Below are 57,671 nucleotides of genomic sequence, written 5' to 3'. Positions count from 1 at the left end.
TCACTGGAATTCGCCGGGGCGATCTTCTCCCAGCGCTTGTCGAACCAGCGCACCGCGATTTCCGAATTCCGGCGCTCCGGCTTGATCAGCATCAGGTACAGGCGCAGCGTCTCGTACACGTCACCAGTGCCGCCTTCCATCTCGCTCTTCAGCTGTACGGTGACGTATTTGAACATCTCCGGCATGAAGCTCTTGAACAGGTGGCGGCGATAGGTCTCGTAAGCGACGTTGCGAATCCGCGAATGCTCGAAGAAGGTCGAGGGAATCATCGAGAAGTTGGCGCCCAGTTGATTGCCGGCGTAGCGCATCTGACTGGAGACGTCCATCAGCGCGATATCGGCACTCGGCGTATCGGCCAGTTGCTGGGCCAGGCGCTTGCCTTCGCCGAACTGCGCCCAGATCAGGTCGATGTAGCTGCGCTGATCGAAATAGGTCAGCACCAGCCAGACCGACAGCAGGCAAAGGGCGACGACGCTGATCCCCCAGCGCACCATCCGCTTGCTCCGGGAAACCAGCGACTTGTCACCGAAACGCAGGATGTTGCGCTCCTCGATCGCCTGGCCGATCGGCGCCAGGAAGGTCTTGGCGAAAGAGCGGAAAGCCGGCGATTCGTTGGGCTCATCGAGCTGGACCAGGTTGACGTTTTCATCGGTAGCCATCAGGTAGACCGAGGTACCGAACCACATGCCGCGCAATTGTCCGCCCCGCACCGACGAGGCATGCATGCTCACCGACTTGACGAACTCCAGCAGCGGCGAACGCAGCCGGCCGAGGCTTTCGGTGAAGTGCAGCAGTTGCTGGCCTTCGCTGGCGTCAGCCATCTGCGGAATGATGAACTGCACGACGCGCTGGACGCGATGCTCGAAGCTTTCGTACCAGGCATCGACATTGCCTTCCGCCAGGGCTTCGAAACCCATGCCGCCGGCCAGCGTCTCGTCTTCGAGCGCAGCCAGCATGGCGCCGCCGCCCGGCAGGGTGTCGACGTGGGTGAGGACGATATAGACCGGCAACTCGGCGTCGAACCAGTCGGCGAGTTCGAGAACCCGGCCACGCAAGGTGTCGGCCAGCCGTTTGCGCTGTTCCGAGCTGGCCTTCAGCATCCAGTCGAGGTCGACGCAAAGCACCAGACCATCCAGGCCGGCCCCACCGCGCATGCGGCGGACCCCGGCGAGCAGCTTCTTCCAGGCACTGAAGCCGGACTCGCCGAGCGCTTCCCGCTCGGCCCACTGGCCGCTGCTATCGATCCAGACCGCCTTGTCGTTGACCCAGAAACCGCAATCCTCCGTCTGCCCCAGCGATTCGCCAAGGCGCGGCAGGCCCGCCACCTCGCCGGGCAAGGCATTCTGCCCGGTGTGGTTGAGCAAGCTGGTTTTCCCCGCCCCCGACGAACCGAGCAGCATGAACCAGGGCTGTTCGCGCAGATGCCCCTTGCGCAGGCGATAGGTCAGGCGACGGAAAAAGCCTTTCTGGCGATCGACCCAGATCTTGCGCAGGGTCAGTTCGAGGTCGGCGAGACGGCTGCTGATGCGGTCGTTCTCCACCGTCGGCGCCTTCTGTTTGCGGCGACGGAACAACGAAAGGAATTTGCCGAGCAACCAGCGCAGCAAGGGGTAGAACCCCCAGAACAACAGGAGTACCACCAGCAACTGCCGCAACCACAACCAGCCGAAGGGATGGTAGCGACCGATGGCGACCATCGGTCCGACCCACCAGACCACGGCGGCAAGAATCAAGGAGATGACGATGCGTAACGAACTTCTCAACATTTCTGATGCTCCCAACCCAGGGTCTCGCCAACGAGCGTCCCCGCGCTGATCAACTTACATGAACCCCGCCCCGTTCCCGGAGCGGAAATTGCTGCCTGCCGTCACCCCGTTCAACGGATGATTTCAGTCACCACGCGCCGGGTTGCCGCCACCTTCCACAAGACCTCGACCCGGCGATTCTTGAGGTTGGCCGCCGGATTGATCTCGGAAACGACCGGCGCCTTCTCGCCCATCCCGGATGCCGTCACCTGCCGCTGCGCCTTGCCGCCGGCGACCTGCTGCTGAATCAGCTTGGCCACTTCGCGGGCGCGCGCTTCGGAAAGCGCCTGGTTGGAGGGGAACTTGCTGGCCAGGATCGGCGTCAGGTCGGTGTGACCGATGATCTCGAGATCGCCCGGCCAGGGCGCGAACGCGGCGCCGAGGCGGGTCAGGTTGGGCAGGAACTCGGGCCGGATTTCCGCCTTGCCGGGTTCGAATGCCCCATCGGCGCGGAAGATCAGCAGCCAGCCGTTTTCCCGCCGCTCCGCCGTCAGCCAGCCTTCGGCAATCAGCTCCGGCAATGGCGGCGGCAGGGTCTCGGAGATGTTGATCTCACGCACCGGCGGTTCGTAAGCCGCCAGGGCCTCGCGCAACGGACTGCCGCGCATCGCGACATCGAAAACACCGGCCAGGTAAGCGATCGACAGTAGCGCGACGCCGATCAGGAAGAGCCGGAACGGCGTCAGCCAGCGCGGCTTGAACACCTTGGGCAAGCCCGAACGCAGGGCCAGGCCGTCCGGCGCGCGATCCCAGATCATGCGGTGCAGCTTGCTGCGCAAGTCCTGCAACAGCACGTCGCCGCGGTCGATGACCTGGTAGCGGCCCTGGAAACCGAGGCCGAGGATGACTTCATAGAGTTCGAGCAGGGCGATCGGTGGCCGTTCCTGGCTCATCGCCGTTTCCAGCTTGATGAAGCAGTCCTCGCCGCCCCAGGCGTCGCCGTGGAATTCGACGAGCAGGGATTTCTCGGGCAAGGGCAGATCCTGCTTGCGGCACGCCTCGTTGAGCAGTTCATCGATATGCGTGCACAACAGGTAGGAAGCATCGTCGATCCAGCGCGACTCCTCGCCGCTGCTCGCCAGCTTCTCCCGGAACATCCGCACTTCCAGGCCGAGTTGCCCGCGCAGCGAGGTGTCGAAGGTGATGCCCTGGTCTTCCAGGCGATGCAGCAGCAACAGCGGCGGAATCGCCGCCGAGATGTAGGGGTTCTGCCATTTCGACGCGGCGACGCCGGGCCGCGCGATGGCGTTGCGCATGCCCAGCATGGCCACCGCACCCACCGAACGATCGACCGGTTTTTCCTTGCTTACCGGCAGATCGACCGGCGCTTGCGGCGCCTCCTTGTCGTCGGTGTGTTCGAGCAGGTTGCCGAACGGCTGGGGATTGTCGGCGCCGCGCGGCATCGAGCTCGAGATGCGCTGGGCGATGTCGCCCAGGGCGCCCATCGATGAAACCCCACCGGAAGTCGGGATGTTGCGCAGCGCGCTCATGATTTCATTGATGCCCCTCATGCCACTTTCCCTTCACGCAGCCCCCAGGCCTCGAACTTCAGTTGCGGGAAATCGCCGACCACGCGCAGCGCCATCGCTGCCCCGCGCGTCGTTTCCTTCCAGTAGGGATCGACCGATTCGACTTCGAAATAGACGCTCTGCGCATAGAAAGGCAGATTGCGCGGCACCGCCGATACCGGCACCAGACGCGCGCCCGGCAATTGCAGATCGACCAGCTTGTTGATGTGCTCGACCGGGCCGAACTTGACCTGGGTCGGCAGCATGCGCCGCAGGTTGTCGCCCGGCATTGCCGAAGTGAAGGCGAAGACCATTTTCTGCAGCTTCCACTGCGGATCGTTGATGCAGAGGTACACCTGATCGCCGCGGTCCTCGAAGCGCAACGGGATCACCGGCGACTCGATGATCAGCGACAGGGCCCGGCGCAGCGCATGGGCCAGGGCGCTGAAACACGCCTGCAGATCATCGTGCTGGTAACGCCACTTCTGCGCGGCCAGCATCGGTTCGACGCTGGGCAGCACGGAAAGCCGGCCGAGCAGGCCGGTCAGCTCCAGATAGAGATCGGCCGGATGCAGGGGATCGTAGGCTTCCAGGTGATCCAGGCGCATCCGGTATTCGGAAATCGCCTGCGTCGCCAGCATCTCGATCAGGTCGGCGAGACCGCCGCCGCTGGCAAGCAGGCGCTGGCCGGCGGAAGCGCTGAGGCGATGCTGGAGCAGTCCCTGGAACTCGTTGCAAACGGCCAGCAGGCGGGTATGCGCCCGGACATCGAGCATCGCCGGGATGAAATCGCTGTCGAGGACGATGCCGCGGTTGCCCTGGCGCGCCGACAGGCGGGCGATCGGCTGGAAAGTTTCGCTGGCGCCGACGTGGTCCTCGCGGCACAGGCGGGTGCGCAACTGGCCGACCTGCATCTGGATGCGTAGCGGCGAACCTTCCGGGTCGAGACCGACGTTGGCATCCTGAACTTCGGCCTCGACCACCTTGTAACGGGCGGCAGATTCGGCTTCGCCGAAACCGACCGTGCTGTTGACCACGTCGCTGCGCACAGTGGCCAGGCAGATCTTGGTGCCGATTGGCGCATCCGAAAGATCGAGCGCTTCCGGAATGGCGTCGCAGGTCGGAATCGAGAACGGTGTGCCGTCGTCGAAAATTCCCCGCGCCCGGATGATGGCGAGCAAGCCCTGCTGCAACAGATCCTGGTCGATTTCCAGTTCGCTGAATCCCCAACCGAGGTTGGTGATCTGCGACAGGCGGCTGTTCACCTGGTGTTCGATGTAGCGTTCCTGTTGTTGAAAATGCTGCGCCTCAACCAGCAAGCCATCGGTCCAAACCACCCTGTTGATATTGTGTGTTGCCATGAAGAAGAGAACCCCTATTTACATGTGGGCTGATCGCCCGCACTGTTTTTCTTGACTTCCTGAATCTGGTTGCGGTCGATATTCAGCCAGTGGCAGCTATTGAGATCGGCCGGCGAATAAACTTTGAGAATGCCCTTGCCATTACCCCCCTGGTCCGAAAAATCGCCGGTCACCGTGATCCAGTAGGCATCCCCGTAGGGCATCGATTCCGTGATGTAGGCGACGCGGTCGGCAAGCAAGGTGACCTTCTGCGCCTTGCTCACCCGGGAATCCTGTTCGGCACAGGGCGCGCTCAGATCCATCGGCGGATTCCAGTCTTCGTGCTTGTGCAGATAGATGCACAGGCGCAGCGGTCGCGCGACGTCGCCTTCGAACTTGGCGTTGAGCTTGGGGCCACCGTGGATGGTCAGCGAGATGTTCCGTTTCTCGGGGATCAGCCGATCCGGCATGCCCCGGAACAGCACCCGCGTCGCATCGCCGATCGTACAGCCCTGGATGCCCGCTGCGAGGCAGGCAGCAATCAGTACAGCTTTCCAGGACATGGGATCAGATGACCAGAATCTTCAACTGACTGGGCACCAGGCGAACGCCCAGCGTATTCAAGGTGTTCGGCAGGTTGATGCTGGTCATCCGGGTGATCGGCGCGCCGCCGACCAGGAAGTTCAGCTTGGCCGTGCAATGGATGGAAAGCCCCTTGACGGTACCGGAGATGATGCCGCCGCAGGCGCCGGGTTCATCGCAGAAGGTGACCGGGATGATGGTCGCCAGGTTATGCACCGGGCCGCCGCAATAGAGGATATTCGGCACATTGGGGATGGCCATCGAACCGAAAGCCAGATTGGGATAGGGAATCGGAATGCACAAGGGCGGAGTCTTGCAGACATCGGCCGGAGAAATATCGATACCACCTGCGGAGCTATTGGCAAACATACGAGCCTCTTCCTAAAACAATATTGAACATCCCAAGCAACAGTCCAACCCGCCGCTTCCCCAAAATCACCCGAAATGCATCTGTGTACCGTCGATCTTCAGCAACGCGCTGGCCTGGATGGCGCCGAGGCGGGTATGCATGGTCAGACTCTGCTTGCCATCGAAGGCGATCGAAGTGGCATTGAGCATGCTGACCCCGCTGACATTGACCACCTGCGTCAACGCGTTCTGTACCGACAGTTCGGCGTTGAGCCGGAAGTTTTCCGCCTGCAGATCGAGATTCCGCTCGACCTCGACGACGATGTTGGCGGCCTTGAGGTGCAATTCGCCGCCGCCGAGGTTGACGTCGATCCGCTTGCCCTGTTGCCAGTCCCGTTCGAGAACGGCGAGGACATACCAGACACCGTTGATGCCAGTGACCAGTACCTGGTCGCCATCGAGCGGTTCGACCAGGCAACTGACGGCGACCCGCACCGGGCTCGAGCAATCACTTTCGAGTTGCCAGCCCTGCTCGCCGCGCCGGATCTTCGTCATGTAGCTGGCGCCGGGTATCAGGCTCAGGTAGTTGCCGCCCGCCTGGCGCTGGGCGACAGGGGAAACGGGGGCTTGGGAAACGGGCTCCAGCAGTTTCATTGCATACTCCTCGTGATACCCGGGCGACAGGTCTTCCACCAGTCCAGATCCTGCTGATCCTCGGGAATTTCAAAACGGGCCAGGTCGAGATCGGCGCCACGCCAGTCTTCCGGCTTCTGCCCCGTGACGTTGGCATCGACAAAGCGGGCGCCGTTGACGGTGGTCGCCTGCATCGTGCAGCCGCGCGCATCGAGGTCGCTACCGGTCATGCCGTTCAGGTCACAGGATTCCAGGCGGGCATTGCGCAGGGAGAGGTGGGAAACATCCTGTTCCCTGAACACGCACTCGCTCAGTACCGACCGATCGAAGGCGACGACGTACATGGCGTTGCCCTTGAAGACCAGGCCGTGAAGCTTGCCGTTGTCGAAATGGGCAACCTTCAGCACATTCGACAGAAAATCGCCGCCCTGAATTTCGCAAGCGGACCAGGCGGCTTGCTCGAAGTGGCAGGATTGATACGTCAGATGCCTGGCCTTGATCGACATCCAGCGGTTATTGATGCCCTGGCAACCGAGCCACTGCCCGCCGACAAAACTTGAATTGGCCGAGATCACCCGCTCCATCACGCACTCCTGCCAGCGCTGCTCGTGGACCTTGCTCTCGACCAGCGACAGGTCCCGGAGCAGCGAACTCTCGCAATGCAAGCTGGTCAGCGCCAGCGAAGACAGGGTCGTGAAGGAAATATCGCAGACCTTGAATTCCCAGGCGCCACCACGCACCGCGTTGACCATCTGGCGCGCCAGCCGGCATTCCTGCCACAGGCAGGTCTCCCAGGCACCGCTCTCCCAGTGACATTCGGTCGTCTGGGTGCGGCGAAACGTGGCGCTGGCGGCCGTGCATTCGTAGTAGCGGACGGTTCTCAGAACACAGCCGATGAACTGCGCACCGCTGAAATTGCAGCGCGTGAATAACAGGCCATCAAGCGTGACGCCGTCCCAGTACGTTCCGGAGAAATCGCAATCGACAAAATGCGTCCCGGCGGGCGGCGAAAGGAAACGCTTTCCGGCAAAACTCTTTTCCTTGATCGGCATGCCGCTGATCGAGGAAGGATCAAACGCGGGCATGCCGGTGAGGTTGTCGAACATCAGTCCTGCCTCCTTGGTACGTCAACGACCCGCCCCATCAGATTGTCCTTCCATTTTTTTTGCCAGTTCCTTTCACGCATCACGTAGCCGAGATTGGCGCCGATCAGGTTGCAGGAATGCACCTCGCTGGCACGCAGGTCGGCTCCGTAGAGGTTGGCGTCGCGCAGCGCGCTGCCCTGGATCCGGGTACCGGAAAAATCGGCATGCATCAGGTTGCCCTGGCGCAGGTCGCAGGCAATCCACTGGCTGCCCGCGGCCTTGAACGCATTCATCGTCGCCTCGACCCAGGTGCAGCTTTCGCAGATTCCGCCGTCGAACCTGGCGGCGCCAAGAAAGACCTTCTCGAACAGGCACTGCGTCCAGCGCGAACCGGAAAGCTCGCAGGCATCGGCCAGAACGGCGGTGGAAAACTGACTGTTGTCGAAAATGCTGCCGGCCAGCTTGCAGGCCACCCAGCTGGTCTTGCGCCACACCGAGTGGCTGATCTTCAGCGAGGGCAGCAGGCAATCGAGAAAGACATGGCCGTCGAGCGCGCTTTCTGCGAAGGACAGCGCGGGGAAATCGCATTTCTGCATCTGCACGCTGTCGAACGCCACTTTGGCAAAGCTCAGGTTGCTGCCCCGCGATTCGCTGAAGAAGGTCGTTTTCCACTGACTTTCCAGAACCGCGCTGGCGCCGAAATCGCATTCGATGAACTGCACCGTCGCCAGTTGCGTCGCTTTCCAGCGCGACTTGGTGAGGCTGCATTCGCTGAGGTGGCAGCTATCCAGCACCGCGTTCTCGAAACTGGCGCCATCGAATTTGCAGCCGAGAAACAGCATGTTGCGCAGATCGACGTCGAGGAAGCGACAACCGCTGAGATCGACATTGATCAGTTGCGAGCCTTGCCAACTCTGCCCCGAGAAGTCCATCCCGGAGAGATCGGTATTGCGGACGATCAGGTCGTCGCGACGCTTTTCCCGTGGCCAGGCCTCGAGCTGCCGGCGCCAGTCCATCTTGTCGGCCTCGGTCTCGGGCAGTCCTTCGCCGCGGATCAGCGCCCGGGTCTGCGCCTTGACCTGGGCGACATCCTGTTCCTTGGCCTTTTCACTAGCCTGTGCCGCGGCAGCAATCATGCCGTGGTAGTACTTCATGCGCTCCCGGACCCGCGCATAGGAACGCGCCGGCTGCGCGACGCGCGGATGATCTTCCGGCAGCAGCAGGTATTCCCAGGCCCAGCCGCGCCCTGCCGGCGGCAGCAGGACTTCGTCGCGCATGCCTTCAATCTGGTTGCAGCTGATATCTTCGCGCCGCCGGGCGACGACCGACAGGTAATTCAGCGGGTACGGCGTGCCGAACTCCGAGAGCGCCACCAGCAAGTGGTCGATTTCGTCGGCCAGCATGTCTTCGATGTCGAGCAGTCCGGAAAACAACACCGCACCGACATCGCGATCCGGGAAGAACCACAGGGTCTGGCGCTTGAGCGGCAGGGTCGCAAACTCCTGGCTGCCGGCCCGACGGTAGATCGCCTGCGCTTCCAGAGGCGGAATCTGCCCGACGAAGCCGGCACCGCCCTCGCCCACCCCGTGCAGCGAATAGGCGCAACTCGCCGGCCAGCTTTCGCCACGCGCCCACTGGTCGCGGGGCGCCATCTGGAAAAAGCGGCGGTCCATCGTTTCCGGCCAGCCAAGGTGCGAACGGTGATCGCTGTCGAGCGTCAGGTCCTTTTTCTTGCGCGAGACGTAGGCCGCGCGTTGCGTCCAGCGGGTATCGAGCGGCCCGGTCGCGGCCAGGAATTCGTGATCCTGGCCGTAACGATCCGGCAGGCGCAACAAGGGTTTGTCGCGCCGAGCCGCCGAGTCATGCCCCATCCCGACGGGGTTGGGCGAGAACTCGGCGCCGCCATAGGCATTGACGAAATCGAGGGCGATTTCCGCATCCGCCGCGGCTGCCTGGTCAGCCGGCAGATGACAGAGAATCTCCTTGTGGCAGTCGCCGACGGCGACCTGGACGCGCCACTGCCCTTCCGCCTCACCTTTCACCGGGCGCCGGGCGTGCCCGGCCATCATCCACTCGGCGAAGGCCTTGGGCATTGCCTCGTCGAGCGCCTTGAACGACATCGGCGCGCTTTCCATGGCGCTCCAGATTTCCGTCTCATGCGCCAGGATGCGTGGATCACTCAAGCGAAAGCCGAAACCGACGGTCACCCCGAGATGGGATGACCGTCCGAACTTGACCGGCGCCGTGAGGACGAGGAGTTGCTGCGGTTTCGAGAATTTCATGAGGCTTTCCGGGTACCGCCGTCCTACATGTAGATGCTGAGACCACGGATGGCGAGCTTGAGCAGCCCGATGTCCATGTCGACCGCGGTGATCTTGGCCCACAGGTTGGTCACCCGCGCTTCGACACCGGTCGCCTTGATGGCCAGCGAAGTCGCCTCGATCGTCACCCCCTTCAGCTCCAGGTGCATGCCGAAGGCGATCACCGCCATGCCGGTCAGGGCCAGGGCGATGCCGGTGGCGTCGATCGACATGCCGGTGATGCGGCCCCAGAGACCGGTCAGGTCGATACAGGCACCGGTGATGCGCAGCCAGACCAGCGTGATGTCGAGACGAACACCGGTCATCTGCGCCGAGATGCCGGTGACGCCGATCGATTCGCCAGTCAGCTTGAGCGTGATGCCGGTCATGTGGGTCTGGATGCCGGTAGCGACGATCTCGTTGCCGATGAAGGCGGTCTCGCTGCCGATCATCTTGATGTCCTGACCGATGAACTGGGCGTTGAGGCCCATCGCCTCGATGTTGGCACCGATGAAGGAAGCGCAGATACCGGTGAAGTTGAGCTGAGCACCAGTGAATAGCGCCCGCACGCCGGTGATGTCGATCAGCGCCGCCTGCATGACGATCTGCGTGGTCGAAGTCTGGGTGATGGTGCGCGTCACCATCATGTAGCGGTCCTGGCCGATGCTGGTCGCCGAATTGCGCTCGACCGTCTGCTGGTAATCACGCTCGGCGTGGATCATCACGCGTTCGGCGCCGCGCAGGTCGTCGAAGGTGATCGAGCTGGCGTTCTCCGGGCCGCCGTAGCTGAGCGAGCGGGATACCAGGCCGGTGTAACGGATGTCCTTGGGCAGGTCGTAGGGCGGCGGCAGGTCGCCGTTGTAGACGATACCGGTCATCAGCGGGCGATCGAGGTCGCCATCGACGTAGGTGATGATGACTTCCTGGCCGACCCGCGGCATGGCGATGACGCCCCAGCCCTTGCCGGCCCAGGCCTGCGAGACGCGCAGCCAGCACGAGGAGTCTTCTTCCTTGGTGGTGTAGCGGTCCCAGTGGAAATGCACGCGAATCCGGCTGAGTTCGTCGGTATGCACTTCGACACCTTCCGGACCGACCACCGTTGCGCTCTGGATGCCGGGAACGGTCGGCTTCTTGTAGCGGCGCAGCGGGTGGAACTCGACATCGTCGGGCAGCGCGGTGAAGGTGCACACTGCGCTTTCGCCCTTGGTGGTGCTATCGATGTCGTTGGTGTATTCGTACTTGGTGCTGAGGATGAAATAGCGGCGGTTGCGCGCGTTGTCCGGGTGCAGTTGCAGCGAGAAGGCTTCGCCCACCGTCACCCCCTTGGCGTTCGCCTTGCCGCTGAGGATGCGCGCTTCCGCCTGCCAGGCAAGCAGGCGCATCTTGGCCAGGAACTCGCCGCGCTGCGATTCGCCGTAACCGGCGGCGTAGTCGTAATGCTCGAGCTGGACGCCGGCCAGCGTGGCCTGGTCTTCCTGGGCATTGGTCTGCAGGACGTCGGTCGGCACATGGTAGTTGAAGTCGCGCAGGACGATGTTGTTCGGCCGCACCTTGCGGCTGCGCTGCAGGCGCTGCACGCTTTCGCGGTCGAGGATGGGGCGACCTTCCTCGCCGTCCGGGTTGAAGTCGAGCTGACCGTAGATGCCGGACTGGTCGACGAAAACCTGCGAATCGCTGATGACGACGGTGTGCTCGTCCTGGCCGTGACGGATGAAGTAGTAGATGCCTTCGTCTTCAAGCAGACGGCTGGCGAAGGCGAGATCGCTTTCCTTGAACTGAACGCAGTATTCGCGCTTGTCGTAGGTGCGCTTGAGGTCCATTTCGAACTTGGCGAAACCATAGCCGCGGAACACTTCTTCGACGATTTCCGGCGCCGACAGGTCCTGGAAAATCCGGCAGTTCTGGTTCTGGCCGAGGAAGGAGAGCCAGCTGCCGAGCTTCAGCTTGTAGGTGTATTGGTCGTCGCGCTGACCGGTATCGACACCTTCCAGCACATAGGCGTGGAAGGTCCGGGTATCGTTGCCCTTGTCGAGCGAGATGTCGACGGCGACGGTGTCACCGAGCAAACCGTCGAGATCGAGATCCGGACGTTTGCTGATGATTTCCAGCTCGTAGCTGGGCGTCCACGACATTTCTTCCTTGGCGGTGAAGCTGAGTGCCAGTGAATCGGCATCCAGTAATACGGGGCTTCTGATTTCAATCAAGCGCATGACGTAACCTCCTGTTGGTCGGCATCATTGGGTTCTGAAAGGTTTTCCGGCTCGCTCTCGCGATCCAGCAGTTCGAGGGAGAGGCCGCCATCGGCGACCACCCTTACCCTGCCGAGCGGCAAGCCGTCCCGCTTGGCAGCAAGCAACTCCTGAGCGAGCGACGGCAGCACGGTCGCCCGGATCAGGTCTTCGATGGCACGCCCGCGGTGCGGATGACCGGCTGCGGTATTGGCCACCCACTCGACGGCAGAGGTGTCGATTTCCAACGGAACGCCCTGTTCTTCCAGGCGCCCGGCGAGGCGTTCGAACTGATGCGCAGCGATCGACTGCAGCGCCGCCAGTCCGAGGGGATAGAACGGCAGAACCTGCATCCGGGCCAGCAGCGCCGGTGCGAAATGGCGTTGCAGGCTGCCCTGCGCCAGTTGCACCAGTTGCCCGTAGGTAGCCGGTTGTTCGCCCAGCGCGGCGACCTCGATTTCCTCGGCGCCGATGTTGCTGGTCATCAGGATCAGGCAGTTGCGGAAGCTGACCCGGCGTCCTTCGCCGTCTTCCATCCAGCCCCGGTCGAAGACCTGGTAGAAGACTTCGTGGACGTCGCGGTGGGCCTTGTCGAATTCGTCGAGCAGCACGACGCTGTAGGGTTTGCGCCGCACCGCCTCGGTCAGCACACCGCCCTTGCCGTAGCCGACGTATCCCGGCGGGGCGCCCTTCAGGGTGGCGGCGGTGTGCGCTTCCTGGAACTCGTTCATGTTGAACTGGATCAGGTTGTGCGAACCGCCGAACAGCAGTTCCGAGAGGGCAATCGCCGTTTCGGTCTTGCCGGTGCCGGTCGGCCCGGTCAGCATGAAGACGCCGAGCGGCCGCTGCGGGTCGTGGATACCGGCGCGCGCCACCTGCAGAGCCTTGCTCAGTGCGGCGATGCCGCCGGTCTGGCCGAAGACGCGCTTTTCCAGCCGCTCGCGCAGTTGCAGCGTGGCCTCGATGTCGTCGGTCACCATGTCGATATCGGGAATTCCCGTCCATTCGGAGAGGACGGCGGCGACCGTGCGCTGATCGACCCAGGGCTGAACCAGCGGCTTGCCCTGCTGCAGTTCGTCCAGTTCGCCGGTCAATGCGGCCAGCGCGCCGTTGCCTTCGGCGCCGGAGGGCTGGGCGAGCAGTTCGCCGACCTGACCGACCAGTTGCCGGGCTTGCGCAATCTGCTGTTCCAGCAATTCGGCCTTCGCCTGATGCTCGGCGCGCTTCTGCTTCAGCGCTTCGCGGTCGATACCGCAGTCGATCGCCAGCTTTTCGTCCTGCTCGGCCCAGGCCAGTTGCAGGTCCATCGCCACCACCGCCTGGCGTTCGCGTTCCAGTGCCGCCGGCGGCGCAACGCGGCTCATCGCGACGCGGGCGCAGGCGGTGTCGAGCAGGCTGATCGCCTTGTCCGGCAGATGACGGCTCGGCAGGTGGCGCTTCGACAGCTTGACGGCGGCGACCAGCGCGTCGTTGGTGATGCGTACGCCGTGGTGCTTGGAGAAACGCTCGGCGATCATGCGCAGCATGGTGATCGCCTCGTTCTCGCCGGGTTCGTCGACGACCACCGGCTGCATGCGGCGGGTCAACGCGGCATCGGGTTCGATGAACTGCTTGTATTCGCTCCAGGTGGTCGCCGCGACCATGCGCAACTTGCCGCGGGCCAGCATCGGCTTGAGCATGTTGACCGCGTCGCCGGTGCCCGCCTGGCCGCCGGCGCCGACCAGCGTGTGGGCTTCGTCGCAGAAAAGAATGATCGGCGTCGGCGATTTCTCGATCGCATCGACCACCGACTTGAGGCGCGCTTCGAACTCGCCCTTCATGCTGGCACCGGCCTGCAGACGGGCCAGGTCGAGCACCCAGACCTGCGCTTCGGCGAGCAGCCCCGGCACCATGCCGTCGGAAATGCGCTGGGCCAGCGCCTCGACGATCGCCGTCTTGCCGACGCCGGCCTCGCCGACCAGGATCGGATTGTTCTGGCGACGGCGCAGCAGGATGTCGATCACCTGGCGCAACTCGTTGTCGCGACCGATCACCGGGTCGAGTCCGCCCTGTTTGGCCTGTTCCGTCAGGTTGGTCGCCCAGCGCGCCAGGGCGTCGCTGTCGGCGGCCTGTTCGCCTTCGATGTCGAGCGGCACCTCCGGCGAACTCATCGGCCGATCGCGGGCTTCGCGCCAGCCGCGGCCGACCTGTTCGAAGACCCGGCTGGCATCCGGCCACTGGATCCGTTCGAACTGGGAGCTGATCCGGTACAGCGTCTGCCGCGTCTGGCTGTTTTCCAGCAGGCCGAGCAGGACGTGCCCGGAGCGGATATGCGGCGCCGGCGCGATCAGCTGGCTGGTCGCCAGCGCGCTTTCCATCGCCTGATCGAGACGCGAGGAAATATCGATGGCGCAGCCCTGACGGCGGGGAAAGCGCGCCAACTGGCGCTGCAACTGGCTGAGCAGGATGCCGGGGTCGCCCTTGAAATGGGAGAGCAGCTCGGAAATATCGCTTTGTTCCCGGCGCAGCACCGAGATCAGCCAGTGTTCGAGTTCGATGAACTCGTGCTCGCTCTGCTTGCACAACGCGGTTGCCTCGACGACCGCTTCATAGGCCAGGGTGCCAAGACGACCAAATAACCGCTCTCGATTCATTCAAATGACTCCGTCAAAGTAATTCGTATGGGTTATGGGTACAAATCGTCTTCAGTTCGTCAGACGGCTTGATCCAGGTGTTCTGTCCGATGCGCGTCTTGCCCAGCGCGGCGCGCAGGCTTGGCGAAGTCCGGACATCGACGTCGATGCGCGCATTGACCTGACCGCCGGTGTAGTCCTCGATCAGGCGGACCATGGTCTTCATCCGTTCGGAGGCGCGCTGGAACTGCGGGAAATCCTTGGCATCGACGGGACCGAGCCGGACGTGAATGGCCGACTGGGTGTCGAAGATGCGCCGCCCGACCCGCCACTGGCCGAGGCGCTTCTCACCGCTTTCGCCGCCGATCTCGATCCAGCGCCCATGGCGCGGCGTGACCTTGACGTCGATCGCGAAATAGCGGGCCAGGATCGTTTCCAGTGCCGTCAGGCTGCGCTCCGGGCGGATGTAGGCCCAGCTCTCGCCCAACCGGCAACGCGCGATGTGTGCCGCATAGGCCCGCTCGTTGCCTGCCATCCAGCCCGAGGTCAGGTTTTCCAGACGCTGCGAAAAACCGGCCCGCCTGGGATGCCCGTACAGACTGATGACCGGATGGGTATTCGCATACGCCCGGTAATCGAGCACCGCGAGATGGCCGCTCAACAGATTGAGGAAGGCTTCGAAGCCGGCGTTGCGTTCGAAGCTGCGCTCGTACTTGGCGTGCTCGGTAACGTGGATGGGGAGCGGACCGTAGGGGGCGAACAGCCCGAAGTGGCGCATGCGGATGCGCAGCACATCGTGTTCGGCGTCGCGGCCGCCCTTTTCCTTGGCCGGCTCGAGACGGACATCCTGCAGTTCGCTGCCGGAGAAATAGAGCTCCGCCGCCTGTTCGAGACGCAGCCATCCCTGATCCCAGCCCGGCCGCAGCCCGTAGCCATCGTTGGCGACCAGCGACTCGAGGCGACGCAGCAATTCGTGCAAGGTTTTCCGGTTGGAAATTCCCCGCCAGGACTCATCCGCTTTCAACTGGCGCGGCTTGCCATCGGAATCCACGTAGGCCATGGCTTCATGCAGTCGGTCGAGTTCGTCGGTCGACACCTGCATCAACCCCGCCCCCCGCTGCGTGACAAATTCGTGAAGACGTCACCCGGCTCACCGTCAAAGTCAATGTCAACCTCCAGTCCATCGTTCAAATTGACGCAATCGAGGAGCGCGTGACAGACGATCCGGGAAAACAGCCATGCCCCGCCATCAGGGTGATGCTTGGTATCGATGTTGAAACGCAGCCGGTTGGAACGCACCCAGGACATCGGCCCGGGAACCGGCGAGCGGGAATAGCCCATCTTGTTGCGAGCCCGGTCCAGACTGCTGATGCGCCGTTGATCGGCGAGCACGGCGGGATCGCTGGCCAGCCCCAGCCACAGATGCAGGGCGTTGACCAGATTGGTGTCGTCCCGGCTGCGCATGCGCAGGGGGTTGCTGCCGAGTAGTTGCACCGCCTCCCAGTGCCGCTCGGGCAACGGCTCATCGCGTGCTTCGCTGGGCAGGCGCAGGCATTCGATCTTGCCGATCTGGCTCGAAGTGGTCAGCGCAAACCCGGCCTGGTCGAGATGCTCCCGGTACCAGCCGCGATCGCTGACATAGCCGTCGATCTGCAGCGACTTGACGTCCTCCGGAATGCCGGTGTCCGGATCGAGGCCGATATTGACGAAGTGACGGATCGGCAACTGGTTCTTCAACGAGCCCTTGTTGACCGAGCCATAGGTGACGTACTGCTTGCGCGAACTGAAATGCCCTTCGTGGCCGTTCTGCGCATAACCGTTGCGCGGCGGCACCTGGGCCAGGCCGAGGCAGCGCCCGTTTTCCAGGATGGCGCGGCACTCGGTGACGTGATGGATGTCGTAGGCCAGCGGGCGCAGGCGGTCGACCAGCAGCCACTGATCGGTGCGATCCGGGTTATAGACAATCGGGTCGAAGGTCTTCGGATAGAGATTGATCACCGGCGTCGCGAACAGGCGGAAACACTGCGCGTTGATCCGGTTGATGATGTTGGCCGGCTCGCTCTTCAACAGGAAGCCGATATGGAACTTGCGATGCTCGCCGATGCGTTTGAACAGCTTGGCCAGCCCGGAAATCCGGACGCCGAGGAAGCGGCTCGGCTGGGCAAAATACTCGCGCAGCAGGCGCAGCCCGGGCAGCATGCTGGCCGATGACGGCAGCAGGCTTTCTTCCGGCGTGACGCCGACGATGGCCAGCGATTCCTTGCCGATTTCGATGTATTCCAGTGCCCCGCTGTCCTCGGCCCAGGCGAAGACCTTGAAGGCGTCGTGCAGCAAGCGCTTCTGGATGGCGTGACAGAGGGGAATGTCGCCGGCCAGGGTCAGTTCCAGGTAATCGGTCTTCAATTCCCCGAGCTTGGCCCGGCTCTGGCAGGAAAACTCCAGCGCGATGACCCCGGCGGCTTCCTGCGCCTGCGCCGCGATGCGCGGTGGCAGGTGACTGATGGTGGCGGCGCAGCGTACCTTGGAAATTTCCAGCGGTAACAATTGGATCGTCTGCCCGGTGGTAAAGCGCAGGACGTTGTTGTTGCCCGGCAGCCGGGCCTGGATGACGCTCCCCTTGTCCAGGGTGACGCCGCCCTGGCACTCGGGCGAGGCGAAATCGGGGGTGAAAGCCAGGGTGGCGATCGAGGGGGTCGATTCATCCCACAAGGGGGCGACGCGGGCGAGCATCTGGCGCGCGAACTCGGCATGCTCGACATCGAGCCTGGCCTGGATGCGGGCGGTCAGGAAAGAAACCCCTTCGAGCAGACGCTCGACGAACGGATCGCTGATCGTGTCCTCGTGCATCCCCAGTTGACCGGCGACCTGGGGATAGGCATCGGCGAAATACTGCCCGGCTTCGCGCAGGAAACGCAGCTCTTCGTTGTAGAGGTCGATGAAATTCGGGTTCACAAATTCGGCCTGCGGACGAGACGGACTGCGCCGTGACTGAAATCGACGGCTACGCGAAACGATAGATAGGCTGCGGCAAGCCCCTTCCCTTCGGCACTGATGTCGAACAGAACCGACTCGCGGAAGTGCTGGTCATTGGAAAGGGAGGTAGTGATCTGCAGCGAATGCGGATCGATCCGCGGTTCGAAGACCGGAATCATCCGCTTGAGATGCCGGACGACGGCATCGACATCGGAAACACTTGTGCTGCCGAAGGAAGCCATCGGCAGACCATAATTGAGCACCGACGACCAGGTCTGCGCTTCGCCGTCGACCGACGGACGTCTACTGCGCGCCGCATGGCGCAGCAATTGCAGCACCTCTTCCTGGATGGAATCGGCAACCGAGGCATGATTACCCGCCCCCCGACTGATCCGCTGGAACAGGTTGGGCGTGTAGGAGTGCTTGATCTGGCTGTGTGGTTTCATGTGCTGTTTTGGTGCCGACGAACACAGTTCGCCAGCACCAAATGCCGACTGAGGTTTAGACCGTTGCGTTCAGCTTCAGGTCATAGCCCGCCTTGATGACGGCGCCCATCGTGCCGTCATTGCGTTGCTCCTTGTACTCGACTTCGATGCGGGCGAAGTTGATCTTGATTTCATCAACCGGCAGCACCGTTTCGGTCACGCCGAACTTGGTGGCCATGTCGCCCGGCAGGTTGCCGACGGTGGTGAAAGACGAAACCAGGCAGTTGCTGAAGGTCACCGTCATGAAGTCGAGCTGGGTGCCACCGGACTTGCGGCAGATCAGCTTGGCTTGCGGAATGTGATCGCCGGTCGCGCACATCAGGAAGAGCTTCGGCGAGGCCTTGTTGGTGACCATGCGGAACTCGAAATCCTTCATTTCGACCTTGCCCGCACCGCCACCGCTACCGAAACCCCAACGACCGGAGTTTTCTTCAGCCCACTGCCAGCTCTGCAGCTGGATCAGGCCAGGATACTGCTGGTCGGGAGACTCACCCTCGACGCCGTCGATCTGCAGGAAATAGTCAACAAGTGCTTGTGCCATGATTGCTCCTAAGAATAGATGAATGGAACCGTGGGGTAACCGGGCGGACTAAAGGCTTCCAGATGCGGAAATCGTCAGCTCGCCCGGTGTTTCCTCACTGACTCGTCTGCTTGGCAGACGGCAGCTTGGAAACCAGCCGGAGGGACACGGTCAACCCCTCAAGTTGGTAATGCGGACGCAGGAAGAACTGAGCGCGGTAGTAACCCGGGTTGTCCGGGAGTTCGTCCACGATCACTTCGGCAGCAGACAGCGGGCGGCGCGACTTGGTCGCTTCGCTCGAGATCGTCGGGTCGCCGTCGACGTAGTTCATGATCCAGTCGTTGAGCCAGCGCTGCGTTTCTTCACGCGACTTGAACGAACCGATCTTGTCGCGGACGATGCACTTCAGGTAATGGGCGAAGCGGCAGGTGGCGAAGATGTAGGGCAGACGGGCCGACAGGTTGGCGTTGGCGGTGGCGTCGTCGTCTTCGTAGATGGCCGGCTTGTGCATGGTGCGGGCACCGATGAAGGCCGCCATGTCCGAGTTCTTGCGGAAAACCAGCGGCATGAAGCCGGCGTTCGACAATTCATGCTCGCGACGATCGGAAATCGCGATTTCGGTCGGGCAATACAGAAGCTTTTCGCCGTCCGAATTGGAATAGACGAAGTTCGGCAGGATTTCGACAGCGCCGCCCGATTCGACGCCGCGAATCTTGGTGCACCAGCCGTATTCGGAAAAGGCGCGGGTGATGTTGGCGGCCATCGCATAGGCGGAGTTGGCCCAGCAGAAATCCTTGTCGCTATCGGGATTGGTGGTTTCCTCGAAAGCGAATTCCGGCACCTCGTGGGTGTGCGCACCGTAGGGCAGACGCGCCAGGAAGCGCGGCAGGGTCAGCGACAGGTAACGCGAGTCGTTCGATTCGCGCAGACGGCGCCAGGCGGCATATTCGACGGCCTGGAAGATCTTCGAGATATCGCGCGGGTTGGCCAGCTCCGACCAGGAATCCATCTGCATGGTCCCTGGTGCCGCCGCCGAAATGAAGGGGGCGTGCGCCGAGGCGGCGATCTTCGCCATTTCGGTGAGCAGGGCGACATCGTGCGGGCTGTGATTGAATTCGTAGTCGCCGACGATGCAACCGAAGGGCTGGCCGCCGAACTGGCCGAATTCCTGTTCGTAGATCTTCTTGAAGATCGGGCTCTGGTCCCAGGCACCGCCCTTGTAGTGGCGCAGGGTGCGACCCAGTTCCTTCTTGCTGATGTTCATCACCCGGATGCGCAGATTGGCGCTGACCTCGGTATTCGAGACCAGGTAATGCAAGCCGCGCCAGGCGCCTTCCATCTTCTGCATTTCGGGGTGATGCAGGATCTTGGTCAGTTGCTTGGAAATCTTGGCGTCAATCTCGGCGACCAGCTCATCGACCGTTTTCAGCACGTCCTTGTAGACAACGACCTTGTCGCGCCGGACGAACTGCAGCAACGTGTTGACCGCGGTCTGCACCGCTTCGGCGGCCTCGTTGGTCCGGGGACGGAAGGATTTCTTCAGCAGCTCCTTGAGTTCGCTGTCATTCTCCAGGGTGACGACCTGGGTTGCATCGGCTTGGCTTTCGAATACGGTACTCATCGCGTTTACTCTTTCGTTCACTCGGGTTGCTTGTCTTGGGCAGCAGGCAGATCCTCTTCCGGTGCCTTCGGCCAATCGGCGTCATCGCGGACTTCCAGTTCCTTGCCGGTGTACTTGGTGTTGGTCAGGATCTGCTCGATCAGATCCTGGGCGGCCATCTTGCCGTCCATGTAGGTGGTCAGTTCCTTCAACTCGTTGCGCGCCTTGAGCAGCGCAGCCAGTTCCGGAATCCGCCGGGCGATCTCGCCGGGCTCGAAATCCTGCATCGAGTTGAAGGTCAGATTGACGTCGATCAGCGCACCGGGATCGTCGTCGGTCAGCGTGTCCTCGCAGTAGAAGGCGACTTTCGGCGCGATCTGCGCCATCCGCTTGTCGAAGGTTTCGTCATCGATATCGATGAAGTCCCGTTCTTCGATCGGCGCCAGGGATTCACGGTTTTCACCGGACAGGTCCGCCATCACCCCCACGACAAAAGGCAGCTCGACTTTCTTCTGCGAGCCGTAGATTTCAACGTCGTACTCGATCTGCACCCGGGGGGCACGTTGCTTTCCGATGAATTTCTGACCGTCGTAATGTTTAGCCACACCTACTCTCCGTCGATAAAAAGGTGAAAAATCAATTCGAAGCCGGCTTCACCAGCCGATCCAGAAGCCGGTCCGATTCGGAAAACAACTCCCGCATCAGCAGCTCAAAACTCATGTTGACCATCCGCTGCAGGCGCTGGATGAAGATCGGCGCCGGGTGGCCGCTTTCGTGTTCGTGGTAGTAGCGCTCCAGCGCCGCCAGCACGACGCGCACTTCCTCGCGCGAATGGATGGCGAATCCTTCACCGGCCAGACGCACGGCGCCGACCGTAGAGACCTCACCGGCCAGGGGTTCGTCGGTTTCGGCGCCGGCTTCGCTTTCAAGCGCCGCTACCGCTTGCTGCTGCGAATGCGAACTCAGCGGCGCCAGACGATGCGCCGCGTGACCGACTGCGCCAATCAGTTCGCTGAAATCACCGCCGGCGTCACCGGCCCGCTCGTCGAGACGGACGGCAATTTCTTCCAGACAGGCCTTGGCGCGGTTGAGCAATGCACAATTGAGGTCGGTGCGCGCCTGATCGGCACGCAAAGCGTCGCGCAGTTTCCCCTGCTCGCTTTCCGAGGCGTAACGCGAACCGGCGATATCCGGCAGCAGAGCGGCAACAGTCCAGGCCGCATCGCTCGTCAAGGGAAGTTTCCGGAAGGCAGCCAGGCTGCGCGAGGAGGTCAGCCAGTTCAACGCCGTAGCGTGCAGTTCGCCGCTCGGCAATTCGGCGTCCCCCTGGGGGTGGACAGCGTCTTCGGGAAGTTCGAGCAGTTCGAGGATGTAGCCGAGCGCATCGACCCAGGCGACCAGCCCACCAACTTCGGCGTTTGCACGCAAGCCCCAGACCGCGACCCGGAAATCGCGGGTTTCGCGCTTCAGTGCTTCACAGTCGTCGGCGATCCTGGCCCAGTCGAAGGGGTCTTTCCCCTTGCGCAATGGCGCATCGAAGTCCGCTTCGTGCTCGCTGATCAGTTGATCGATGATCAGAAAGCGCTCGTCGAACTCGAGATCGATATTTGAGTGTTCCCCTACCAACAATTCCAGCCCCTGGTTGCTACAAAGTCTCTGTTTCTGCTGGGGGGCTTATTTATGCTTTTTTTATATGCTTAATAATTGCCGCCAATATATCACCAGCATCTGTAAAAGGTATTTAGATTTGTAAACCCGCAACCACAGAGGGTTTACAAATCTCTACAGTGCAGACGCGCGAATAATGATAAGCGCATCCAGGCCGCCAAAACGCCAGCCCCATGCCTATGGAATTAATCAACCCGAACATCGACACGACTCGCTCGAGAAAGAGAGAATCTGGCCGGCACACCCTTGATCAATACGTGGTATAAACCTCGCCCAAAGCGATATAAGAGAGACCAGTTCCGTGCCGTTCGGCTTCTACATCATCATGGCTGCGCAGTTTTTCTCGGCGCTGGCCGACAACGCGCTGCTCATTGCCGCCATCTCGGCACTACGCGAGATGCATGCCCCGGAAGCCTACGAACCTTTGCTGAAAACCAGCTTCACGCTCTCGTACGTGGTGCTTGCCGCCTTCGTCGGCGCCTTTGCCGACTCGATGCCCAAAGGTCGGGTGATGCTGATCAGCAACAGCATCAAGATATTCGGCTGCACCCTGATGTTCTTCCACGTCCATCCGCTGTTCGCCTACGCCATCGTCGGTCTCGGTGCGGCGGCCTACTCGCCGGCCAAGTACGGCATCCTCACTGAATACCTGCCGCATCGCCTGCTGGTCGTCGCCAACGGCTGGATCGAAGGGCTCACGGTCGGCGCCATCATTCTCGGTGTCGTCATCGGCGGACTGCTGATCCAACCCGGTATTGCCGCACACCTGCTGGCATTCGACCTGCCGCTCATCGAAACCGGTCTCGACACGGCGGGCGAGGTTGCAATCACCGTCATCGTTCTGCTTTACGTGATCGCCGCCCTGTTCAACCTTTACGTGCCCGACACCGGCGTCGATCACAAGCCACTGAAGAAAAACCCCTTCTATCTGCTCCATGAGTTCGGTCACTGCCTGAGCCTGCTCTGGCGCGACCGTCTCGGCCAGATCTCGCTGGCCGTGACAACCCTGTTCTGGGGAGCCGGCGCAACCCTCCAGTTCATCGTCATCAAGTGGTCGGCCGTGGCTCTCGGCCTGGATCTCTCCAAGTCATCGATGCTCCAGGGCGTGGTCGCCTTCGGTGTTGCCGGCGGGGCAATTGTCGCCGCCCGCTTCATCACCTTGCGCAGGTCGCTCGGGGTCATTCCGCTGGGTATCGCCATGGGCATCATCGTGCTGGTGATGAACTTCGTCCACGACATCTGGCTGGCCATTCCGCTGCTGATCCTGATCGGTGGCCTGTCCGGCTTCTTCGTCGTACCGATGAACGCGCTGCTGCAACACCGCGGCCACATCCTGATGGGCGCCGGGCACTCGATCGCCGTCCAGAATTTCAACGAGAACCTGTCGATCCTGGTCATGACCGGCCTCTACTACGCGATGATCCGCGCCGACCTGTCGATCTACTGGATTCTCACGCTGTTCGGCCTGTCCGTCAGCGGTCTCATGTACCTGATCCGCGAGCGTCACCTGGCCAACCAGCGCGAACGCGACGACGTCATCCACCTCGACGATTCGGCACACTGATCCCCGGCGCCGGGCGTTCCTCCGAACGCCACGAGCCTCTTCCCGCCCGCCAACCGGGCGTCACCCACGGACTTGCCGACCCTGACATGCTTGCTACATTGTCGGTCGGCAAACCGACAAGCAGGCCGTGCCATGCCCGCGAACCCTCTCCCGGCAAGCCATTGAAAAGCGGAACGTTCTTTGCTTTCCGCTTTCGGGCAAATATTCATAACACGGGGCGGGGACGACAATGGCTGTTTACAAAGGAATCGAAATCGATGCGGCGCTGACCGGCATCATGCGCCACATGCAAGGCGTCGAGGATTATCGGGAAGTCTTGGGCAAACTTCAGGCGGCCTGGGACACCCTCGCCCTGCTCGGCCAACTGACCGGCGCCGCCACCGAGATGACGGGCACCCGCGAAGCTTTCGAGCGTCTGACCGGCGATCTCCTCAACCGCCTCGGTCAGGAAACCCGGCGCAAGGCGATTGCCGAACTACGCGCCAAGGCGCAGACCAGCATCGACATCCTGGTTCGCAACCTGTTCGAGCGCACCGCCGACATCGGCTTCCTGGCCGCCGACGACGACATCCGGGAGTTCCTGCAAGGCGACGGCGAAGATCGCGAACGGCTGGAAGCGCGCTTTCACGAATACGTACAAAAGTATTCCGTCTATGCCGACATCGTCCTCTTCCATGCCAACGGGCGGATCGCCGCCCGCCTGATGCCGGGCGCCAGCGAGGCCAGCGCGCACCCGCTGCTCGACGATGCCAGATCGACGGCCGGCGGTTTTGTCGAATACTACGGCCAGGCCGATTTCCTCGCTCCCGGTCAGCACCTGCTCTACGCCTACCGGGTCGAGGACACGGCCGGCGAGTGCCTCGGCGTCCTCGCCCTGCACTTCCGGCTGGAAGACGAAATGCGCGGCATCTTCGCCAACCTGATCGGCACGGGAGACGCGACGCTGCTGGCAAACTTCGACACGCAGGGCTGCGTGGTCGCCACTTCCTCGGCCCTGCAACTGCCTGCCGGCACCCTGCTCGATGAGAGCCTGCGCAACGCCCACGGCGAAGTCGTCCGGCTGGCCGGGCGGGAATACCTGGCGATCGCCTGTGCCGCCCACGCCTACCAGGGCTATCCCGGCCCCGGCTGGCGGGGACTGGCCATGATTCCCCTCGAATTCGCCTTTGAACGCCGCGACACTGAACTACTCCGGCACATCGACGCCAGCGTGCTGCAGACGATCGCCCACCACCCCAACCTGTTCAACGACGAACTGCGGCTGATCCCGCAACAGGCCGAGCGCATCCAGGAAGACCTCAACCGTTCGGTCTGGAATGGCTCGGTCCGTCAGGTGGACAACAACAGCGGCAACGCTTCATTCGCCAAAACGCTGCTCTGGGAAATCTCCAGCACCGGCCGCAAGACCCAGGCGGTGTTCGAGCAATCGATCGGCAACCTGCACGAAACCGTCGTCGCCGCGCTGCTCCAGAACGGCATCTCGCGCGCCGCCTTCGCCATCGACGTGATGGACCGCAACCTCTACGAGCGCGCCAACGACTGCCGCTGGTGGGCGCTCAACGCGACCTTCCGGCGCGTCCTGAGCGAAACCCACCTCAACCCCGACGACGCCACCCGTTGCAGCGAAATCCTCCGCTACATCAACGGCCTGTACACGGTTTACGCCAATCTCATCCTCTACGACGCCCACGGCCAGGTCATCGCCGTTTCCGACAGCAAACAGGCGGCCCTGTGCGGCACCCGCCTGCACGAGGAATGGGTCGGTCGCAGCCTCGCCCTCAACAACTCGCAAGGCTACGTCTGCTCGCATTTCGCGCCGACCCCGCTGTACGCCAACCGGCACACCTACATCTTTGCCGCCGCCATCCGCGACCCGCAGGACAGCCGCGTGGTCGGCGGCATCGGCATCGTCTTCGACGGCCAACCGCAGTTTGCCGCCATGCTCAACGACGCCCTGCCGCGCGATGCCGCCGGCCAACCGGTCGCCGGCACCTTTGCCCTGTTCGCCCAGCGTGACGGCAGGATCGTCGCCAGCAGCGATCCGCGTTTCGCCATCGGCAGCACCATCCCGCTCAACGAAACCCAGCGCAACCTCGGACGCGGCGGACGCATGGCCGACATCCTCACCCTCGACGACCAGTACTTCGCCCTCGGCACCGCCGTTTCCGGCGGCTACCGCGAATACAAGACCAGCGACGGCCACAGCGACGAAATCCTCGCCCTCTCGGCCTTTCCGCTCGGCAAGGTCAGCCCGGCCAGCGACATCGCCCGCAAGCCGGCCGCCGCAACCGTCGGCAACCGCGCCCGCCGCCTCGGCAACAGCGGCGACAGCATCGAGATCGCCACCTTCTTCATCGGCCGCCAATGGCTCGGCATTCCCGCGACCGACGTCGTCGAAGCCATCGATGCCGACGACCTTACCCCGGTATTCGGCGGTCGCAGCGACCTCGTCGCCGGCGTCAAGATGTACCGCGGCAACCTCATCTCGGTCGTCCATCTCGCCCGCCTGCTGCAACCCGGCGCGCCGATTCCCGAACGCGTCCGGCAGATCGTCGTCGTCCGCACCCAGGGCCGGACCTGCCTCGGCCTGTTGGTGGACGAACTGGGCGAAATCCCGGAAATCTCGCGCGACGAGATCAAGGCGGTCAACCACATGGCCGCCGCCGGCGCCGCCCTGACCGTCGGCATCGTCGAAGGCATGCGGCGCAGCGAAGACCGTCACGGGCTGCTTTCGATCATCGCCAGCGACCGCCTCTGCCAGCGCATCGGCTGCCATTGCGAAACACCGGAAACCCCACGCGCCATCGAACTGGCGATCGCCAGCCGGGCGGGACCGGCTTGAGGCATACTCGGGCACCGATCACCACGCCTGGGACCGCCCGATGATCCAACTACAAGCCTACGCCACCGTCACCCCCTACATCACCAAGGATGGCTCCGAGATCCGCGAACTGATGCACCCCAAGGTTCACGGCAACCGCAGCCAGAGCCTCGCCGAAGCCACCATCCAGCCCGGTTGCAAAACCGAACTGCACCGCCACGCGCAAACCGAAGAGCTTTATCACATCACCACCGGCCGCGGCCGCATGACCCTGGGCGACGAGACCTTTCCCGTCCAGCCCGGTGACACCGTCTGCATTCCGCCCGGCACAGCGCACTGCATCGAGGCCGTCGGCGAGGAGACGCTGAAGCTGCTGTGCTGCTGTTCGCCGGCTTACGATCATGCGGATACGGAATTGCTTCAGGGCTGAGCCGGAGAACGTGTCGATGTTTTGCGGAAATATCGACACCTTCCCTTGATATGTTGACGGCAACGACATGTTCCGAAACAAACTCCGGCAGCTCCCGAACTATTCCCCGCGGAGAATGCTGAATTCCCGGAACAAGCTCCCAGGCAATGGCACTGACAAACGCCACTGAATATTCATCGGTTTCTGCCCTTCCGCATGTTCCAGCATGACCGGACCACAAGCACGGTAAGGGGCCCCTTTCGTCGTCCGGACAAAAAGCTGGAAACGCCAGCCGTTATCGGGGCTTTCCAGGTAGCGACGTCCCGCCATTGTGTTCGGGCCGGCAGCGTTCTGCGACTGCCAATGGAACAATTCAGCGCTGATGGCATAGTCGTGATAAGCGATCTGCGCATGGTAGCCCTCGCTTTTATCGAGGGTCACAAACAGCAGTTCGACCTTGCGATCCTGCAATGCCAGGACGCCCGCCTGGAAAGGGGCGCGTTTGTTCGGCGTCAGCCAGCCGACGGCGGCAAGGATTTCGCGGATGCCGTAAGCACCATGCAGGCAAAGGGGAATATCTTCCAATCCGGGCACAGCACGCTGCCTCAACACGCTTCTGGCTTGCAACACCTCGCCGATTTCCTCCAGTTCGGCAAGATGCGCCGGGTGAGACCGCAATCTTTCAAGAAACGCTTCGCCAGTGCCCAATTGCTGCTGTTGCGCATCCACCTGGTAGGCAAGCATCTGCAGCAGGCGCTGCTCTCGTGCATCAACACATTGGTAAATCGCCGTCGGCTCGGCAATCCTGAGCAGCGTATCGAAACGTGCGGGGTCGTCGATATGTAACAAATCACCGAAGCGACGGCCGAAATAATCATCTTCATCCCCCGCCGGCATCGTCTGCAGGCCGGCATCGCGTTTGAGATTGGCCCAGCCCGAACGACCGCTACTACGGTAGATGTCATCCAGTTCAATTCCCTGTTCCCGCAGGAAAGTGGTCAGGCGGATATTGCTGCGCCCGCGCAAAGCGGCGAAAGCCTGCAACTCGGTGCGCAGTCGGCGCCAATTCTGCTGCACCAGCTTTCTCAGGCTGCGCAGCACTTGTTCTCGCGTCTGACGTTGCAACTGGATATGGCAGCCAGGCGGCAGTGTCCCGAAGCCTTTTTCGACCGATTCAATCAACTGACCGCGCGAAAGCCCGGTAATCGTCGACAACAGTCGATCGAAGCGGAATTCCTCCCGGTGGCGTCCGACGAAATCGAGGATCAGGCAACTTTCCTTGCCTTTGGCCAAGCGCAGCCCGCGGCCGATCTGTTGCTGGAACAGCACCGGGCTTTGGGTCGGACGAAGGAGCAACAGCGTATCGACCAGCGGCAGGTCCACGCCCTCGTTATAGAGGTCACAAGTAACGAGCGCCGCCACCTCGCCCCTGGCCAGCCTTTCCGGTGCGCGTCGCCGTTCTTCAAGAGGCGTATCGCCAACCACACACAAGGACTTGATGCCGGCTTGATTCAGCTTCGCCGTCATGAACTGCGCGTGGGCCACCGAAACGCAGAACAGCAGCGCCCGACCCCGGGTCAGATCGCCTGCCAGCCGGCGCCATTCGTTGAGTACCAGACGGGCGCGTGCATCGTTACCGGTCACCAGTTTATCTACCGCCGCAAGTTCCCCCGGCTGCTGCCAAGGCACTTCGGAAAAATCGGTCTCGTCATCACAGGCGTAGTACTCGAAGGGCGCCAGCAATTGTTGTTCGAGGGCATGCCAGAGCCGCAATTCAACGGCAGGTGAGCCATCCGGCCGATTGCTGAAATACCCAAGAATCGGCTTGCCATCGCTACGTTCCGGCGTCGCCGTCAGCCCCAGCAAGATGCGCGGGCGAACCGTGGTGACAAACGCGTCGAAACGGTCCGCCGCCAAGCGATGACACTCGTCCACCACGACAACGTACCAGTGTTCAGCACCGCAACGCGCAAGCAAATCCCGCACCGCTATGCTGTCGATGGTGGCAAAAAGGTGATCAAAACTTTGCGGAATCGCGCCCCCGAGCAGCAACTCACCGAAAGCGTGATCGCGTAGCACCTCACGGTAAGTCCGCAGGGCCTGTTTGAGGATTTCCTCGCGATGCGCGACGAACAGCAAGCGCGGCCGCCCACCTTCCTGCTGACAGATGCGCCGGTAGTCGAAGGCGGCCACCACGGTTTTACCGGTACCCGTCGCCGCCACCACCAGATTGCGCCAGCGGTCGTGTTCCCGCTCGACATGCAATTGATCGAGCATTTCCTGCTGATAGGCCTTGGGTTCAAGGTCGAAATAGGTCGGACGGGCGACAATGTCCTCGCCCGACTCGCGCTTGAGCGCCTCACCCAGCGCCAGGCGATGCGCCGGATTGGCCGGGTCATAGCGCTGGAATTCGCTGTCTTCCCAGAGCGTTTCAAAGTGTGCCCGGGCTCGTTCAAACAGGTCTGATTGCCCGCGCTCGGTAAATTTCACCGTCCATTCCAAACCACCCATCAAGGCAGCGCCAGACAGATTGGCGCTACCCACATAGGCGGCGCCGAATCCGGTCCGGCGCCTGAACAGCCACGCTTTGGCATGTAGCCGGGTCCGCCGGCCATCAAGGGAAACCCGGATTTCGCAGCCCGGCAGACGGGCCAGTTCATCGAGCGCCAGAATTTCGGTGGCGCCGGTGTAGGTCGTGGTCAGCACCCGCAGGCGAGTGCGCGGGAGACCGTCAGCTCCCTGAGCTGTGACCGACTGCAGGATATCAAGCAGCTTGCGCACCCCGGAATGGGTAATGAAACTGACCAGGATATCCACCTGATCGCAAGCTGCGAGTTCCCGACGCAACTCGGTCAATAGCGAGGGAGAACCTTTGCCCGCCGTGAACAACCACGGTAGTGCCAGGCCGGTTGCCGGTATCTCGGGTGGCACCGACTGCCGATAGATGGCCCGCAGCACCTGCGGTGGAGTGGCCAACATATCGACAACGGCGGCAGCAGTCTCAGGCTCAAGACGCTGGCGCAAGCTGACGAGCAGGGAATTGACCAGATCCAGCTGACCGAGGAGTTTTTCTTTTCCCTCCCCTTGCATGTCTTCCAGGATTCTCTTGAGTTGGAGTGCCAGGGCATCGGCCAGGCAAGCAGGCGCATCTTGTGCCGTGAGCGAATCGAGCAGCCGGCTCTCAGCGTCGGTCGTCCGGGAGAGCGTCTGCCATAGGGCCTCGGTGAGCAACTGATCATAGAGCCCCAGAGGTAGCGTCATGCCTGATTCCCGGATGATGAAAATGCCATTTTCACAATCACCGGAGCAAGCTGTCCACCTGAGTCATCTGCTCATGCTCGAAAGCCGGCGCGAAGTCATCGAGCTCCACCTGCCGCAAGCCCACTTCCGCACTGAGTGCCACCTGGCGCCAGTTCGCCAGCGCGGCATGTACTTCAGCCAGCACGGCGCGGGCCTGCGCCTCATCCAGCCCGAAATAGGCGGCACGCGCCAGCAACATGCCGACATCGGTGATCGGCCCATCCTGCTCGGACAGCCAGGTCTTCGATTCCCGGTCCTTGTCCGGAAACGGATTGATGTCGAAGGCCGGTGCCAGACGCCATTGGCCGTGTGCCACGTGCAGGAAGCCGTGGTTCTGCAGGTGGTCGTCCACGTTGCTGATCAGTAGATTGAAAACCAGCCGGCGCCAGAGTTGCCGAACATCCTGCGTTGGAGCATGGCCGTGGGCGCGGATGGCGTCGGCGATCTCGGTGTAGCTGCGATCTTCCTCGCGCGAAGCCTGCAGCAGCGACGCGGCGGATTGGTACGGGATGCGGCCATCCGCTGCGTCGCGATCGAAGCGGCCGATAACGGCCACCGGCACCTCACCCAGCAGGACGATCCGGGCCGGTGCCGCATCAATGCCCGCCAGTGCCGCCAGCTTCAAGGCGAGAACCTCGCCACGGGTAACACTGCGCGCATCGCCCACGCTCGGGAACTTGCCGATGGCGAGTCAACCGTCCTCGTCGATCAGCGTGCACTTCGGCCTCATGCCTCCCAGCGAGGTGCCCTTGCCCTGCAGATAACGCAAATCCTCGGCGGTTTCATCGCCGCGCTCCACCGCCCGGCTGGCCAGAAAGACTCGTTCCAGCTCGATAAGCGGTGGCGTGCTGCGCTGGCCGCCCGTCGTCGTCCGCTGCCAGGTGCCGTCCGGGTCACGCAGGCGCAACGCCCCAACCCGGCTGAAATCATCCACCGCGAGCAGATAGTCCAGTTCCGTCAGGGCTAGCAGTTGCGGATCGTTTTTGCGCCGCTTGGCGTGGTCGCGGGCGATGACGCGCCGTCCCCAGGCATCGGGCGCAGTGTCGGCGATGGCGCCATGAAAAACCGAATCATGGGGCGATGCCGCCTTGTGCGGCTGGTGTCCAGCCATCAGCTGCAGATCGGCCGAGACATTGAAACGCGCGCTGCTCGCCAGCCATTCCTCGCCATAGGCAAAGGCACTGTTCTCGCGCCGCCCCTGGCTGACATAGACGAGCGCCCCCACCGGTAGTCCGGCCTTGCCGATGCAAAGCTGGATCTGCCGGCGGATCGAGACGCCAGCCGCCATCACAGCGCGCCCGAGGGGGCAGGCTTGCTGCGTACCCGCTTGGGCAGGCGCTCGTCCATCAGGGTCAGGCCGATGTCGTCCGTGGCCGTATCCAGGAGGTTTTCCAGCGCCTGGATTTCGCCGAAGACATGCAAGGCGCGGGCGAAGAAATGGATGGGCACCCGCATATCGCCATTTTCCATGCGCCGCACGGTGGACAGGGACGCGCCCATGCGCTCTGCCAGCGAGGCCTGGGAAATATGCCGACGGCGGCGCGCCAGCGAAAGGTCGGCACCGAATTTTCGGATGGCCCGTTCGACGGGCAACGGTATGGGAGAGTCCATGTCAGGCATTCTGATGAGAGCAGTCATGCTGCGTAAAATCCTTCGATGGGATCAATTCTATATGCGCAGCAGAAAAGTTAAAATAAAAACCCCCAACAGATATCTTATGTTGGAATACAACTCCCAAAGGAGCATTAAACAAAATCCACCTTCAGACCCAAGGGATTGGCAAAAACCACCATAACCAAGGCTCTCCCGGGCTCACTGCATACTGTACCCCTGTTAGAATTGCCCCCTTTTGGCCGCCTTGAATTCCATGAGCAAACCCGCCGACAGCCCCAAGCACACCCCGATGATGCAGCAATATCTCGGGCTCAAGGCCAAGCACCCGAACACCCTGCTCTTCTACCGCATGGGCGATTTCTACGAGTTGTTCCATGAAGACGCGGAGAAAGCGGCGCGGCTGCTCGACATCACGCTGACCACGCGCGGGCAGTCGGCCGGGGTGCCGATCAAGATGGCGGGCGTGCCTTTCCATTCGCTGGAGCCCTACCTGGCGCGGCTGGTCAAGCTGGGCGAGTCGGCGGTGATCTGCGAGCAGATCGGCGATCCGGCAACCAGCAAGGGCCCGGTCGAGCGCGCCGTGTCGCGCATCGTGACGCCGGGGACGCTGACCGACGCGGCGCTGATCGACGACAAGCAGGATGTCTGGTTGCTCGCCGTGACCACCTTGCGCAACACCGCCGGCATCGCCCGGCTCAACCTGGCGAGCGGCGAATTCATCCTGATCGAGGTGGCGGCCGAGCAGATCCCGGCGACGCTGGAGCGCATCCGCCCGGCGGAAATCCTCTACCCGGAAAGCTGGACGCCCAACTTCGGCATCGACGTGGCGCGCACCCGCCAGCCGGACTGGTATTTCGATTTCGACTCGGCCAAGCGCCTGCTCTGCGAGCAGTTCGAGGTCGCCTCGCTCGCCGGTTTCGGCGCCGAAGGCCTGAAGCCGGCGATTGCCGCAGCCGGCGCCCTGCTCCAGTACGCGCAGGCGACGCAGTCGGGAAAATTGCCGCACCTGCGCGGGCTGACCGTCGAAATCGAAGGCGATTACCTCGGTCTCGACCTCGCCACCCGGCGCAACCTGGAACTAACCGAGACCCTGCGCGGCCAGCCCTCGCCGACGCTCTTTTCGCTGCTCGACAACTGCGTCACCAGCATGGGCTCGCGCCTCCTGCGCCACACGCTGCACCACCCGCTGCGCGCGCGCTCGATTCCCGCCGAACGCCATGGCGCGGTCGAGGCGTTGCTCGACGATTACGGGCGCCTGGCCGGTGCCGTCCGCAAGAGCCTGCGCGGCATCGCCGACATCGAGCGCATCGCCGGCCGCATTGCGCTGAGGAACGCCCGCCCGCGCGACCTCGCCAGCCTGCGCGAGTCGCTCGCCCGGCTGCCGGAACTGCGCGCGCCGCTGGCCGAGGCCAATTCCGACCTGCTGGCGCAGACCTGTGACGAACTGGCCGTGCCGGCCGAAACGCTCGACCTGCTGGTGCGCGCCATCGCCGCCGAACCGGGCGCCCAGGTGCGCGACGGCGGTGTCATCGCCCCGGGCTACGACGCCGACCTCGATGAACTGCGCTCGCTCAACGACAACTGCGGCGCCTTCCTGGTCGACATGGAAGTGCGCGAACGCGAGCGCACCGGCATCGCCAGCCTGAAGGTCGAGTACAACAAGGTGCATGGCTTCTACATCGAGGTCACGCACGCCAACGTCGACAAGATTCCCGACGACTACCGCCGCCGGCAGACGCTGAAGAACGCCGAGCGCTACATCACGCCGGAGCTGAAGGCTTTCGAGGACAAGGCGCTGTCGGCGCAGGAACGTTCGCTGGCGCGCGAGAAGCTGCTCTACGAACAGATTCTCGACGCGCTGCTGCCGGTGGTACCGATCCTGCAGACGATTGCCCGCGCCATCGCCCAGCTCGACCTGCTGGCCGGCTTCGCCGAGTCGGCCTTGAAACGCAACTGGTGCAAGCCGGAGTTCGTCGCCGACACCTGTCTGAGCATCGAAGGCGGCCGCCACCCGGTGGTCGAGAACGAATTGGCGCAAAGCGCCGAGACCTTCATCGCCAACGACTGCCGGCTCGCCGAAGAACGCCGGCTGCTCTTGATCACCGGCCCGAACATGGGCGGTAAATCGACCTACATGCGCCAGGTCGCGCTGATCGCCCTGCTCGCCCATATCGGTAGCTACGTGCCGGCGACGCGCTGCGTGCTCGGCCCGCTCGACCGCATCTTCACCCGCATCGGCGCCTCCGACGACCTCGCTTCCGGGCGCTCGACCTTCATGGTCGAGATGACCGAAGCCGCCGCCATCCTGCACCACGCAACGAACCAGAGCCTGGTGCTGATGGACGAGATCGGCCGCGGCACCTCGACGTTCGACGGCATGGCGCTGGCCTTCGCCATCCTGCGCCACCTGATCGACAAGAACCGCAGCCTGACGCTGTTCGCCACGCACTATTTCGAACTGACGCGGCTCTCGCACGAATATTCCGAGCTGGCCAACGTGCACCTCGGCGCCGTCGAACATGCGCACCGCATCGTCTTCATGCACGCCGTCGAGGAAGGCCCGGCCAACCAGAGCTACGGGATCCAGGTCGCGGCGCTGGCGGGAATTCCGGCCAGCGTCGTGCGCGCGGCAAAGAAGCAGTTGCGCGAATTCGAGCAGCGGGCAACGGTCGATCCGCTGCAACCCGATCTGTTCACGCAGGCCGCGCCGGAACCCGAAATTGCCGAACCGCACCCGGTACTCGGCCAGCTCGCCTCTATCGACCCGGACAGCCTGACCCCGCGCGAAGCGCTGGATGCGCTGTACGCATTGAAGGGCCTGCTGCGTTGAATCAGCGCCGGGTTATTGCCGGCTGGCGGCGCGGCGCCGTGCTGGGCGCGCTGCTCCTGCTCGCCGCCAGCGCTCACGCCGAACTCTGGCGTTTCGGGCTGATCGGCGACGTCCCCTATTCCGACAGCGAACGCGCCGAGCTGCCGAAGATGCTGGCGGCGATCGCCGACACGCACGTCGATTTCATCGCCCATGTCGGCGATTTCAAGCACGGCGCCGATCGTTGCGACGACGCTGTCTTCGAAGACCGCCGGCAACTGTTCGAGACCAGCCGGGTGCCTTTCGTCTTCATTCCCGGCGACAACGAATGGAGCGATTGCTGGCGCGTCAGCAACGGTTCTCATGCGGCGCTGGAACGCCTGGCCAAACTGCGCCGCCTGTTCTGGAGCGACGGCCTGTCGCTGGGGCAGCAAAAAATGGCGCTCGAACGCCAGTCAGGCGGCTACCCGGAACATGCGCGCTGGCGCCTGGGGCCGGTACTGTTCGTCAGCTTCAACCTGCCCGCCAACAACAACTGGGGGCTGACGCAGCAGCCATCGGCCGAATTCCTCGCCCGCAACCCTTTCGTGCTGGCCTGGCTGAAGGAGAATTTCGCGCTGGCGCGGCGCGAGACACTGCGCGGCATTGTCCTGATGTTCCAGGCCAACCCGGGCTTCACCCACCACGCCCAGGGCTTTGCGCACAGCGGCTTCCGCGATTTCCTGAACGCTTTGCGCGAGGAAACGCTGGATTTCCCGGGCGAAGTCGTTGTCGTCCACGGCGACACGCACATCAGCCGTATCGACAAGCCGCTACGCGATACTCGCGGCAAGCGGATCGCCAATTTCACCCGGGTCGAGACTTTCGGCTACCCGTTCATGGGTTGGTCGCGCGGCGTCATCGATACCGACGCGCCAGCGCTGTTCCGTTTCGAAACCCATCCCTGGCCACCGCGCCGCTGAGCGGCGCAGCAACCCACCGCCACCTCAGTGGCAGGTTTCGCCGTCTTCGTCGGCGTCGTGCACGTGGCCGTGCTCGACTTCATCGGCGCTGGCGGCGCGGATCGCCGTCACCGTGCAGGTGAACACCAGCGCACTGCCGGCCAGCGGATGGTTGCCGTCGAGCACGACCTTGTCGTCGGCGATATCGGTGACGCGGTAGATGACGAAATCGTCATCATCGCCTTCTTCCGGACCGCCTTCGAACTGCATGCCCACCTGCAGTTCCTTGGGGAAATCCTTGCGCGGTTCGATCTGCACCAGTTCCGGATCGTATTCGCCGAAAGCTTCGTCCGGCTGCAGCTTGACCTGGACCGACTCGCCGACCATCTTGCCCTGCAGGGCTTCCTCGATCTTCGGGAAGATGTCGTCGTAGCCACCGTGCAGGTAGATGATGGGATCACGGCCCTCGTCGACAACCTCGCCTTCGGGGTTGGTGACGTGGTAATCGAGAGTGATGACGGTATTCTTGGCGACCTGCAGGTTCATGAATCAAGTTCCTTCACGAGGCGCAGCACATCCAGTGCGTGGCCCTTGTAATTGACGTTGTACAACGCATGGCGGATGACGCCGTTGCGATCGATGACAAAGGTGGAACGGACGATGCCGAATTTCTTCTGCCCATCCACTTCCCGGGCTTGCCATACCCCGTATTGCTTGCAGACGCTGCCGTCGGCATCCGAGAGCAGGCGGGTGCCGATACCCTCTCGATCACGAAAATCCTGATGCTTCAGGCAGTCGTCGCGGTTGATGCCGAACAGCACGCAGCCCAGCCTTTCAAAATCCCCCTCGTGGTCGGAAAAATCGGTGACCTCGCGGGTACAACAGGGCGTGCAGTCCTTGGGATAAAAAAACAGGACGATGGTGTTGCGCTTGAGGTAGCCCGCCAGATCGACAGTCTCCATGTCGGCATCCGGCAAGGAAAATGTCGGGGCGCTATCGCCATTCTTGAGCAGCATGTCGTTCTCCTATAGCGCTCGGCGCGAGACTGCTGGAGACGATTCTAACTGAGCGATTTGCCCGTGGCTACTGGGTTTTTGGGGATTCGACCGGGGCGTTGGCAAGCGGTCGATCGGGGATCTGGACAAAGATTTCGTCCTGCTTCACCATGCCCAGTTCGAAGCGCGCCCGCTCCTCGATCGCCTCGTAACCCTGCTTCAGGTCACGAACTTCGGCGTCGAGGCCGGCGTTGCGGATTTCAAGCTGACGCGTTTCTTCCTTCTCGACCTTGAGCTGGCGGTCGTACTCCCATACCTTCAGCCATCCTCCCTTGCCCAGCCACAACGGGTACTGGAGGAGGACGATCAAGGCGAGGAGGCCGACCGTCAGCCAGCGCATGAACGCTTAACGCAGGTTGTAGAAGGTTTCGCGACCCGGGTAGGACGCGGTATCGCCGAGATCTTCCTCGATCCGGATCAGCTGGTTGTACTTGGCGATACGGTCCGAGCGCGACAACGAACCGGTCTTGATCTGGCCGGCGTTGAGGCCGACGGCGATGTCGGCGATGGTGCTGTCCTCGGTTTCGCCCGAGCGGTGCGAGATCACCGCGGTGTAACCGGCGCGCTTGGCCATTTCGACGGCGGCGAAGGTTTCCGACAGGGTGCCGATCTGGTTGATCTTGATCAGGATCGAGTTGGCGATGCCCTTCTGGATGCCTTCCTTGAAGATGCGGGTGTTGGTGACGAAGATATCGTCGCCGACGATCTGCACCTTGTCGCCGAGACGGTCGGTGAGCAGCTTCCAGCCGTCCCAGTCGGCTTCCGACATGCCGTCTTCGATGGAGACGATCGGGAAGCGGTCGACCAGGTTGGCCAGGTAATCGGTGAATTGTTCGGAAGTCAGTTGCAGACCTTCGCCGGACAGGTGATAGCGGCCTTCCTTGTAGAATTCGGAAGCGGCGCAATCGAGCGCCAGCAGCACATCCTGGCCGGGCACGTAGCCAGCGGCTTCGATCGCCTGCATGATGATTTCCAGCGCCTCGGCATGGCTGCCGAGGTTCGGCGCGAAACCGCCCTCATCGCCGACGGCGGTCGAATGACCGGCCTTGTCGAGCAACTTCTTCAGGCTATGGAAAACTTCGGCGCCACAGCGCAGGGCTTCGCGGAAGGTGTTGGAACCCACCGGCATGATCATGAATTCCTGGATATCCAGGCTGTTGTTGGCGTGCTCGCCGCCGTTGATGATGTTCATCATCGGCACCGGCATCTGCATCGGCGCCATGCCGCCGAAGTAGCGGTAGAGCGGCAGGCCGGATTCTTCGGCGGCGGCCTTGGCGACCGCCATCGAGACGGCGAGGATGGCGTTGGCGCCGAGACGCGACTTGTTGTCGGTACCGTCGAGCTCGATCATCGTCTGGTTGACGAAGGCCTGTTCCTGGGCGTCGAGACCGATGATCGCTTCCGAGATCTCGGTATTGATGTTCTCGACCGCCTGCATGACGCCCTTGCCGAGGTAGCGGCCCTTGTCGCCGTCACGCAGTTCGATGGCTTCGCGCGAGCCGGTGGAGGCGCCGGACGGCACCGCGGCGCGGCCCATGACGCCGCTTTCCAGCAGCACATCGGCCTCGACCGTGGGATTGCCGCGCGAATCCAGAATCTCGCGGGCGACGACATCAACGATAGAACTCATGTCTCTTCCTTATAAACAAAAGGTTACAGATACTTCATAAACAAAAACTTTAAATTTTCAGCTCTTCGAAACCGGCAGCCTTGGCAGCCCGATCGAGAGCGACCAGGGTCGCCAGCAGGCTTTCCATGCGCTCGAGCGGCCAGGAATTCGGGCCGTCGGAAAAGGCCTTTTCCGGGCAGGGATGGGTTTCCATGAACAGGCCGGCGATGCCCACGGCAACCGCCGCCCGCGCCAGCACCGGGACGAACTCGCGCTGGCCGCCGGAGACCGTGCCCTGCCCGCCCGGCAACTGCACCGAGTGGGTGGCGTCGAAGACGACCGGGCAGCCGGTGTCGCGCATGATCGCCAGCGAGCGCATGTCGGACACCAGGTTGTTGTAGCCGAAACTGGCGCCGCGTTCGCAGACCAGGATATTGTCGGCGCCGCCATTGACCTCGCGCGCCTTGGCGACGACGTTCTTCATGTCGCCCGGCGCCAGGAACTGGCCCTTCTTGATGTTCACCGGCTTGCCGCAGGCGGCCACGGCATGGATGAAATCGGTCTGCCGGCAGAGGAAGGCCGGCGTCTGCAGGACATCGACGACGCTCGCCACCTGGGCGACATCGGCTTCGCTGTGCACGTCGGTCAATACCGGCACGCCGATCTGGGCGCGAACGTTCTCCAGGATCTTCAGCCCGCCGTCGATGCCTGGTCCGCGCACCGAGGTGCCGGAGCTGCGGTTGGCCTTGTCGTACGACGCCTTGAAGATGTAGTTGATGCCGAGCCGGGCGCAGACTTCCTTCATGTGACCGGCGACATCGACGCACAACTGTTCCGATTCCGCCGTGCAGGGGCCGGCGATCAGGAAAAAAGGCTGGTCAAGACCAGCCTCGAATCCGCACAGCTTCATGCCGACTTGCCCAGCTTGCTGGTCAGCGCCGCCTGCACATACGACGTGAACAGCGGATGACCCTGACGCGGGTTGGACGTGAATTCCGGGTGGAACTGGCAGCCGACGAACCACGGATGGACGTCGGACGGCAGTTCGACCATCTCGCAGAGGTCGGTGCCCGGCGCACGGCCGGCGACGACCAGGCCCTTGGCTTCGAGCTGCGAGAGCAGCGTGTTGTTCACTTCATAGCGATGGCGGTGACGTTCGGTGATTTCCGCCTTGCCGTAGATCTGGCGGGCCAGCGTGCCTTCCTTGAGCCGGCAGACCTGACCGCCGAGGCGCATGGTGCCGCCGAGATCGGAATCCTCGCCGCGCTTCTCGACCTTGCCGGAAGCGTCCAGCCATTCGGTGATCAGGCCGATCACCGGGAACGGCGTGTCGGCGACGAATTCGGTCGAATGCGCATCCTTCATGCCGGCGACGTCGCGGGCGAACTCGACGACCGCCATCTGCATGCCGAGACAGATGCCGAGGTAAGGCACCTGGTGCTCGCGGGCGTAGCGGATCGCCGCGATCTTGCCTTCGGTACCGCGCCGGCCGAAACCGCCCGGCACCAGGATGGCGTCCATCGTTTCGAGGACGCCGGTGCCTTCCTTCTCGATGTTCTCGGAATCGATGTACTCGATATCGACCTTGCAGCGCGTATGGATGCCGGCGTGCTTGATCGCCTCGATCAGCGACTTGTAGGACTCGGTCAGATCGACGTACTTGCCGACGAAGGCGATGCGCACGCTGTTCAGCGGGTGCTCCATGGCATCGATCAGCTTTTCCCAGACCGACAGGTCGGCCGCCTTGGCCAGGATGCCGAGCTTGTGGCAAACGATCTCGTCGAGCATCTGCTCGTGCAGCATGCCGGGAATCTTGTAGATCGAATCGGCATCGAGACATTCGATGACCGCTTCCGGCATGACGTTGCAGAACAGCGCGATCTTCCGCCGCTCTTCCACCGGGATCGAGCGGTCGGCGCGGCAGAGCAGGATGTCCGGCTGGATGCCGATCTCGCGCAGTTCCTTGACCGAATGCTGGGTCGGCTTGGTTTTCAGTTCGCCGGCCGTCGGAATGTAGGGCAAGAGCGTCAGGTGCATGTAGCAGACGTTGTTGCGGCCTTCCTCGATGCCCATCTGGCGGATCGCTTCCAGGAAGGGCAGCGATTCGATGTCGCCGACCGTGCCGCCGACTTCGACGATGGCCACGTCGGCGCCTTCGGCACCGGCCTTGACCTTGCCCTTGATCTCGTCGGTGATGTGCGGGATGACCTGCACCGTCTTGCCGAGATATTCACCGCGACGCTCCTTCTTCAGCACCGTGTCGTAAATCTGACCGGTGGTGAAATTGTTGCGTTTGGCCATCTTGGCACTGGTGAAGCGCTCGTAATGCCCGAGATCGAGGTCGGTCTCGGCGCCGTCTTCCGTGACGAAAACTTCGCCATGCTGGAAGGGGCTCATCGTGCCGGGGTCGACGTTGATGTAGGGGTCGAGCTTGAGATGGGTAACCTTGATGCCGCGGGATTCCAGAATGGCCCCCAGCGACGCGGCGGCGATGCCTTTGCCCAAGGAGGACACGACACCACCCGTAACGAAAACGTATTTGGTCATGGAAAGACAGGCTGCGGGAAAGCAGAATGATAGCTGAAAATCCCCCGACAGCGAAAGCCGTCCGCCACCGTGAAAGCGACTCGGCTAGAATTGTCGCTTCCTGAAAAACCTCCCGGAAGTCCGCTCATGTCCCAATTTTCCTTTGACGTCGCCCTCGAAGATTTCGAAGCCAAGGTCCTCCAGGCATCGCTTGAAGTACCGGTGGTCGTCGACTTCTGGGCCCCCTGGTGCGGCCCCTGCCAGACGCTGAAGCCGATGCTGGAAAAGCTGGCCGAGGAATACCAGGGCCGTTTCCTGCTGGCCAAGGTCAACTCCGACGAGAACCCGGAACTGGCCGGCCACTTCGGCGTACGCAGCATTCCCTCGGTGAAGGTCGTCTATCAGGGCCAGTTGGTCGACGAATTCAACGGCGCCCTGCCCGAAGGCCAGGTCCGCGAATTCCTCGACCGCATCGCCCTGCCCGGCGGCAACGAGGCCGACCTGCGCGCTGAAGCCGCTGCCCTGGTCGGCGAAGGTCAACTGGAAGAAGCGCTGGCCAAATTGGTCGCCGCCAGCCAGGCCGACCCGCAGGACCAGGCGGTGCAGCTCGATGCCATCGATGTCCTGCTGCAGCTCGGTCGCAACGACGAAGCCGCCCAGTTGCTGGCTGGCGAGTACCCGAACGAACCCGCTCGCGCCACCGCCCTGCGCGCCCGCCTGGCGCTCGCCCAGGGCGCCGCCGACACCGCGCCGCTCGAAGCAAAGCTCGCCGCCAACCCGGACGACCACGCCAGCCGTCTCGAACTGGCCCGCGCCTACGCCGCCCAGAGCCGCTTCCGCGAAGCCCTCGAAGCGGCACTGGAAGTGGTCCGCCGCGACCGCTTCTTCGACGAGGGCGCCGGCCGCAAGACGCTGCTGCAGTTCTTCGAGGCGCTGTCCGGCGAACAATACGACGACCTCGTCCGCGAGTTCCGCCGCAAGCTGTCGGCCGCGCTCAACTGATCCGCCGCCGGACGTCGTGCAGCTTTTCTACACCGACGTCTTCGTCCTGCCGCTGCCGCCGGGCCATCGTTTCCCGATGGAAAAGTACGCCCGGCTACGCCAGGCGCTGCTCGACAGCGGCGAATTCCAGGCAAGCGATTTCCGGCTGCCGGCGGCCGCCAGCGATGACGAACTGGCACGCGCCCACGACCCGGCCTACATTACCCGGATCGCCAACGGGCGCCTCGACGAAGCGGCGCAGAAAGCCATCGGTTTTCCCTGGAGCGCGCAGATGGTCGAGCGTTCGCGTCGCTCGGCCGGCGCCACGCTCGCCGCCTGCCGGGCCGCGCTGGCGGCGGGCAACGGCGTCGCCGCCAACCTCGCCGGCGGCACCCACCACGCCTTTCGCGATCACGGCGAAGGTTTCTGCGTCTTCAACGATGCCGCCGTCGCCGCCCGCGCCATGCAAGCCGAGGGGCGCGCCGGGCGCGTCCTGATCGTCGACTGCGACGTTCATCAAGGCAATGGCACCGCCGCCATCCTCAAGGGCGACACCAGCGTATTCACCTTTTCCATCCACGGCGCGCGCAACTACCCCTTCACCAAGGAAGAAAGCGACCTCGACATCGAACTCCCGGACCGCTGCGGCGACGACGCCTACCTGCTGCAACTCGGCCACGGACTCGACACCGCCTTCGACCTCGCCCGCCCCGACCTCGTCATCTACCTGGCCGGCGCCGACCCTTATGCCGACGACCGCCTCGGCCGGTTGGCCCTGAGCATGGCCGGCCTGCGCGAGCGCGACCGCCAGGTCTACGCCCGCTGCCGCGAACGCGAGCTCCCGCTGGCAATCGCCATGGCCGGCGGCTACGCCCGCCAGATCGACGACACGGTCGCCATCCACGCGGCGACGATCCGCCTCGCCCGCGCCATGTGGGGCTAAAATCCCGCCATGGATACCGCCCGCGATCTCTACCTGAGCGCCACGCTGCGCCGCATCGAAGCCCACCACGCCGACCTGCCGCTGATGCAGCGCGCCGGGCTGGCAGCCGCCGATTTCGCCGGCGAACTGGCCGATCCGCGCAACCGCCCGGTCCTCATCCTCGCCGGTCCAGGCAACAACGGCGGCGATGCCTTCGTCGTCGGCAGTCGGCTGCGCGAGCGCTTCTTCGCCGTCCATCTCGTCTTCGCCGGCGATCCCGCCGCCCTGCCGGCCGATGCGGCGGCGGCGCGCGAGGCTTTCCTGGCCGGCGGCGGCAGCACGCTCAGTGAAATCCCCGAGATCGAGCCCTGGGGGCTGATCGTCGACGGCATCTTCGGCATCGGTCTCAGGCGCGCACCGGAGGGCCGCTACGCCGAGTGGATCGCCACCGCCAACCGGCTGGCGCAACGCGATGCCTGCCCGCTGCTCGCCCTCGACTGCCCGTCCGGCCTCGACGCCGACAGCGGCCGGCGCCCCGGCCCGTGCATCGCGGCGACCCACACGATCAGCTTCATCGCCGCCAAGCCGGGCCTATACACCGGCGACGGCCCCGACCATGGCGGCGAGATCCGCATCGCCACGCTCGATCTGTCGATCGACGAAGCCGACGGCCGGCGGGTGAGCCCGGCCGATTTCGCCGAACGCCTGCAGCCGCGCCGGCGCAACACGCACAAGGGAAGTTTCGGCAGCGTCGGCATCCTCGGCGGCGGCAAGTCGATGAGCGGCGCCGCGCTGCTCGCCGGCCGCGCCGCGCTCCGGCTGGGCAGCGGTCGCGTCTATCTCGGCCTGCTCGACCCGGACGCGCCGACCGTCGATCCGGTGCAGCCGGAACTGATGATCCGCCGCGTCGACACCCTGTTCCAGGCCGACTTGCAGGCGCTGGTCTGCGGCCCCGGCCTGGGTCACACCAGCGAAGCGGTGCAGTACGTCGAACAGGCGCTGAAATGTCCGCTGCCGCTGGTCCTCGACGCCGACGCGCTGAACATCCTGGCGGTCGATGGCCGGCTGGAAGGCAATCTGTACAACCGCATCGCGCCCGCCATCCTCACCCCGCACCCGGCGGAAGCGGCGCGCCTGCTCGGCAGTTCGGTGCGCGAGGTGCAGGACGACCGGATCGGCGCCGCCCGCGAAATGGCCGCGCGCTACGCCAGCCCGGTCGCCCTCAAGGGTTGCGGCACGGTGATCGCCGCCAGCGACGGGCGCTGGTGGATCAACACCACGGGCAACCCGGGCCTGGCCAGCGCCGGCATGGGCGATGTGCTGAGCGGCTTGATCGCCACCCTGCTGGCCCAGAACTGGTCGCCCGAACAGGCGCTGCTCGGCGCCGTCCACCTGCACGGCGCCGCCGCCGACGCGCTGGTCGCCGCCGGCCACGGCCCGGCCGGCCTCACCGCCAGCGAGGTGATCGACGCCGCGCGCCAGGTCTTCAACGGCTGGCTGGGCGGTCGCCAGGGCTGAGACGGTGCCCGCCGCGGCGGGCTTATGCAAACGGACTTTCTCCGGTAGAGTGCGCAAACCGGCCATGCCGTTTTCCGCCGCCCGCTGCCCTGGAGGTCCGACCATGCAACGCACCCTGCTCTCCCTCTTCGTTTCGGCCGCGCTGCTCGCTGCCGGCTGCACCAGCCTCGCCCCGAACCGAACCGTCCCGCTCGCCGAAACCCTTGCCAGTCACACCAGCGGCGGCCCGCTGGCGCTCGCCGAGGGACAGGTGCTGACGGACAACGACGCCGCCTTCGCCGCCAAGCTGGAGCTGATTGCCGGCGCCCGTGAAAGCCTCGATCTCGCCTACTACATCTTCGCCGACGACTACAGTTCGGCGGCGCTCACCCAGGCGCTGCTCGACGCCACCCGGCGCGGCGTCCGGGTTCGCCTGCTGCTCGACTATTTCAGCGCCTACGGCGATCTCGACCGCCTGAGCTGGCTTGAGCGCGAAGGCGCCGGCAAGCTCGAGGTCCGCCTCCACAACCGGCCGACCGCCGAGATCATCCGCGATGCCGCCTATCTGACCACCAGTTGCGCCGATGTCGGCGTCGCCGGCCAGCAATGCGACGACGCCAAGCAGCGCGCGATCGAGCAGCAGTTTGGCGCACTCGCCGCCGCCGGCAGCGACCCGGCGGAAACCACCGTCGCCGGCTCCGGCCTGTTCCTCTCCGGTCTCTACGGCAAGCATCCGCAACTGCTGGCCTACGCCATCAGCCGCGGCCAGGGCATCGATCCGCAGGCGCTCGCCGCCAGCGCCGGCAACGCCGACCCGGCGCAGGGCGAACGCCTGAAGGAACTCGGCAAGCTCTACTTCAAGGCCCGCTACAGCGGCGGCGTCGATGGCCTGAGCGCCCGCCTGAAGCTCGCCTTCGTCCGCCTCGCCTTCGCCGAGCAGGTCAACCCGGTGTTCGCGACGGTCGGCAGCTACCTGCCGCTGGCGCGCCAGAACAACAGCAGTGCGCAGCGGGACTGGGACTACCTGAGCGAATTCCTCCACCACAAGCTGCTGCTCGCCGACCGCCGCCAGCTCGTGCTCGGCGGGCGCAATGTCGAGGATGCCTACCACCTGCACCCGGGGCCGCTCTCCGCCAAATACAACTTCATGGACACCGACGTCCGGCTGCGCCTGACCGCCCCGGACGCGACACTCGCCGCCAGTTTCGACAATCTCTGGCAGTTGCCGATGAACGCGACGCTGGCCCAGGTGCGCCGCCATGCGCCGAACGAGCACCTGGCCAACTTCGCGGTTTTCGACACCGCCCAGGAAGCCTGCGCCAAGGGCAGCGACACCGCCTGCGTCGACCGTTACCTCGAGCGTCACCTGCACCCGCTGGAACAGCGCATGGAAACGATCGCCCGTCAGCACCGGGAGAACCTGCAGCGTTTCCGCAACGAATACCGCCCGGCAATCGCTGCCGCGCCGCGGCCGCTCGACGCCACGGCGGCGATCCATTACCTGCAGAACCTGCCGATGGTCGACGGCCAGCGCAGCTACGGCGCCCCGCTGCAGGACGAAGCGGCGCGCGGCAAGCAGATCCACGGCCTGTGGCGCTCGGCCTTGCAGGCGGTCTGTGACGGCGCCGGGACGACGCGCGAGGTCTACATCCACAACGCCTACTTCTTCCTGCCGGCCAACCTGCTGCGCGACATCGGCGCCGCCCTTGACGGCAGCCGCGCCTGCCCCGGCGTGACGCTGACGATGCTGACCAATTCGCTGGCCACCACCGATCTCAGCGTCGTCAACCTGCTCGCCGTCTGGCAGATGAAGGCGCTCGCCGATCACCTGCGCGAAACGGCGCCGGGCAGCGCTGCCGCCCGCCTGCGCTACTACGAGTACCTGCCGCAGGCCGACAAGCGCCTGTCGCTGCACAGCAAGGTGATGGTCTTCGGCGACGATGTCTTCATCGGCTCGGCCAACGCCGACGTGCGCAGCCTGATGATGGACAGCAACAACGGCGTCTTCATCCGCAACGCGCCCGTCTTCGCCGGCGGCTACCGGCAATGGCTGCGCGACATCGTCGCCGCGCCCGGCCGCGTCGCCGAACGCACGGCGGACCTCGGCAGCGAGCGCGACGCCCTGCTCGCCGCGATGGACACCCACCTCGACCAGTTGCTCGCCCGCTACGCTGGCGAACGCCTGAACGCCGAACAGCAGGCCAAGCTGCGGGCCGACGTGCGCGCCACGGCGCAACGGGTCTACGACCTGTCGCGCGGCATCCTGCGCGGCGAACGCGACGCGGCCGAACAGTTCAACGCGCTGTTCAAGGCAATCTGAAGCACTGCCGGCGGGGCCCAGGCGCCCGCCGGCAGTCTCAGTGCAGGCGGAGGTTCAACTCATCGATCGCCGCCGACCAGTCGGCATCATCGATGATCTCTTCCTTGAGAAAGCAGCGTTGCATCGGCGTCCAGAACGGCGCCCGGTAAAGCGCAACGTCGCCGGCCAGCGGCCGGTGGGCGGCGATGAAAGCCTCGATGGCGGGCGGCTCCGAGGGCAAGCCAAGCTGGTCGAACAACTGGGGCAGCGTGTGCATCGCATCCATGACGGGGCTCCTGTGACTTGACTGACCGCTGTTGGATCATCGGTACCGGGCGACGGTTCCCGGCTTTTGGCCGCTGCCGCCGGGCGTTACAATGCGCCACCCGCAACTTTCCCGCCCCTCCGCCATGCCCATCGAATTCGACTATCCGCTCGCCGCTGAAATCACCCGCAACGTTACCGCCGCCATCGCCGAGGATGTCGGCGCCGGCGACCTGACGGCGGCCCTCGTTCCCGGCGAACGCCAGGTCCGCGCCCGCGTCATCTCACGCGAGTCCGGCGTGCTGTGCGGCACCGCCTGGTTCGACGAATGCGTGCGCCGTCTCGACCCGACGGCCACGGTCACCTGGCAGGCCGCCGACGGCGAGCGCATCGGCGCCGACCAACTGCTGTGCACCATAGATGGCAACGGCCGCGCCCTGCTCACCGCCGAGCGCAGCGCGCTGAATTTCCTGCAATTGCTGTCGGCGGTGGCGAGCAAGGCGCGCATCTACGCCGATGCGATCGCCGGCACCCGGGCGCAAGTGGTGGATACGCGCAAGACCCTGCCCGGCCTGCGCGTCGCCCAGAAGTATGCGGTGCGTGCCGGCGGCGGCGGCAATCACCGGCTGGCGCTGTGGGACGCGATCCTGATCAAGGAAAACCATATCCACGCCGCCGGCGGCATCGCCCAGGCAATGGCCGCCGCACAAGAAGTCGCGGCAGCAGCGGCCGACCGCTGCAAGTTCATCCAGGTGGAAGTGGAAAACCTCGACGAACTGCGTCAGGCGCTGGACGCCGGCGCAACCATGATCCTGCTCGACAACTTCAGTTGCGCCCTGCTCCGCGAGGCGGTGGCGCTCAACGCCGGCCGCGCCATCCTCGAAGCCTCGGGCAACGTCAGCCTGGAGAGCATCCGGGAAATCGCCGAAACCGGCGTCGACCGCATCTCGGTCGGCGCACTGACCAAGGACGTCAAGGCGCTCGACCTGTCGATGCGTTTTATCGATTAAATGCTGTTACCATAACAAAAAGAAGACAAACATGAATCTCTTATGAACCTATTTATTGAGTGGGATCCGACTTACAACATCGGGCTGCAGGACATCGACGATCAGCACAAGGTCTTGGTCAACATCATCAACCAGATCTGGAGCGAATTCGTCAGCGGCACCACGGGCGTGGGCGGGCTTGCCAGCATCGCCGAGCTTGAGCAATACACGGTGACGCACTTCCAGGCGGAAGAAAACTTCATGCACAGTAACGCCTACAGCGATTTCAAGGCGCACAAGAGGCGGCATGAAGCTTTCGTCAAGCGAATTCACATGGAACGCCTGGCCATCGAGTCGGGCAACAGCGTTTCGATCAACCTAGTCAATTTTCTCAGGGACTGGCTACTCGATCACATCATGGTCGAAGACCGCGCTTACGCCGAGGAGTTCCAGCCAAAGAAACTCGATGAAAGCTTGGGCTGTTTCTTCTCTCGACTTTCCCGGCAGTAAAGACGCCGCCCAGTTCGCGCGGCGCTAACCGCAGCGCAACGGCTTGCGTACCACCAGATCGATCAGCGCGGCATGCCCTGCGTGGCCGCGCCCTTCCGCCATGACATCTTCGTGCTCGCACAGTTCGAGCAGCTCCCAAGCGGCTAAGCGCCCGAACTGGGCGCTCAGGAAGGCATTGGGCGCGGTACCTAAGCGGCAATATTGGCCGGCATCGCGATAGCGCGCCGACCAAAAGGCTTCGTGGTCGTAGCTCACACGCGGTCGACGACGAACTGCTTGATCGCCGCGACGTCCGGGTCCATGACCACGACGTGCTGCTCCAGATTCTCGATGCCGGCCAGTTCGGCCGGGCGCACCGGCTCGGTGCCCAGCGCCTCGCGGATGGTTTCCTCGAACTTGGCGGGCTGCGCGGTTTCCAGCACGATCATGGTCTGCCCCGGCTGGCGCTGTTCGAGTGCCACCTTGAGGCCGTCGGCGGTGTGCGTGTCGAGCATCACGTTGTAACGCCCCTGGGCGAAGCGGATCGTGTTGATGCGGTCGATGTGCGTGCTGCGCCCGGAGACGAAGCCGAACTTCGGCAGGTCCTTCCAGTAAACCGTGGTGCTGAGGTCGAAAGCCTGCCCTTGGTCGACGCGCGACCAGAGATCGCGGATCACCACCGGGTCGCGGCCGACCAGGTCGAAGACGAAGCGCTCGAAGTTGGAGGCCTTGGAAATATCCATCGACGGGCTCGACGTCACGCTGGTTTCCGCCGAGCTGCGCGGACGATAGACGCCAGTCCTGAAAAACTCGTCGAGCACGTCGTTCTCGTTGGTGGCGAGCACCAGCTTGGCGATCGGCAGGCCCATCTGGCGGGCGATGTGGCCTGCGCAGATGTTGCCGAAGTTGCCCGACGGAACGCAGAACGACACCGTCTCGTCGTTCGATTGGGTGGCCAGGAAATAGCCCTGGAAGTAATAGACGATCTGCGCCGCGACACGCGCCCAGTTGATCGAATTGACGGCGCCGATCTTGTACTGCTTCTTGAACGCGGCGTCGTTGGAAACGGCCTTGACGATGTCCTGGGCGTCGTCGAACATGCCGCGCACGGCGATGTTGAAGATGTTGGCGTCGGTCAGCGAGTACATCTGGGCGCGCTGGAAGGCGCTCATCTTGCCGTCCGGCGAGAGCATGAAGACCTTGACATTGTGCTTGCCGCGCATCGCGTACTCGGCCGCCGAGCCGGTATCGCCGGAGGTGGCGCCGAGGATGTTGATCGATTCGCCGCGCTGGTCGAGCACGTATTCGAAGAGGTTGCCGAGCAGTTGCATCGCCATGTCCTTGAAGGCGAGCGTCGGGCCGTTCGACAGTTCCTGCGTGTACAGGCCGTCTTCCAGTTTGGTCAGCGGCGTGATCTCGGCGGCGTTGCCGCCGTTACGGGTGAAGCGATAGACGTCGGCGGTGTAGGTCTTGGCGACGATGGCCTTGAGGTCGGCGGCCGGGATGTCGGTGATGAACTTGGAGAGGATCTCGAATGCCAGGTCGGCGTAGGAGAGCTGGCGCCAGGCGTCGAGTTCGACGCGCGTCACCTGCGGATAGGTTTCGGGCAGATAAAGCCCGCCGTCCGGCGCCAGCCCGCCGAGGAGGATGTCGCAGAAAGCCTGGGGCGCGGACTGGCCGCGGGTCGAGATGTAGCGCATGGCGTCGGAACCTGGAAAGCGGAAAAAACCGGGATTTTACCGCGTCGGGCGCGCGATACGCATGGCCATGATGAGGCGCAGCACGAACCAGCCGAGCGCGCTGCCAACCAGAAGGCCGGCCGGCATGGCGGCGTCAGCGATGAAAGCGAGGCCGGCGGCGAAGAACAGCAGGGCGCGCCAGCGCCCGCCGACCGCCAGGCAGTCGCGCATCGCGTCGCGCGCCGGCGTGCGCACGCCCGGGTGGCGCCAGACCGGCAGCAATTGCGTCAGCGCCCCGCTCACCAGCGGCAGCAGGAAAGCCGCCGCCCAGGCCGCCAGCGTCGGCCGCGCAGCGACCAGGCCGGCACCATGCAAGGCGCCGGCGAATAGACAGAGCAACCAGCCAGCCACCGCCGCCAGCAGCGCCGCGACGGCGCCGTCGCCGAGCAAGGCGGCAGCTTTGAAACGGCGCAGCCAGTGGGCGACCAGCCCGAGCGCGAGGACGACCAGGATCGCCGCGCCGGCCACCGCCAGTGGCCAGTACAGCGCGCTGCCGACGGCCAGCAGGAGAACGGCGGCGACTTGCGGCCACAGCCGGCGCCGCAGCCAGCCGGCGGCCTGGGGATCGGGCTGGCCGAGCGCGGTCGGCAGCAGCAGCGGCAGCGTGCCGAAAGCCGCCAGCCCGACCAGGCCCAGGGTATTGAGGTGCAGATGCAGGCGCCGCCAGCTCAGCCAGTGTTCCGGCCAGATCCCCATCGCCAGCACGGCGAGCAGCGCCGTCATCAGCAGCATCCCGGCCGCCGCGTACCAGCGCCAGCCGGGATGCGGCGTGCCGAGCGCGGCGCGCGCCCGGCGTACGATCCAGACGAGGAGCGCGGCGGCCAGTCCGAGATCGAGGCAAGCCGCAAGAAACACGGCCGGGTAAGGCAGGACACCGAAAAAACCGGCCACGGCGAGCCCGCCGCTGGCCAGCGCCAGCCATGGCAGCCGCCGGATGGCGGCCGGCGCGTCGCCGGTGCGCGTCAGCACCGGCACGAAATGGATCATCGCCGCGAAGATCAGCGGCACGATGCCGCCGGCGAAGGCCAGATGGGCCACCGCCGCCGGCGTGCCGACCCCGGCCGCGCCGGCCAGAGCGGCGAGCACGAGGCAGCACAGCGCGGCGACGGCGATCCGCGTCAACTGCCGAGCACCTTGAAATCGATGACGATGGCGCCCGGCTCGCGCTGGACGTAGGCAATCGACACCTGTTCGCCGTAACGCTGCTGCATCTGGGCGAGCAACGGCAACGGGTCGTGGTCGTTGCAGAAACGCATCGTCTCGCCGGGCATCAGCGACTCCAGCGCGCCAAAGATGGCGGCGTGGCGGAAACGCTTGGCGACGCCGCGCGCATCGAAGGGGTAAAGGGCTTCCGGAGTGGTGTGGTTGCAAACATGGACGGACTGCATGGTGGGGGCTCCTATCAGACTTGCCGGGATGGCAGGCGGATTGTCCGTGCGCAGCGGCAACCATTCTATGATCTAGATCGCCTTCGGCGGATGGATTCTCCGCCGAGGCGTCCACGACCGCCAGCCTCAGGCATGCCCTTCGCGCGGCGCCGCCGGCCAGCCCAGGCGCGCCTTCAGCGCCGGCCACCAGTCGCTGCCGCCGGGACCGACGACAACCGCGCTGCAGCGCTGGCCGGCGCTCAGCTCGATCCAGCCCCCTGCATCAAGGCGGAACAGCGTCTCGGCGGCAACGATGCACTCGCGCACCTGCAGGCGCTCGGCCAGCCACAGCGGCGGCTGGCGCAGGAGCAGCGAGCCCTCGAAGACGAACAGTTCGCTGCCGGCGTCGACCAGGATCTGCCGGGACTCGCCGGCGGCCAGTTGCAGGTTGAGGCTGGATTGGGATTGCATGAGGTTTCTCCCGTGACATGGACAAGGCCATGCTAGCCAAGCGCCGGCGATGAAAACAGACACAGGAAAGCCCTATCTGCTACGCAGCAGAATCGAAAAAGCAAAACTGCTACCATCGAAAAACCCGCCATCTGTATCTATCCGTCCCCCTGCCCCGCACCGATCATCCGGCCATGAGCGAAACCCCCGTTTACCGGCGCCTTGCCGGCCACTACCAGGAAAGCATCCGCAACGGCCAGCTCGTGCCGGGCGCGCGCTTCCCGTCGATGCGGGCGCTGATGGCGCAGCATCAGGTCAGCCTGTCGACAGCGATCAACCTGTGCCGCGAACTCGAGCGCGAAGGCTGGCTGGAGGCCCGCCCGCGCTCCGGCAACTTCGTCCGCCGGCCCGACCGCGACGCCGCGCTGCCGCTGCGCGAACCGCAACCCGGCAGCGGTCCCGACCCGGCGCAATACGTCGGCATCCACGCCCGCGTTTCCGAGTTCGTCGCCCTCTGCCGGCAGACTCCGGTGCGCATCAACCTGTCGCGCGCCCGCTGCTCGCCGGCGCTGTATCCCGGCGAAGCCCTGCGCCAGTGCGCCGCCCGCGTGCTGCGCCGGCATCCGGAAGTGCTGGTCACCGGCGGTTCGCACAACGGCCACCCGGAATTCCGCGCGACGCTGGCGCGGCGGGCACTGGCTGCCGGCATGCTGCTGGCGCCGGAGGAGATCGTCGTCACCCACGGCTGCATCGAGGCGCTCAATCTCGCCTTGCGCGCCGTGACCCGTCCCGGCGACGTGGTCGCGGTCGAATCGCCGACCTTCTTCGGCCTGCTGCAGATCCTCGAAAGCCTCGGCCTGCGCGCCCTGGAAGTACCGACCAGCCCGCAAACCGGGATTTCGCTGGAAGCGCTTGAACTGGCAATCCAGCAGGGCGAGCGGATCGCCGCGCTGGTCGTCGTGCCGCACCTGCAGAATCCGCTCGGCGCCTGCCTGCCGGACGAGCGCAAGGCGGCCCTGGTGCGCTTGTGCGCCGGTGCCGGCATTCCGCTGATCGAGGACGACACCTACAGCGCCCTTCACGACGCGGCGCCGCAGCGGGCGCTGAAATCCTGGGACGAATGCGGCAACGTCATGCACTGCGCCTCGCTGCACAAGGTCCTTGCCCCGGGCATGCGCCTCGGCTGGCTGACCGGCGGCCGCTGGCAGGCGCGGGTCGAGATGCTCAAGCACGCGCAGACGCATTTCAACGAGGAGCTGTCGCAGTTGGCCGCCGCCGAATACATCGCCTCGCCCGCCTACGACCGCCACCTCCGGCACCTACGCGCGGTCCTCGGCGAGCAGCGGCGGCGCATGCGTGCCGCGGTGATCGCCGCCTTTCCGCCGGGCACCCGGCTCAACGCGCCGCCCGGCGGCCTCACCCTGTGGGTCGAGTTGCCCGACGGCCGCTCGGCCCGTCGGCTGTTCGACGCGGCCCGCCCGGAAGGCATCCTGTTCGCGCCGGGCATGATGTTCTCCAATTCCGAGCGCTACAACGCCTTCCTGCGCCTGAACTGCGGCTGGCTGTACTCGGACGGCGTCGACCAGGCGCTGCGCCGGCTCGGCGAACTGGCGCACGCGACACCGCCGGCTTGACGCCGAGCGCATCGCGGGCGCAAAAAAGGGAGCCCGCAGGCTCCCCTTTGTGCAGCCGCGAACGGCTTACTGCAGTTCTTCCAGGCGGATGCGCTTGACCTGGCCCTTGACCGCGGCCAGCGCCTCGACCTTGGCGACCGCGGCGAGCGCAGCGCTCTCGCTGCAGACGTGGGTGAGGATGATGATGTCGGTCTCGCCCTCGCCTTCTTCCGGCTCGCGCTGCAGCATGGCGTCGATCGAGATGCCGTGGTCGGCGAGGATACGGGTGACGTCGGCGAGCACGCCGGCCTTGTCCTCGACGCGCAGGCGCAGGTAATTGCCGGTCTCGATCTCGCTCATCGGCAGGATCGGCAGGTTGGACATCGCGTTCGGCTGGAAAGCCAGATGCGGCACGCGGTGTTCCGGGTCGGCGGTGGCCAGGCGGGTGACATCGACCAGGTCGGCGATCACCGCCGAGGCGGTCGGCTCGGCGCCGGCGCCCTTGCCGTAGTAGAGCGTGGTGCCAACGGCGTCGCCCTTGACGACGACGGCGTTCATCGCGCCCTCGACGTTGGCGATCAGGCGCTTGGCCGGGATCAGCGTCGGGTGCACGCGCAGTTCGATGCCCTGCTCGCGGCGCTTGGCGATGCCGAGCAGCTTGATGCGGTAGCCGAGCTGTTCGGCGTACTTGATGTCGGAGGCTTCAAGCTTGGTGATGCCCTCGACGTGAGCCTTGTCGAACTGAACCGGGATGCCGTAGGCGATCGAGGCGATCAGCGTCGCCTTGTGCGCGGCGTCGACGCCTTCGATGTCGAAGGTCGGATCGGCCTCGGCATAACCCAGGCGCTGCGCCTCGGCGAGCACGTCGGCGAAGGACAGGCCCTTGTCGCGCATCTCGGAGAGGATGAAGTTGGTGGTGCCGTTGATGATGCCGGCGGCCCATTCGATGCGGTTGGCGGTGAGGCCTTCGCGCAGCGCCTTGATGATCGGGATGCCGCCGGCGACGGCAGCTTCGAAGGCGACCATGACGCCCTTGTCCTGGGCGGCGGTGAAGATCTCGGTGCCATGCACGGCGAGCAGCGCCTTGTTGGCGGTGACGACATGCTTGCCGGCGGCGATCGCCTGCATCACGACTTCCTTGGCAACACCGTAGCCGCCGATCAGTTCGACGATGATGTCGATTTCCGGATCGTTGACCAGGGCGAAGGCATCGTCGGTGACGCGGGCTTCGCCTGCGGTGACCTGCTTGGCCAGTTCGACGTTCTTGTCGGCCACGGCGGTAATTCGAATCGGCCGGCCGGCGCGGCGGGTGATTTCTTCCGCGTTGCGCTTGAGAACGGTCCAGGTGCCACCGCCGACGGTGCCGATGCCGATAAGGCCAACATTGATGGGTTTCATAGGTCAGTCTTTGTTGATGAGATGGTTGGTGTTGTGACGTTTGCGATAGTTTTCGAGGAAGCGCGCCAGGCGGCCGACCGCTTCCTTGAGGTCGTCCTCGTGCGGCAGGAAGACCAGGCGGAAGTGGTCCGGGTGCGGCCAGTTGAAGCCGGTCCCCTGGACCAGCAGCACCTTTTCTTCCTGCAGCAGTTCGGCGATGAACTGCTGGTCGTTCTTGATCGGGTAGATCTTGGGATCGAGCTTCGGGAACATGTACAGCGTCGCCTTCGGCTTGACGCAGGAAACCCCCGGAATCGCGTTGATCAGCTGGTGGGCGATGTCGCGCTGGCGGCGCATGCGCCCGCCCTCGCCGACCAGGTCGTCGATGCTCTGGTAACCGCCGAGCGCGGTCTGGATGCCGTGCTGGCCGGGCGCATTGGCGCACAGGCGCATCGAGGCGAGGATGTCGAGGCCTTCGATGTAGTCCTTGGCATGCCGCTTGTCGCCGGAAACCACCATCCAGCCGGCACGGTAACCGCAGGAGCGATAGTTCTTCGACAGGCCGTTGAAGGTGATGGTCAGCACGTCGTCCGACAATGCGGCAATCGAGGTGTGCTTGACGCCGTCGTAGAGCACCTTGTCGTAGACCTCGTCGGCGTAGATGATCAGGTGGTGCTCGCGGGCGATGGCGATGATCTCGTGCAGCAGGTCGTCCGGGTACAACGCACCGGTCGGATTGTTCGGGTTGATGATGACGATGGCGCGGGTGTTCTTGTTGATCTTGCTGCGGATGTCATCGAGATCAGGCAGCCAGCCTTTTTCCTCGTCGCACAGGTAATGCACCGGCTTGCCGCCGGACAGGCTGATCGCTGCCGTCCACAGCGGGTAGTCGGGCGCCGGCACCAGCACTTCGTCGCCGGCGTCGAGCAGCGCGTTCATCGCCATGACGATCAGTTCGGAAACGCCGTTGCCGACGTAGATATCCTCCAGCGTCACACCCTTGATCCCCTTCTGCTGGGTGTAATGCATGATCGCCTTGCGCGCCGCGAAGATGCCCTTCGAATCCGTGTAGCCGGCCGCGTTGGGCAGGTTGCGGATGATGTCCTGCTGGATTTCCTCGGGCGAATCGAAGCCGAAGGCGGCGAGGTTGCCGATGTTCAGCTTGATGATCTTGTGGCCTTCTTCCTCCATCTGCTTGGCCATCTGCAGCACGGGGCCGCGGATGTCATAGCAGACGTTGGCGAGTTTGGCGGATTTCTTGACGTGCTTCATGGCGATGTCCGGGTTGGCGAGGTTTGGGCCAAAGGTATAATCCTACTATTACGTTTGCTGCACCGCAAAGTGAAACTCCATACCACCAGCACTGCCGGACTCAACCTGTTCACCGCTTATGGCGACGACTACGTTGCGGTCAACCATGAAAAACACGAAACCAGCCTGATCGTGCTGCCGGACCGCCTGCTCGCCGGGTGGACCAGCGCCAGCGTCGGCAGCCTGCAGGAAGCCGACATGCAGGCCCTGCTCGGCCTTGGCGTCGAGGTCGTCCTGCTCGGCACCGGCAAGCGACTGCGCTTCCCGTCGCCAGCGCTGATGCGGCCCTTCGCGCCGGCCGGTATCGGCCTTGAAGTGATGGATCTGCAGGCTGCCTGCCGGACCTACAACATCCTCGCCAGCGAAGGCCGCAAGGTGGCGGCCGCCCTGCTCTTCGACTGATCGCCTAGCTGTCGCTCTTACCGAGCGTCGCCAGCAGCATCTCCATGATCCCGGCGGCATCGCGGGCCGCGTCGAAATCGGCCGGCGGGCCGAACAGGAAACCCTGCGCGGCATCGCACCCCATGTCGTGGAGCAGGGCAAGCTGCGTTGCCGTCTCGACCCCTTCGGCAACCACGCGGGCGCCAAGCCGGCGGCCGAAGGCGACCAGCGCCGCGACCAGTTCGTGGATCGCCCGGTTGCCGACGATTTCACTGATGAAGGAACGATCGATCTTGATCGTGTCCAGCGGCAACTGGGCCAGCAGGGCAAACGAGCAATAACCGGCACCGAAATCGTCGAGCGAGAAGCGGCAGCCGGCATCGGCCAGCCGCGAAAGGGTGTCCATCGCCTGCGGATTGCCGCCCAGCGCCAGCTCGGTCGACTCGAACGTGATGCTGTGCGGCGGGACACCGACGTCGGTCAGGGTATCGAGCAGGCGTTCGACGGCATCCGGATCGGCCAGTTGCCGTGGCGACAGGTCGACTACCAGTCCGAATTCCCCATTACCGCCCTTCAGCGCGGCAGCGGCCTCGGCCAGGGCGCGCCGGCCGAGTTCGGGCATGATGCCGATCGACTCGGCAACCTCGAGGAAACGCCCGGCGTCGAGCAGACCGAACTCGGGATGCTGAAAGCGCAACAGGGCTTCGACATACTCCACCTGGCCCGTGGACAGCGAAATCTCCGGCAGGTACAGCAGGCTGTAGCGCCAATTCTCCAGCCCGTCGCGCAACTCGCGCTCCATGTCGAAACGGCTGCAGCCGGGCAAGGCCGTCGGGCGGAAAAAGCGGCAGTTACCCCGGCCAGCCGCCTTGGCTTCGTATAAAGCGGTATCGGCAGCGGCCAGCAGTTCGTCCGGCCGCTCGGCGTCATCGGGATAGATGGCGATGCCGATGCTGGCGCCGATCTGCAGGCTGTGCCCGGAGAGACCGATGGGCGAGGCTATCTCTTCCAGCAGCTTGGTGCAGACGCTGCGCAGGCCGTCGATGCCTTCGTGTTCCTCGACCAGCAGCACGAACTCGTCGCCACCGCGACGGCTGACGGTATCGGTCTGACGCAGACACTGCAGCATGCGGCGTGCGGTCACCTGCAGCACTTGGTCGCCGACGGCATGCCCCCAGGTGTCATTGACCTCCTTGAACAGGTCGAGATCGAGATAGAGCACCGCGAGTTTGTGCCGATAGCGCTGGGCGCGGGCGATGGCGCGCTGCAGGCGGTCCTCGAACAGGACGCGGTTGGGCAGTCCGGTGAGGCTGTCGAAATGCGCCAGGCGACGAATCCGCTCCTCTTCCCGCTTGCGTTCGGTAATGTCCGAAATCAGCCCGACGTAACGCCGGGTTCGCCGCCCATCGCCATTGACGGCGACGATCGACAACCATTCCTCGTACAGGCTGCCATCGCGGCGACGGTTGGTGAGTTCGCCGGACCAGCGGCCGTGATGCAGCAGGCTGTCCCACATCGAGCGATAGAATTCCGGGCCATGCCGACCGGAAGACAGGACACGCGTCCGCCGACCAACGATGTCGCGCGGCCGGTAGCCAGTGAGCACGGTGAAAGCGGGATTGACGGCGAGCACCCGGGTTTCCTCGTCGGTCACCAG

The 57,671-nt window shown here is 64.1% G+C and carries 49 protein-coding genes (2 of these 49 only partly in view); 13 read left to right on the top strand and 36 right to left on the bottom strand.

The window, feature by feature from the left end; translation table 11 throughout:
• From tssM to AC0KWY_RS02400, 17 genes are all read right to left on the bottom strand, one after another.
• On the bottom strand, positions 1-1,766 hold the 5' portion of the coding sequence (gene tssM, locus AC0KWY_RS02480) for a type VI secretion system membrane subunit TssM (protein ID WP_474028077.1). 1,705 nt of this gene lie to the left of the window's left edge; only the first 1,766 of its 3,471 coding nucleotides appear in the window; it begins with the start codon at positions 1,764-1,766; its stop codon lies beyond the left edge, outside the window.
• 110 nt (positions 1,767-1,876) lie between these two features.
• Positions 1,877-3,316 carry a type IVB secretion system protein IcmH/DotU gene (icmH, locus tag AC0KWY_RS02475; protein ID WP_474028076.1) on the bottom strand — a complete coding sequence of 480 codons (1,440 nt, stop codon included), beginning with the start codon at positions 3,314-3,316 and terminating at the stop codon, positions 1,877-1,879.
• Positions 3,313-4,674 carry a type VI secretion system baseplate subunit TssK gene (tssK, locus tag AC0KWY_RS02470; protein WP_474028075.1) on the bottom strand — a complete coding sequence of 454 codons (1,362 nt, stop codon included), beginning with the start codon at positions 4,672-4,674 and terminating at the stop codon, positions 3,313-3,315. Before tssK ends, icmH begins: the two co-directional genes overlap by 4 nt.
• A gap of 14 nt (positions 4,675-4,688) precedes the next feature.
• A complete protein-coding gene (locus tag AC0KWY_RS02465) occupies positions 4,689-5,216 on the bottom strand; it encodes a hypothetical protein (RefSeq protein WP_474028074.1) in 528 nt (175 codons plus the stop codon).
• Between the two features lie 4 nt (positions 5,217-5,220).
• Positions 5,221-5,604, bottom strand: a complete 384-nt coding sequence (locus AC0KWY_RS02460) for a DUF4150 domain-containing protein (RefSeq protein ID WP_374326416.1) — start codon at positions 5,602-5,604, stop codon at positions 5,221-5,223.
• Between the two features lie 66 nt (positions 5,605-5,670).
• Positions 5,671-6,237, bottom strand: a complete 567-nt coding sequence (locus AC0KWY_RS02455) for a DUF3540 domain-containing protein (RefSeq protein WP_474028073.1) — start codon at positions 6,235-6,237, stop codon at positions 5,671-5,673.
• The gene (locus AC0KWY_RS02450; RefSeq protein WP_474028072.1) at positions 6,234-7,322 is read right to left on the bottom strand and encodes a pentapeptide repeat-containing protein; all 1,089 of its coding nucleotides are present in this window, start codon (positions 7,320-7,322) and stop codon (positions 6,234-6,236) included. Before AC0KWY_RS02450 ends, AC0KWY_RS02455 begins: the two co-directional genes overlap by 4 nt.
• Positions 7,322-9,583 (bottom strand): DUF2169 family type VI secretion system accessory protein, encoded by a 2,262-nt coding sequence (locus AC0KWY_RS02445; protein WP_474028071.1) that lies wholly within the window; start codon positions 9,581-9,583, stop codon positions 7,322-7,324. The genes AC0KWY_RS02450 and AC0KWY_RS02445 overlap by 1 nt, the downstream gene beginning before the upstream one ends.
• A gap of 23 nt (positions 9,584-9,606) precedes the next feature.
• Positions 9,607-11,811: a type VI secretion system Vgr family protein gene (locus AC0KWY_RS02440; RefSeq protein ID WP_474028070.1), complete on the bottom strand. Its 2,205-nt coding sequence runs from the start codon at positions 11,809-11,811 to the stop codon at positions 9,607-9,609.
• Complete coding sequence (gene tssH, locus AC0KWY_RS02435; RefSeq protein ID WP_474028069.1) at positions 11,802-14,462, bottom strand: type VI secretion system ATPase TssH; 2,661 nt, start codon at positions 14,460-14,462, stop codon at positions 11,802-11,804. The genes AC0KWY_RS02440 and tssH overlap by 10 nt, the downstream gene beginning before the upstream one ends.
• A gap of 13 nt (positions 14,463-14,475) precedes the next feature.
• The gene (locus tag AC0KWY_RS02430) at positions 14,476-15,543 is read right to left on the bottom strand and encodes a type VI secretion system baseplate subunit TssG (protein ID WP_474028068.1); all 1,068 of its coding nucleotides are present in this window, start codon (positions 15,541-15,543) and stop codon (positions 14,476-14,478) included.
• Positions 15,543-17,393: a type VI secretion system baseplate subunit TssF gene (gene tssF, locus AC0KWY_RS02425; protein WP_474028067.1), complete on the bottom strand. Its 1,851-nt coding sequence runs from the start codon at positions 17,391-17,393 to the stop codon at positions 15,543-15,545. The genes AC0KWY_RS02430 and tssF overlap by 1 nt, the downstream gene beginning before the upstream one ends.
• Positions 17,390-17,860 carry a GPW/gp25 family protein gene (locus AC0KWY_RS02420; protein WP_474028066.1) on the bottom strand — a complete coding sequence of 157 codons (471 nt, stop codon included), beginning with the start codon at positions 17,858-17,860 and terminating at the stop codon, positions 17,390-17,392. Before AC0KWY_RS02420 ends, tssF begins: the two co-directional genes overlap by 4 nt.
• A gap of 55 nt (positions 17,861-17,915) precedes the next feature.
• On the bottom strand, positions 17,916-18,440 hold the full coding sequence (locus AC0KWY_RS02415) for an Hcp family type VI secretion system effector (RefSeq protein WP_374326407.1): 525 nt from the start codon (positions 18,438-18,440) through the stop codon (positions 17,916-17,918).
• Between the two features lie 94 nt (positions 18,441-18,534).
• Positions 18,535-20,040 carry a type VI secretion system contractile sheath large subunit gene (gene tssC, locus AC0KWY_RS02410; RefSeq protein ID WP_474028065.1) on the bottom strand — a complete coding sequence of 502 codons (1,506 nt, stop codon included), beginning with the start codon at positions 20,038-20,040 and terminating at the stop codon, positions 18,535-18,537.
• A 17-nt stretch (positions 20,041-20,057) separates the two neighbouring features.
• Positions 20,058-20,624: a type VI secretion system contractile sheath small subunit gene (gene tssB, locus AC0KWY_RS02405; protein WP_374326405.1), complete on the bottom strand. Its 567-nt coding sequence runs from the start codon at positions 20,622-20,624 to the stop codon at positions 20,058-20,060.
• Positions 20,625-20,655: 31 nt separating this feature from the next.
• On the bottom strand, positions 20,656-21,648 hold the full coding sequence (locus AC0KWY_RS02400) for a type VI secretion system protein TssA (RefSeq protein WP_474028064.1): 993 nt from the start codon (positions 21,646-21,648) through the stop codon (positions 20,656-20,658).
• A 340-nt stretch (positions 21,649-21,988) separates the two neighbouring features.
• On the opposite strand from AC0KWY_RS02400, the gene lplT reads away from it, so the two are divergent.
• The 3 genes from lplT (at position 21,989) to AC0KWY_RS02385 (ending at position 26,502) form a co-directional block, all read left to right on the top strand.
• Complete coding sequence (lplT, locus tag AC0KWY_RS02395) at positions 21,989-23,251, top strand: lysophospholipid transporter LplT (RefSeq protein ID WP_474028063.1); 1,263 nt, start codon at positions 21,989-21,991, stop codon at positions 23,249-23,251.
• A 229-nt stretch (positions 23,252-23,480) separates the two neighbouring features.
• Complete coding sequence (locus AC0KWY_RS02390) at positions 23,481-26,093, top strand: chemotaxis protein CheW (protein ID WP_474028062.1); 2,613 nt, start codon at positions 23,481-23,483, stop codon at positions 26,091-26,093.
• Positions 26,094-26,133: 40 nt separating this feature from the next.
• Positions 26,134-26,502, top strand: coding sequence for a cupin domain-containing protein (locus AC0KWY_RS02385; protein ID WP_474028061.1), 369 nt, complete (start codon positions 26,134-26,136; stop codon positions 26,500-26,502).
• A gap of 99 nt (positions 26,503-26,601) precedes the next feature.
• On the opposite strand, the gene AC0KWY_RS02380 is transcribed toward AC0KWY_RS02385, so the two are convergent.
• Genes AC0KWY_RS02380 through AC0KWY_RS02365 form a run of 4 tightly spaced genes read right to left on the bottom strand, consistent with a single transcriptional unit; the run spans position 26,602 to position 31,419 of the window.
• A complete protein-coding gene (locus AC0KWY_RS02380) occupies positions 26,602-29,742 on the bottom strand; it encodes a DEAD/DEAH box helicase (RefSeq protein WP_474028060.1) in 3,141 nt (1,046 codons plus the stop codon).
• Between the two features lie 37 nt (positions 29,743-29,779).
• Positions 29,780-30,448, bottom strand: a complete 669-nt coding sequence (locus tag AC0KWY_RS02375) for a type II toxin-antitoxin system HipA family toxin (RefSeq protein ID WP_474028059.1) — start codon at positions 30,446-30,448, stop codon at positions 29,780-29,782.
• A gap of 24 nt (positions 30,449-30,472) precedes the next feature.
• A complete protein-coding gene (locus AC0KWY_RS02370; RefSeq protein ID WP_474028058.1) occupies positions 30,473-31,069 on the bottom strand; it encodes a HipA N-terminal domain-containing protein in 597 nt (198 codons plus the stop codon).
• Entirely contained in the window at positions 31,069-31,419 is a 351-nt protein-coding gene (locus AC0KWY_RS02365) for a helix-turn-helix domain-containing protein (protein ID WP_474028057.1), read from the bottom strand. The genes AC0KWY_RS02370 and AC0KWY_RS02365 overlap by 1 nt, the downstream gene beginning before the upstream one ends.
• 229 nt (positions 31,420-31,648) lie before the next feature.
• Between AC0KWY_RS02365 and mutS the strand changes: the two genes are divergently transcribed.
• Together mutS and AC0KWY_RS02355 are read left to right on the top strand one after the other, a co-directional pair.
• On the top strand, positions 31,649-34,225 hold the full coding sequence (gene mutS, locus AC0KWY_RS02360) for a DNA mismatch repair protein MutS (protein WP_474028056.1): 2,577 nt from the start codon (positions 31,649-31,651) through the stop codon (positions 34,223-34,225).
• On the top strand, positions 34,222-35,166 hold the full coding sequence (locus AC0KWY_RS02355; protein WP_474028055.1) for a metallophosphoesterase: 945 nt from the start codon (positions 34,222-34,224) through the stop codon (positions 35,164-35,166). The genes mutS and AC0KWY_RS02355 overlap by 4 nt, the downstream gene beginning before the upstream one ends.
• A gap of 24 nt (positions 35,167-35,190) precedes the next feature.
• Here the strand turns inward: AC0KWY_RS02355 and AC0KWY_RS02350 are convergent, their stop codons facing one another.
• The 6 genes from AC0KWY_RS02350 to AC0KWY_RS02325 all read right to left on the bottom strand — a co-directional run bounded on the left by AC0KWY_RS02350 (position 35,191) and on the right by AC0KWY_RS02325 (position 40,356).
• Positions 35,191-35,691: an FKBP-type peptidyl-prolyl cis-trans isomerase gene (locus AC0KWY_RS02350; RefSeq protein WP_474028054.1), complete on the bottom strand. Its 501-nt coding sequence runs from the start codon at positions 35,689-35,691 to the stop codon at positions 35,191-35,193.
• Positions 35,688-36,158 carry a peroxiredoxin gene (locus AC0KWY_RS02345; protein ID WP_474029693.1) on the bottom strand — a complete coding sequence of 157 codons (471 nt, stop codon included), beginning with the start codon at positions 36,156-36,158 and terminating at the stop codon, positions 35,688-35,690. The genes AC0KWY_RS02350 and AC0KWY_RS02345 overlap by 4 nt, the downstream gene beginning before the upstream one ends.
• A 70-nt stretch (positions 36,159-36,228) precedes the next feature.
• Positions 36,229-36,540: a cell division protein FtsB gene (gene ftsB / locus AC0KWY_RS02340; protein WP_474028053.1), complete on the bottom strand. Its 312-nt coding sequence runs from the start codon at positions 36,538-36,540 to the stop codon at positions 36,229-36,231.
• A 6-nt stretch (positions 36,541-36,546) separates the two neighbouring features.
• Positions 36,547-37,830: a phosphopyruvate hydratase gene (eno, locus tag AC0KWY_RS02335; protein ID WP_474028052.1), complete on the bottom strand. Its 1,284-nt coding sequence runs from the start codon at positions 37,828-37,830 to the stop codon at positions 36,547-36,549.
• Between the two features lie 49 nt (positions 37,831-37,879).
• Positions 37,880-38,719 carry a 3-deoxy-8-phosphooctulonate synthase gene (kdsA, locus tag AC0KWY_RS02330; protein WP_474028051.1) on the bottom strand — a complete coding sequence of 280 codons (840 nt, stop codon included), beginning with the start codon at positions 38,717-38,719 and terminating at the stop codon, positions 37,880-37,882.
• Entirely contained in the window at positions 38,716-40,356 is a 1,641-nt protein-coding gene (locus AC0KWY_RS02325; RefSeq protein ID WP_474028050.1) for a CTP synthase, read from the bottom strand. Before AC0KWY_RS02325 ends, kdsA begins: the two co-directional genes overlap by 4 nt.
• A 126-nt stretch (positions 40,357-40,482) precedes the next feature.
• On the opposite strand from AC0KWY_RS02325, the gene AC0KWY_RS02320 reads away from it, so the two are divergent.
• The 4 genes from AC0KWY_RS02320 (at position 40,483) to AC0KWY_RS02305 (ending at position 46,055) form a co-directional block, all read left to right on the top strand.
• Entirely contained in the window at positions 40,483-41,337 is an 855-nt protein-coding gene (locus tag AC0KWY_RS02320) for a tetratricopeptide repeat protein (RefSeq protein WP_474028049.1), read from the top strand.
• 16 nt (positions 41,338-41,353) lie between these two features.
• Positions 41,354-42,259, top strand: a complete 906-nt coding sequence (locus AC0KWY_RS02315) for a histone deacetylase family protein (protein WP_474028048.1) — start codon at positions 41,354-41,356, stop codon at positions 42,257-42,259.
• Between the two features lie 9 nt (positions 42,260-42,268).
• The gene (locus tag AC0KWY_RS02310; RefSeq protein WP_474028047.1) at positions 42,269-43,756 is read left to right on the top strand and encodes an NAD(P)H-hydrate dehydratase; all 1,488 of its coding nucleotides are present in this window, start codon (positions 42,269-42,271) and stop codon (positions 43,754-43,756) included.
• Between the two features lie 103 nt (positions 43,757-43,859).
• Positions 43,860-46,055 (top strand): phospholipase D-like domain-containing protein, encoded by a 2,196-nt coding sequence (locus AC0KWY_RS02305; RefSeq protein WP_474028046.1) that lies wholly within the window; start codon positions 43,860-43,862, stop codon positions 46,053-46,055.
• Between the two features lie 37 nt (positions 46,056-46,092).
• Here AC0KWY_RS02305 and AC0KWY_RS02300 read toward each other — a convergent pair whose 3' ends face one another.
• Positions 46,093-46,320: a DUF2789 domain-containing protein gene (locus AC0KWY_RS02300; RefSeq protein ID WP_474028045.1), complete on the bottom strand. Its 228-nt coding sequence runs from the start codon at positions 46,318-46,320 to the stop codon at positions 46,093-46,095.
• A 91-nt stretch (positions 46,321-46,411) separates the two neighbouring features.
• Here AC0KWY_RS02300 and nadC point away from each other — a divergent pair, with 91 nt between their 5' ends.
• Entirely contained in the window at positions 46,412-47,308 is an 897-nt protein-coding gene (nadC, locus tag AC0KWY_RS02295; protein WP_474028044.1) for a carboxylating nicotinate-nucleotide diphosphorylase, read from the top strand.
• Between the two features lie 42 nt (positions 47,309-47,350).
• Positions 47,351-47,797 carry a bacteriohemerythrin gene (locus AC0KWY_RS02290; protein ID WP_474028043.1) on the top strand — a complete coding sequence of 149 codons (447 nt, stop codon included), beginning with the start codon at positions 47,351-47,353 and terminating at the stop codon, positions 47,795-47,797.
• Between the two features lie 24 nt (positions 47,798-47,821).
• Here the strand turns inward: AC0KWY_RS02290 and AC0KWY_RS02285 are convergent, their stop codons facing one another.
• From AC0KWY_RS02285 to AC0KWY_RS02265, 5 genes are all read right to left on the bottom strand, one after another.
• On the bottom strand, positions 47,822-48,052 hold the full coding sequence (locus tag AC0KWY_RS02285) for a hypothetical protein (protein ID WP_474028042.1): 231 nt from the start codon (positions 48,050-48,052) through the stop codon (positions 47,822-47,824).
• Complete coding sequence (thrC, locus tag AC0KWY_RS02280) at positions 48,049-49,476, bottom strand: threonine synthase (RefSeq protein ID WP_474028041.1); 1,428 nt, start codon at positions 49,474-49,476, stop codon at positions 48,049-48,051. The genes AC0KWY_RS02285 and thrC overlap by 4 nt, the downstream gene beginning before the upstream one ends.
• A 36-nt stretch (positions 49,477-49,512) precedes the next feature.
• The gene (locus AC0KWY_RS02275; RefSeq protein ID WP_474028040.1) at positions 49,513-50,637 is read right to left on the bottom strand and encodes a hypothetical protein; all 1,125 of its coding nucleotides are present in this window, start codon (positions 50,635-50,637) and stop codon (positions 49,513-49,515) included.
• Positions 50,634-50,903 carry a DUF2249 domain-containing protein gene (locus AC0KWY_RS02270; protein ID WP_474028039.1) on the bottom strand — a complete coding sequence of 90 codons (270 nt, stop codon included), beginning with the start codon at positions 50,901-50,903 and terminating at the stop codon, positions 50,634-50,636. The genes AC0KWY_RS02275 and AC0KWY_RS02270 overlap by 4 nt, the downstream gene beginning before the upstream one ends.
• A 126-nt stretch (positions 50,904-51,029) precedes the next feature.
• Entirely contained in the window at positions 51,030-51,353 is a 324-nt protein-coding gene (locus AC0KWY_RS02265; protein WP_474028038.1) for a hypothetical protein, read from the bottom strand.
• A gap of 173 nt (positions 51,354-51,526) precedes the next feature.
• Here AC0KWY_RS02265 and AC0KWY_RS02260 point away from each other — a divergent pair, with 173 nt between their 5' ends.
• Positions 51,527-52,966, top strand: coding sequence for an aminotransferase-like domain-containing protein (locus AC0KWY_RS02260; protein WP_474028037.1), 1,440 nt, complete (start codon positions 51,527-51,529; stop codon positions 52,964-52,966).
• A gap of 66 nt (positions 52,967-53,032) precedes the next feature.
• Here AC0KWY_RS02260 and AC0KWY_RS02255 read toward each other — a convergent pair whose 3' ends face one another.
• The gene (locus AC0KWY_RS02255; RefSeq protein WP_474028036.1) at positions 53,033-54,343 is read right to left on the bottom strand and encodes a homoserine dehydrogenase; all 1,311 of its coding nucleotides are present in this window, start codon (positions 54,341-54,343) and stop codon (positions 53,033-53,035) included.
• A 3-nt stretch (positions 54,344-54,346) separates the two neighbouring features.
• Positions 54,347-55,594, bottom strand: coding sequence for a pyridoxal phosphate-dependent aminotransferase (locus AC0KWY_RS02250; protein ID WP_474028035.1), 1,248 nt, complete (start codon positions 55,592-55,594; stop codon positions 54,347-54,349).
• 69 nt (positions 55,595-55,663) lie between these two features.
• On the opposite strand from AC0KWY_RS02250, the gene AC0KWY_RS02245 reads away from it, so the two are divergent.
• Entirely contained in the window at positions 55,664-56,035 is a 372-nt protein-coding gene (locus AC0KWY_RS02245; protein WP_474028034.1) for an Mth938-like domain-containing protein, read from the top strand.
• Between the two features lie 4 nt (positions 56,036-56,039).
• On the opposite strand, the gene AC0KWY_RS02240 is transcribed toward AC0KWY_RS02245, so the two are convergent.
• Positions 56,040-57,671: the 3' portion of a putative bifunctional diguanylate cyclase/phosphodiesterase gene (locus tag AC0KWY_RS02240; RefSeq protein WP_474028033.1), read on the bottom strand. The gene runs 447 nt beyond the window's last position; 1,632 of the gene's 2,079 nt are visible here — the last part of the coding sequence; its start codon lies off the right edge, out of view; its stop codon occupies positions 56,040-56,042.

This window comes from Azonexus sp. MM2026_4 (assembly GCF_055901855.1).
The sequence above is the reverse complement of the archived record's forward strand: the minus strand, read 5'-3'. Positions and strand labels throughout refer to the sequence as shown.

Coding starts and splice junctions, on each gene's coding strand:
- icmH (WP_474028076.1), bottom strand. CDS start 3,316: ATGAGGGGCATCAATGAAATCATGAGCGCGCTGCGCAACATCCCGACT.
- tssK (WP_474028075.1), bottom strand. CDS start 4,674: ATGGCAACACACAATATCAACAGGGTGGTTTGGACCGATGGCTTGCTG.
- AC0KWY_RS02465 (WP_474028074.1), bottom strand. CDS start 5,216: ATGTCCTGGAAAGCTGTACTGATTGCTGCCTGCCTCGCAGCGGGCATC.
- AC0KWY_RS02460 (WP_374326416.1), bottom strand. CDS start 5,604: ATGTTTGCCAATAGCTCCGCAGGTGGTATCGATATTTCTCCGGCCGAT.
- AC0KWY_RS02455 (WP_474028073.1), bottom strand. CDS start 6,237: ATGAAACTGCTGGAGCCCGTTTCCCAAGCCCCCGTTTCCCCTGTCGCC.
- AC0KWY_RS02450 (WP_474028072.1), bottom strand. CDS start 7,322: ATGTTCGACAACCTCACCGGCATGCCCGCGTTTGATCCTTCCTCGATC.
- AC0KWY_RS02445 (WP_474028071.1), bottom strand. CDS start 9,583: ATGAAATTCTCGAAACCGCAGCAACTCCTCGTCCTCACGGCGCCGGTC.
- AC0KWY_RS02440 (WP_474028070.1), bottom strand. CDS start 11,811: ATGCGCTTGATTGAAATCAGAAGCCCCGTATTACTGGATGCCGATTCA.
- tssH (WP_474028069.1), bottom strand. CDS start 14,462: ATGAATCGAGAGCGGTTATTTGGTCGTCTTGGCACCCTGGCCTATGAA.
- AC0KWY_RS02430 (WP_474028068.1), bottom strand. CDS start 15,543: ATGCAGGTGTCGACCGACGAACTCGACCGACTGCATGAAGCCATGGCC.
- AC0KWY_RS02420 (WP_474028066.1), bottom strand. CDS start 17,860: ATGAAACCACACAGCCAGATCAAGCACTCCTACACGCCCAACCTGTTC.
- AC0KWY_RS02415 (WP_374326407.1), bottom strand. CDS start 18,440: ATGGCACAAGCACTTGTTGACTATTTCCTGCAGATCGACGGCGTCGAG.
- tssC (WP_474028065.1), bottom strand. CDS start 20,040: ATGAGTACCGTATTCGAAAGCCAAGCCGATGCAACCCAGGTCGTCACC.
- AC0KWY_RS02390 (WP_474028062.1), top strand. CDS start 23,481: ATGGCTGTTTACAAAGGAATCGAAATCGATGCGGCGCTGACCGGCATC.
- AC0KWY_RS02385 (WP_474028061.1), top strand. CDS start 26,134: ATGATCCAACTACAAGCCTACGCCACCGTCACCCCCTACATCACCAAG.
- AC0KWY_RS02380 (WP_474028060.1), bottom strand. CDS start 29,742: ATGACGCTACCTCTGGGGCTCTATGATCAGTTGCTCACCGAGGCCCTA.
- AC0KWY_RS02370 (WP_474028058.1), bottom strand. CDS start 31,069: ATGGCGGCTGGCGTCTCGATCCGCCGGCAGATCCAGCTTTGCATCGGC.
- AC0KWY_RS02365 (WP_474028057.1), bottom strand. CDS start 31,419: ATGACTGCTCTCATCAGAATGCCTGACATGGACTCTCCCATACCGTTG.
- mutS (WP_474028056.1), top strand. CDS start 31,649: ATGAGCAAACCCGCCGACAGCCCCAAGCACACCCCGATGATGCAGCAA.
- AC0KWY_RS02350 (WP_474028054.1), bottom strand. CDS start 35,691: ATGAACCTGCAGGTCGCCAAGAATACCGTCATCACTCTCGATTACCAC.
- ftsB (WP_474028053.1), bottom strand. CDS start 36,540: ATGCGCTGGCTGACGGTCGGCCTCCTCGCCTTGATCGTCCTCCTCCAG.
- eno (WP_474028052.1), bottom strand. CDS start 37,830: ATGAGTTCTATCGTTGATGTCGTCGCCCGCGAGATTCTGGATTCGCGC.
- kdsA (WP_474028051.1), bottom strand. CDS start 38,719: ATGAAGCTGTGCGGATTCGAGGCTGGTCTTGACCAGCCTTTTTTCCTG.
- AC0KWY_RS02325 (WP_474028050.1), bottom strand. CDS start 40,356: ATGACCAAATACGTTTTCGTTACGGGTGGTGTCGTGTCCTCCTTGGGC.
- AC0KWY_RS02320 (WP_474028049.1), top strand. CDS start 40,483: ATGTCCCAATTTTCCTTTGACGTCGCCCTCGAAGATTTCGAAGCCAAG.
- AC0KWY_RS02310 (WP_474028047.1), top strand. CDS start 42,269: ATGGATACCGCCCGCGATCTCTACCTGAGCGCCACGCTGCGCCGCATC.
- AC0KWY_RS02305 (WP_474028046.1), top strand. CDS start 43,860: ATGCAACGCACCCTGCTCTCCCTCTTCGTTTCGGCCGCGCTGCTCGCT.
- AC0KWY_RS02300 (WP_474028045.1), bottom strand. CDS start 46,320: ATGGATGCGATGCACACGCTGCCCCAGTTGTTCGACCAGCTTGGCTTG.
- nadC (WP_474028044.1), top strand. CDS start 46,412: ATGCGCCACCCGCAACTTTCCCGCCCCTCCGCCATGCCCATCGAATTC.
- AC0KWY_RS02290 (WP_474028043.1), top strand. CDS start 47,351: ATGAACCTATTTATTGAGTGGGATCCGACTTACAACATCGGGCTGCAG.
- thrC (WP_474028041.1), bottom strand. CDS start 49,476: ATGCGCTACATCTCGACCCGCGGCCAGTCCGCGCCCCAGGCTTTCTGC.
- AC0KWY_RS02270 (WP_474028039.1), bottom strand. CDS start 50,903: ATGCAGTCCGTCCATGTTTGCAACCACACCACTCCGGAAGCCCTTTAC.
- AC0KWY_RS02265 (WP_474028038.1), bottom strand. CDS start 51,353: ATGCAATCCCAATCCAGCCTCAACCTGCAACTGGCCGCCGGCGAGTCC.
- AC0KWY_RS02260 (WP_474028037.1), top strand. CDS start 51,527: ATGAGCGAAACCCCCGTTTACCGGCGCCTTGCCGGCCACTACCAGGAA.
- AC0KWY_RS02255 (WP_474028036.1), bottom strand. CDS start 54,343: ATGAAACCCATCAATGTTGGCCTTATCGGCATCGGCACCGTCGGCGGT.
- AC0KWY_RS02250 (WP_474028035.1), bottom strand. CDS start 55,594: ATGAAGCACGTCAAGAAATCCGCCAAACTCGCCAACGTCTGCTATGAC.